This window comes from Rhodococcus sp. SORGH_AS_0303, from assembly GCF_030819335.1.
Taxonomy (GTDB): Bacteria; Actinomycetota; Actinomycetes; order Mycobacteriales; family Mycobacteriaceae; genus Rhodococcoides.
On the sequence record NZ_JAUTBO010000001.1, the window covers coordinates 1,447,501 to 1,505,171 of the forward strand.

47 protein-coding genes, 2 tRNA genes, 2 rRNA genes and 1 pseudogene (2 of these 52 only partly in view) are annotated in these 57,671 nt (G+C 68.5%); 30 read left to right on the top strand and 22 right to left on the bottom strand.

Going from position 1 to position 57,671, the window contains the following annotated elements:
- The 5 genes and pseudogenes from QE449_RS06755 to QE449_RS06775 form a co-directional block, all read left to right on the top strand.
- Positions 1 to 1,950 (top strand): 23S ribosomal RNA (locus tag QE449_RS06755) (it extends 1,185 nt beyond the left edge of the window).
- 144 nt (positions 1,951 to 2,094) lie between these two features.
- Positions 2,095 to 2,211, top strand: a 5S ribosomal RNA gene (gene rrf, locus QE449_RS06760).
- Between the two features lie 128 nt (positions 2,212 to 2,339).
- Complete coding sequence (locus tag QE449_RS06765; RefSeq protein WP_027505474.1) at positions 2,340 to 3,890, top strand: adenylate/guanylate cyclase domain-containing protein; 1,551 nt, start codon at positions 2,340 to 2,342, stop codon at positions 3,888 to 3,890.
- A 31-nt stretch (positions 3,891 to 3,921) separates the two neighbouring features.
- Positions 3,922 to 4,627 (top strand): annotated as a pseudogene (gene nucS / locus QE449_RS06770) (endonuclease NucS).
- Positions 4,628 to 4,650: 23 nt separating this feature from the next.
- A complete protein-coding gene (locus QE449_RS06775; RefSeq protein WP_307108510.1) occupies positions 4,651 to 4,971 on the top strand; it encodes an ATP/GTP-binding protein in 321 nt (106 codons plus the stop codon).
- A gap of 3 nt (positions 4,972 to 4,974) precedes the next feature.
- Here the strand turns inward: QE449_RS06775 and QE449_RS06780 are convergent, their stop codons facing one another.
- Positions 4,975 to 5,943, bottom strand: coding sequence for a hypothetical protein (locus tag QE449_RS06780; protein ID WP_027505477.1), 969 nt, complete (start codon positions 5,941 to 5,943; stop codon positions 4,975 to 4,977).
- A 70-nt stretch (positions 5,944 to 6,013) separates the two neighbouring features.
- Positions 6,014 to 6,490, bottom strand: a complete 477-nt coding sequence (gene mce, locus QE449_RS06785) for a methylmalonyl-CoA epimerase (RefSeq protein ID WP_056448954.1) — start codon at positions 6,488 to 6,490, stop codon at positions 6,014 to 6,016.
- Positions 6,491 to 6,640: 150 nt separating this feature from the next.
- On the opposite strand from mce, the gene QE449_RS06790 reads away from it, so the two are divergent.
- Together QE449_RS06790 and QE449_RS06795 are read left to right on the top strand one after the other, a co-directional pair.
- On the top strand, positions 6,641 to 7,033 hold the full coding sequence (locus tag QE449_RS06790) for a DUF3817 domain-containing protein (protein ID WP_082544701.1): 393 nt from the start codon (positions 6,641 to 6,643) through the stop codon (positions 7,031 to 7,033).
- 69 nt (positions 7,034 to 7,102) lie between these two features.
- A complete protein-coding gene (locus QE449_RS06795) occupies positions 7,103 to 7,984 on the top strand; it encodes a tetratricopeptide repeat protein (protein WP_222649543.1) in 882 nt (293 codons plus the stop codon).
- Here the strand turns inward: QE449_RS06795 and QE449_RS06800 are convergent.
- Genes QE449_RS06800 through QE449_RS06810 form a run of 3 tightly spaced genes read right to left on the bottom strand, consistent with a single transcriptional unit; the run spans position 7,981 to position 13,660 of the window.
- Entirely contained in the window at positions 7,981 to 9,444 is a 1,464-nt protein-coding gene (locus tag QE449_RS06800) for a metallopeptidase (protein WP_307108511.1), read from the bottom strand. The genes QE449_RS06795 and QE449_RS06800 overlap by 4 nt on opposite strands.
- The gene (gene glgB, locus QE449_RS06805; protein ID WP_307108512.1) at positions 9,441 to 11,657 is read right to left on the bottom strand and encodes a 1,4-alpha-glucan branching protein GlgB; all 2,217 of its coding nucleotides are present in this window, start codon (positions 11,655 to 11,657) and stop codon (positions 9,441 to 9,443) included. The genes QE449_RS06800 and glgB overlap by 4 nt, the downstream gene beginning before the upstream one ends.
- A complete protein-coding gene (locus tag QE449_RS06810; RefSeq protein ID WP_056448945.1) occupies positions 11,654 to 13,660 on the bottom strand; it encodes a maltotransferase domain-containing protein in 2,007 nt (668 codons plus the stop codon). The genes glgB and QE449_RS06810 overlap by 4 nt, the downstream gene beginning before the upstream one ends.
- 238 nt (positions 13,661 to 13,898) lie before the next feature.
- On the opposite strand from QE449_RS06810, the gene glgP reads away from it, so the two are divergent.
- Complete coding sequence (gene glgP / locus QE449_RS06815; RefSeq protein WP_307108513.1) at positions 13,899 to 16,478, top strand: alpha-glucan family phosphorylase; 2,580 nt, start codon at positions 13,899 to 13,901, stop codon at positions 16,476 to 16,478.
- 18 nt (positions 16,479 to 16,496) lie between these two features.
- Here glgP and QE449_RS06820 read toward each other — a convergent pair whose 3' ends face one another.
- The 3 genes from QE449_RS06820 to QE449_RS06830 are packed head-to-tail and all read right to left on the bottom strand — an operon-like array spanning position 16,497 to position 20,443.
- Complete coding sequence (locus QE449_RS06820) at positions 16,497 to 18,554, bottom strand: ATP-dependent DNA helicase (protein WP_307108514.1); 2,058 nt, start codon at positions 18,552 to 18,554, stop codon at positions 16,497 to 16,499.
- A gap of 42 nt (positions 18,555 to 18,596) precedes the next feature.
- Positions 18,597 to 19,151, bottom strand: a complete 555-nt coding sequence (locus tag QE449_RS06825; RefSeq protein WP_056448937.1) for an isochorismatase family protein — start codon at positions 19,149 to 19,151, stop codon at positions 18,597 to 18,599.
- Positions 19,152 to 19,153: 2 nt separating this feature from the next.
- The gene (locus tag QE449_RS06830) at positions 19,154 to 20,443 is read right to left on the bottom strand and encodes a nicotinate phosphoribosyltransferase (RefSeq protein ID WP_285185968.1); all 1,290 of its coding nucleotides are present in this window, start codon (positions 20,441 to 20,443) and stop codon (positions 19,154 to 19,156) included.
- Positions 20,444 to 20,503: 60 nt separating this feature from the next.
- On the opposite strand from QE449_RS06830, the gene clpS reads away from it, so the two are divergent.
- From clpS to rdgB, 7 genes are all read left to right on the top strand, one after another.
- Positions 20,504 to 20,815: an ATP-dependent Clp protease adapter ClpS gene (clpS, locus tag QE449_RS06835; protein ID WP_027505488.1), complete on the top strand. Its 312-nt coding sequence runs from the start codon at positions 20,504 to 20,506 to the stop codon at positions 20,813 to 20,815.
- Positions 20,816 to 20,857: 42 nt separating this feature from the next.
- The gene (locus QE449_RS06840; protein ID WP_056448931.1) at positions 20,858 to 21,442 is read left to right on the top strand and encodes a DUF2017 domain-containing protein; all 585 of its coding nucleotides are present in this window, start codon (positions 20,858 to 20,860) and stop codon (positions 21,440 to 21,442) included.
- Positions 21,442 to 22,500, top strand: coding sequence for a P1 family peptidase (locus tag QE449_RS06845; RefSeq protein WP_056448996.1), 1,059 nt, complete (start codon positions 21,442 to 21,444; stop codon positions 22,498 to 22,500). The genes QE449_RS06840 and QE449_RS06845 overlap by 1 nt, the downstream gene beginning before the upstream one ends.
- Before the next feature lie 67 nt (positions 22,501 to 22,567).
- A complete protein-coding gene (locus QE449_RS06850; protein ID WP_204868616.1) occupies positions 22,568 to 23,212 on the top strand; it encodes a rhomboid family intramembrane serine protease in 645 nt (214 codons plus the stop codon).
- Between the two features lie 91 nt (positions 23,213 to 23,303).
- On the top strand, positions 23,304 to 24,062 hold the full coding sequence (locus QE449_RS06855; protein ID WP_037185729.1) for a cyclic nucleotide-degrading phosphodiesterase: 759 nt from the start codon (positions 23,304 to 23,306) through the stop codon (positions 24,060 to 24,062).
- Between the two features lie 72 nt (positions 24,063 to 24,134).
- The gene (gene rph / locus QE449_RS06860; RefSeq protein ID WP_027505493.1) at positions 24,135 to 24,887 is read left to right on the top strand and encodes a ribonuclease PH; all 753 of its coding nucleotides are present in this window, start codon (positions 24,135 to 24,137) and stop codon (positions 24,885 to 24,887) included.
- The gene (gene rdgB / locus QE449_RS06865; protein ID WP_307108515.1) at positions 24,880 to 25,491 is read left to right on the top strand and encodes an RdgB/HAM1 family non-canonical purine NTP pyrophosphatase; all 612 of its coding nucleotides are present in this window, start codon (positions 24,880 to 24,882) and stop codon (positions 25,489 to 25,491) included. The genes rph and rdgB overlap by 8 nt, the downstream gene beginning before the upstream one ends.
- On the opposite strand, the gene QE449_RS06870 is transcribed toward rdgB, so the two are convergent.
- The 4 genes from QE449_RS06870 to QE449_RS06885 all read right to left on the bottom strand — a co-directional run bounded on the left by QE449_RS06870 (position 25,481) and on the right by QE449_RS06885 (position 26,975).
- Positions 25,481 to 25,795 carry a DUF3817 domain-containing protein gene (locus QE449_RS06870; RefSeq protein ID WP_373428373.1) on the bottom strand — a complete coding sequence of 105 codons (315 nt, stop codon included), beginning with the start codon at positions 25,793 to 25,795 and terminating at the stop codon, positions 25,481 to 25,483. The genes rdgB and QE449_RS06870 overlap by 11 nt on opposite strands.
- A gap of 59 nt (positions 25,796 to 25,854) precedes the next feature.
- Positions 25,855 to 26,268, bottom strand: a complete 414-nt coding sequence (locus QE449_RS06875; protein ID WP_027505496.1) for a hypothetical protein — start codon at positions 26,266 to 26,268, stop codon at positions 25,855 to 25,857.
- Positions 26,269 to 26,338: 70 nt separating this feature from the next.
- Positions 26,339 to 26,423, bottom strand: a tRNA-Leu gene (locus tag QE449_RS06880).
- Between the two features lie 12 nt (positions 26,424 to 26,435).
- Entirely contained in the window at positions 26,436 to 26,975 is a 540-nt protein-coding gene (locus QE449_RS06885; protein WP_307108517.1) for a hypothetical protein, read from the bottom strand.
- A 596-nt stretch (positions 26,976 to 27,571) separates the two neighbouring features.
- On the opposite strand from QE449_RS06885, the gene QE449_RS06890 reads away from it, so the two are divergent.
- Positions 27,572 to 36,772 carry a polyketide synthase gene (locus QE449_RS06890; protein ID WP_307108518.1) on the top strand — a complete coding sequence of 3,067 codons (9,201 nt, stop codon included), beginning with the start codon at positions 27,572 to 27,574 and terminating at the stop codon, positions 36,770 to 36,772.
- Complete coding sequence (locus QE449_RS06895) at positions 36,769 to 37,161, top strand: holo-ACP synthase (RefSeq protein ID WP_027505498.1); 393 nt, start codon at positions 36,769 to 36,771, stop codon at positions 37,159 to 37,161. The genes QE449_RS06890 and QE449_RS06895 overlap by 4 nt, the downstream gene beginning before the upstream one ends.
- 39 nt (positions 37,162 to 37,200) lie before the next feature.
- Here the strand turns inward: QE449_RS06895 and QE449_RS06900 are convergent, their stop codons facing one another.
- Positions 37,201 to 37,812 carry a TetR/AcrR family transcriptional regulator gene (locus QE449_RS06900; protein WP_027505499.1) on the bottom strand — a complete coding sequence of 204 codons (612 nt, stop codon included), beginning with the start codon at positions 37,810 to 37,812 and terminating at the stop codon, positions 37,201 to 37,203.
- Positions 37,813 to 38,160: 348 nt separating this feature from the next.
- On the opposite strand from QE449_RS06900, the gene QE449_RS06905 reads away from it, so the two are divergent.
- Both QE449_RS06905 and QE449_RS06910 read left to right on the top strand, forming a co-directional pair.
- Complete coding sequence (locus tag QE449_RS06905) at positions 38,161 to 39,501, top strand: hypothetical protein (protein WP_307108519.1); 1,341 nt, start codon at positions 38,161 to 38,163, stop codon at positions 39,499 to 39,501.
- Between the two features lie 31 nt (positions 39,502 to 39,532).
- Positions 39,533 to 40,924 carry a dipeptidase gene (locus tag QE449_RS06910; protein WP_307108520.1) on the top strand — a complete coding sequence of 464 codons (1,392 nt, stop codon included), beginning with the start codon at positions 39,533 to 39,535 and terminating at the stop codon, positions 40,922 to 40,924.
- Here QE449_RS06910 and bcp read toward each other — a convergent pair.
- A complete protein-coding gene (bcp, locus tag QE449_RS06915) occupies positions 40,902 to 41,375 on the bottom strand; it encodes a thioredoxin-dependent thiol peroxidase (RefSeq protein WP_285185942.1) in 474 nt (157 codons plus the stop codon). The genes QE449_RS06910 and bcp overlap by 23 nt on opposite strands.
- 112 nt (positions 41,376 to 41,487) lie before the next feature.
- Between bcp and QE449_RS06920 the strand changes: the two genes are divergently transcribed.
- Together QE449_RS06920 and QE449_RS06925 are read left to right on the top strand one after the other, a co-directional pair.
- A complete protein-coding gene (locus QE449_RS06920) occupies positions 41,488 to 41,709 on the top strand; it encodes a DUF3618 domain-containing protein (protein ID WP_027505503.1) in 222 nt (73 codons plus the stop codon).
- Between the two features lie 92 nt (positions 41,710 to 41,801).
- Positions 41,802 to 41,877: transfer RNA gene (locus QE449_RS06925), tRNA-Lys, on the top strand.
- 914 nt (positions 41,878 to 42,791) lie between these two features.
- Here the strand turns inward: QE449_RS06925 and QE449_RS06930 are convergent.
- The 3 genes from QE449_RS06930 to QE449_RS06940 all read right to left on the bottom strand — a co-directional run bounded on the left by QE449_RS06930 (position 42,792) and on the right by QE449_RS06940 (position 44,184).
- Positions 42,792 to 43,241: a MarR family winged helix-turn-helix transcriptional regulator gene (locus QE449_RS06930; protein ID WP_307108521.1), complete on the bottom strand. Its 450-nt coding sequence runs from the start codon at positions 43,239 to 43,241 to the stop codon at positions 42,792 to 42,794.
- Between the two features lie 65 nt (positions 43,242 to 43,306).
- A complete protein-coding gene (locus tag QE449_RS06935; RefSeq protein WP_307108522.1) occupies positions 43,307 to 43,726 on the bottom strand; it encodes a PPOX class F420-dependent oxidoreductase in 420 nt (139 codons plus the stop codon).
- Positions 43,727 to 43,791: 65 nt separating this feature from the next.
- Complete coding sequence (locus QE449_RS06940; RefSeq protein WP_027505506.1) at positions 43,792 to 44,184, bottom strand: nuclear transport factor 2 family protein; 393 nt, start codon at positions 44,182 to 44,184, stop codon at positions 43,792 to 43,794.
- 196 nt (positions 44,185 to 44,380) lie between these two features.
- On the opposite strand from QE449_RS06940, the gene QE449_RS06945 reads away from it, so the two are divergent.
- On the top strand, positions 44,381 to 47,002 hold the full coding sequence (locus tag QE449_RS06945; protein ID WP_307108523.1) for an excinuclease ABC subunit UvrA: 2,622 nt from the start codon (positions 44,381 to 44,383) through the stop codon (positions 47,000 to 47,002).
- Positions 47,003 to 47,027: 25 nt separating this feature from the next.
- On the opposite strand, the gene QE449_RS06950 is transcribed toward QE449_RS06945, so the two are convergent.
- Entirely contained in the window at positions 47,028 to 47,294 is a 267-nt protein-coding gene (locus tag QE449_RS06950) for a CGNR zinc finger domain-containing protein (protein ID WP_307108524.1), read from the bottom strand.
- Here QE449_RS06950 and QE449_RS06955 point away from each other — a divergent pair.
- From QE449_RS06955 to QE449_RS06970, 4 genes are all read left to right on the top strand, one after another.
- The gene (locus QE449_RS06955; RefSeq protein ID WP_307108525.1) at positions 47,293 to 48,378 is read left to right on the top strand and encodes an LLM class flavin-dependent oxidoreductase; all 1,086 of its coding nucleotides are present in this window, start codon (positions 47,293 to 47,295) and stop codon (positions 48,376 to 48,378) included. The genes QE449_RS06950 and QE449_RS06955 overlap by 2 nt on opposite strands.
- A 340-nt stretch (positions 48,379 to 48,718) precedes the next feature.
- The gene (locus tag QE449_RS06960; RefSeq protein ID WP_307108526.1) at positions 48,719 to 49,252 is read left to right on the top strand and encodes a DUF4440 domain-containing protein; all 534 of its coding nucleotides are present in this window, start codon (positions 48,719 to 48,721) and stop codon (positions 49,250 to 49,252) included.
- A gap of 43 nt (positions 49,253 to 49,295) precedes the next feature.
- Positions 49,296 to 49,955: a response regulator transcription factor gene (locus QE449_RS06965; protein WP_027505508.1), complete on the top strand. Its 660-nt coding sequence runs from the start codon at positions 49,296 to 49,298 to the stop codon at positions 49,953 to 49,955.
- Positions 49,955 to 51,373, top strand: coding sequence for a HAMP domain-containing sensor histidine kinase (locus QE449_RS06970; protein ID WP_307108527.1), 1,419 nt, complete (start codon positions 49,955 to 49,957; stop codon positions 51,371 to 51,373). Before QE449_RS06965 ends, QE449_RS06970 begins: the two co-directional genes overlap by 1 nt.
- 154 nt (positions 51,374 to 51,527) lie before the next feature.
- Here QE449_RS06970 and QE449_RS06975 read toward each other — a convergent pair whose 3' ends face one another.
- The gene (locus QE449_RS06975) at positions 51,528 to 52,961 is read right to left on the bottom strand and encodes a PepSY domain-containing protein (RefSeq protein WP_307108528.1); all 1,434 of its coding nucleotides are present in this window, start codon (positions 52,959 to 52,961) and stop codon (positions 51,528 to 51,530) included.
- Positions 52,962 to 53,086: 125 nt separating this feature from the next.
- Complete coding sequence (locus tag QE449_RS06980) at positions 53,087 to 53,608, bottom strand: hypothetical protein (protein ID WP_307108529.1); 522 nt, start codon at positions 53,606 to 53,608, stop codon at positions 53,087 to 53,089.
- A gap of 206 nt (positions 53,609 to 53,814) precedes the next feature.
- Between QE449_RS06980 and QE449_RS06985 the strand changes: the two genes are divergently transcribed.
- On the top strand, positions 53,815 to 54,234 hold the full coding sequence (locus QE449_RS06985) for a MarR family winged helix-turn-helix transcriptional regulator (RefSeq protein WP_307108530.1): 420 nt from the start codon (positions 53,815 to 53,817) through the stop codon (positions 54,232 to 54,234).
- 33 nt (positions 54,235 to 54,267) lie between these two features.
- Positions 54,268 to 54,705, top strand: a complete 438-nt coding sequence (locus QE449_RS06990) for a hypothetical protein (protein WP_307108531.1) — start codon at positions 54,268 to 54,270, stop codon at positions 54,703 to 54,705.
- Between the two features lie 233 nt (positions 54,706 to 54,938).
- Here QE449_RS06990 and QE449_RS06995 read toward each other — a convergent pair whose 3' ends face one another.
- Positions 54,939 to 55,085, bottom strand: a complete 147-nt coding sequence (locus tag QE449_RS06995) for a hypothetical protein (RefSeq protein ID WP_155957001.1) — start codon at positions 55,083 to 55,085, stop codon at positions 54,939 to 54,941.
- A 252-nt stretch (positions 55,086 to 55,337) separates the two neighbouring features.
- On the opposite strand from QE449_RS06995, the gene QE449_RS07000 reads away from it, so the two are divergent.
- Complete coding sequence (locus QE449_RS07000; protein WP_307108532.1) at positions 55,338 to 56,573, top strand: YncE family protein; 1,236 nt, start codon at positions 55,338 to 55,340, stop codon at positions 56,571 to 56,573.
- A gap of 27 nt (positions 56,574 to 56,600) precedes the next feature.
- On the opposite strand, the gene QE449_RS07005 is transcribed toward QE449_RS07000, so the two are convergent.
- The gene (locus QE449_RS07005) at positions 56,601 to 57,443 is read right to left on the bottom strand and encodes an SDR family oxidoreductase (RefSeq protein WP_307108533.1); all 843 of its coding nucleotides are present in this window, start codon (positions 57,441 to 57,443) and stop codon (positions 56,601 to 56,603) included.
- A 63-nt stretch (positions 57,444 to 57,506) separates the two neighbouring features.
- Here QE449_RS07005 and QE449_RS07010 point away from each other — a divergent pair, with 63 nt between their 5' ends.
- Positions 57,507 to 57,671 carry the 5' portion of a helix-turn-helix domain-containing protein gene (locus QE449_RS07010; protein ID WP_042576608.1) on the top strand. It continues 186 nt past the right edge of the window, so only the first 165 of its 351 coding nucleotides appear in the window; its start codon is at positions 57,507 to 57,509; the stop codon falls past the right edge of the window.

Below are 57,671 nucleotides of genomic sequence, written 5' to 3' on the forward strand. Positions count from 1 at the left end.
AAGAGTGCGTAATAGCTCACTGGTCAAGTGATTTTGCGCCGACAATGTAGCGGGGCTCAAGTACACCGCCGAAGCCGCGGCACTCACACAACAGCCCCCGGTTCCCTTGCGAGGGTTCCGGCAGGTGTGTGGGTGGGTAGGGGAGCGTCGTGTGGCCAGGGAAGCGCCGGAGTGATCCAGGTGTGGAGGCCACGCGAGTGAGAATGCAGGCATGAGTAGCGAAAGACGAGTGAGAAACTCGTCCGCCGAATGATCAAGGGTTCCTGGGCCAGGTTAATCCGCCCAGGGTGAGTCGGGACCTAAGGCGAGGCCGACAGGCGTAGTCGATGGACAACGGGTTGATATTCCCGTACCCGTGTATCCGCGCCCATGATGAATCAGGAGTACTAACCGTCCAGAGCCGCCAGGAGCACCTTCGGGTGCCGGGTGTGGTGATGCACGGGACCTTTCCTGGTAGTAGTCAAGCGATGGGGTGACGCAGGAAGGTAGCTGAGCCAGTCAGTGGTAACACTGGTGTAAGCCTGTAGGGCGAGACCTAGGCAAATCCGGGTCTCACACAGCCTGAGAGGTGATGCATAGCCGAATGAGGCGAATTCAGTGATCCTATGCTGCCGAGAAAAGCCTCTAGCGAGCTGGTACACGGCCCGTACCCCAAACCGACACAGGTGATCAGGTAGAGAATACCAAGGCGATCGAGATAACTATGGTTAAGGAACTCGGCAAAATGCCCCCGTAACTTCGGGAGAAGGGGGACCCCTGCTGGTGATCACTCTTGCAGTGTGAGCTGGTGTGGGTCGCAGAGACCAGTGAGAAGCGACTGTTTACTAAAAACACAGGTCCGTGCGAAGTCGTAAGACGATGTATACGGACTGACGCCTGCCCGGTGCTGGAAGGTTAAGAGGACCGGTTAGTTCCTTCGGGAGCGAAGCTGAGAATTTAAGCCCCAGTAAACGGCGGTGGTAACTATAACCATCCTAAGGTAGCGAAATTCCTTGTCGGGTAAGTTCCGACCTGCACGAATGGCGTAACGACTTCTCAGCTGTCTCAACCATAGACTCGGCGAAATTGCATTACGAGTAAAGATGCTCGTTACGCGCGGCAGGACGAAAAGACCCCGGGACCTTCACTACAGCTTGGTATTGGTGTTCGGTTCGGTTTGTGTAGGATAGGTGGGAGACTGTGAAGCATGCACGCCAGTGTGTGTGGAGTCGTTGTTGAAATACCACTCTGATCGTATTGGATACCTCAACCTCGGACCATGATCTGGTTCAGGGACAGTGCCTGGTGGGTAGTTTAACTGGGGCGGTTGCCTCCCAAAATGTAACGGAGGCGCCCAAAGGTTCCCTCAGCCTGGTTGGCAATCAGGTGTCGAGTGCAAGTGCACAAGGGAGCTTGACTGTGAGACTGACAAGTCGAGCAGGGACGAAAGTCGGGACTAGTGATCCGGCACCGGCAAGTGGAAGCGGTGTCGCTCAACGGATAAAAGGTACCCCGGGGATAACAGGCTGATCTTCCCCAAGAGTCCATATCGACGGGATGGTTTGGCACCTCGATGTCGGCTCGTCGCATCCTGGGGCTGGAGTAGGTCCCAAGGGTTGGGCTGTTCGCCCATTAAAGCGGCACGCGAGCTGGGTTTAGAACGTCGTGAGACAGTTCGGTCTCTATCCGCCGCGCGCGTCAGAAACTTGAGGAAGGCTGTCCCTAGTACGAGAGGACCGGGACGGACGAACCTCTGGTGTGCCAGTTGTTCCACCAGGAGCACCGCTGGTTAGCTACGTTCGGAAGGGATAACCGCTGAAAGCATCTAAGCGGGAAGCCTGTTCCAAGATGAGGTTTCTCACCCCCTCGAGGGGGTAAGGCCCCCGGCAGACCACCGGGTTGATAGGCCAGAACTGGAAGCCCAGCAATGGGTGCAGGTGACTGGTACTAATAGGCCGAGGACTTACCACAAAGAAGCTACGCGTCCACTGTGCAGTATCTGAGACAACACACGAGTTGGTCAGCAGATAACTGAAACCCGCACCACCGATCCCGTCACCAGCAGCACCGGTGACAGGAAACGTGTGTGCCTCGTGCTCTGTTGTTTCACAGAGTTTCGGTGGCCATAGCGGAGGGGAAACGCCCGGACCCATTCCGAACCCGGAAGCTAAGCCCTCCAGCGCCGATGGTACTGCACCCGACAGGGTGTGGGAGAGTAGGACACCGCCGAACAACCCTTCCCAGAAAGCCCCCCGACCACCGGTCGGGGGGCTTTCTGCATTCGCGGGTATCGGTGTCCGGACACAGTCCGATCAAGCAGAGTCCCGTCCTACTCGCGCCGGGATAGTCTCGTATCCACCATGCCGCAGAAACCACGACGCTCGATATCGCCTCTGGGCTCCCCGCTGCTCGGGCACACCGAGGAATCACCGCGTCGCCGGCGTATCCGGGTGCAGATTCTGCTCACCGTCTTCCTGCTGGGCGCCAACGCGATCGGCGCCGTGATCGTGGGTGCACTCATCAGCGTGGTCGTGCCGGGGCCGGACGTCGTCACGCCCCGTGAGTACTGGTGGGTGAACTTCATCCTCATCCCGTGCTACCTCGTGGTCGCGTTCCTCATCGGAGTGGGGTGGGGAACCAAGCGGACCGTCAAGGGACTGCGCTGGGCCATCGAGGACCGCGTGCCCACCCGCAAGGAACAGAAGCGCACGCTGGCGATGCCGTGGCGGCTCACCCGGTTGCAGATCGGTCTCTGGATCGGCGGGCTCGTCATCGTCACGACGGCCGACGGCATCATCGATCCCAACTCCATCCCCAAGGTCGCGTTCACCATCGCGTTCGGTGGTGCGACCGTCTGCGCGTTCAGCTACCTGCTGACGGAGTTCGCTCTGCGCCCGGCGGCGGCGCGTGCTCTCGAGGCCGGCGATCTCCGCCGTATCCGTATCGCCGGGGTGATGGGGCGCTCCATCCTCTCGTGGCTCCTGGGTACCGGCGTCCCAGTGGCGGGACTCATGGTCATCGCCATCGCCTCGTTCATCCGCGATGACACCACCGCCGACCAGTTCGCGGTCGCCATCCTCGCGCTCGGCGGCATCACGTTCCTGTTCGGCTTCGCGCTGACGCTGCTCGGCGGTCTGGCGACGACGGCGCCCATCGACAACGTGCGCTCGGCGATGGTCGAGATCGAACGCGGCAACCTCGACGCACGGGTGTCCGTCTACGACGGCACCGAGCTCGGCGAACTGCAGAGCGGCTTCAACCGCATGGCCGAGGGCCTCGCCGAGCGGGACAAGATCCGGGACCTGTTCGGTCGCCACGTCGGCATGGAGGTCGCCGAGGCCGCGTTGAAGAGCAATCCCGAGCTCGGCGGCGAGGAGCGCGACATCGCCGTCTTCTTCATCGACCTGATCGGATCCACGGAGCTGGCGGCCTCCCAACCCCCGGCGCAGGTGGTGGATCTGTTGAACCGCTTCTTCGACGTGGTGGTCGACGAGGTGGACAAGCATCACGGTTTCGTCAACAAGTTCGAGGGCGATGCGGCGCTCGCCATCTTCGGTGCTCCCGGCGATCTCGACGATCACTGCGGGGAGGCCCTCAGCGCGGCTCGCGCCATCATGCGGCGACTCGAGAACGAGGTCCCGGACTGCCAGGCAGCCATCGGTATCGCGTCCGGGCGAGCCGTCGCGGGCAACATCGGTGCGAAGCAACGATTCGAGTACACGGTCATCGGTGATCCGGTGAACGAGGCGGCTCGGTTGTCCGAGCTCGCCAAGTCTGCGGACGGGCGTCTGGTGGCGTCGGCACGCACGGTGGAGCACGCCCACAATCAGTCGAGTGACGAGTGGTCGTTCGGCAAGAGCGTGACGTTACGGGGGCGGTCGGAGGAGACGCAGCTCGCGACCCCTGCCTGACGGCGGCCCACACGGTCGATAGGGTGGCCCGGTGCGTCTGGTCATTGCTCGGTGTCAGGTCGATTACGTCGGCCGGTTGACGGCCCATCTGCCGTGGGCGAAGCGTCTGCTGCTCGTCAAGTCCGACGGATCGGTGAGCGTCCACGCGGACGATCGGGCGTACAAGCCGCTCAACTGGATGACGCCGCCGTGCTGGCTGGTCGAGAACCCTGCAGAGGCTCTCCCTGCCGACGGCGACGTCGTGCCCGCGGACCGACAGCTGTGGGTCGTGACCAACAAGGCCGGCGAGGAACTGCGCATCACGATCGAGGACATCGAACTCGACAGCAGCCACGAGCTGGGTGTCGATCCGGGTCTGACCAAGGACGGCGTCGAGTCCCATCTGCAGGAACTGCTCGCCGAGCACGTGCACACGCTCGGTGACGGGTACACCCTGGTACGCCGGGAGTACCCGACGGCGATCGGACCCGTGGACCTTCTGTGCCGCGCCGAGGACGGTGCGACGGTCGCGGTGGAGATCAAGCGTCGAGGAGACATCGACGGTGTCGAGCAGCTGACTCGCTATCTCGAACTCCTGAACCGTGATCCACTGCTGGCTCCGGTGCGGGGCTGTGTTCGCGGCCCAGCAGATCAAGCCGCAGGCGAAGACGCTCGCGGAGGATCGCGGGATTCGTTGCCTCACACTGGATTACGACTCGCTCCGCGGAATCGAATCGTCCGCGTTCACGCTCTTCTGACGCGGTCGCCTACCATCGGTCGAGTGCCGAGACGCAACAACCAACGAGCCGGCCGGTCGGGCCGACCGGGGCGACCCGCGCCGACGTTCGGTGACGCCACGGCGCGAGTGGAGCGCGGCCCGTCCTTCGACGGCGACGAGCAGTACGTCGTGCGCCCGATTCCCGGCGCTCGTGCGACCAAGACCTATCGGTGCCCCGGCTGCGACCACGAGATCATGCCCGGTGTGGCGCACGTGGTCGTCTGGCCCGCCGAGAAACTCGGCGGACCCGACGACAGGCGGCACTGGCACACGGGTTGCTGGTCCGGCCGCGGTACCCGCGGGCTCACCCGCAGGTGGTCCTGACTCTCAGGACTGGGTCGAGCTCGACTGGCCGTTCGAGGAGCGCTCGGTCGACGTCTCGGCCGGTGCCTCGTCGAGGAGTGACTCGTCGATCTCGAGATCGTCCGGCGCCAACGGGGCGTCGAGCAGTTCGCTCTCCCGGTTGACCGAGGCGAGCATGGCCGGCACGGAATCGAGTTGGCCGCGGATGCCGAGCAGCTGAGCGAGCACCCGGCCACGCAGGACTCGCAGTTCCTCGGCGAGCTCCTTGGCGTGAGCGATGCGGCGCTCCGACTGCTCGGTGGCGGCCTGGAGGCGACGCTTGGCCTCGGCGGTGGCATCGGCGAGCCGACGATCCGCCTCGGCCTTGGAGTCGGCTTCGAGCTCGTCGACGGCGTTCATCACCTTGGTGCGGCGATCGGCCATCGTGATCTCGAAGTCCTCCTGCACCGCGGCGCGCTTCTTCTCGGCCTCGGCGGCGAGGCGATCACGCTCGGCCTGCGCCTCCTCGACGATGCGGGCGGCGGCTGTGCGTGCCTCGGCCATGGTCTGCTCGTGCTCGGTCTCGAGTGCGGACCGTCGGTCCTTCAGCTCGGCGACCAGGCCCTCGTACTCGCCGCGCATGCGGGTGGCGTCCTGCTCGGCCACGGACACGAGTTCGGCAGCGTCGGCCTCGGCCTTGGCGCGCACCTCGGACGCCTCGTCCGAGGCGAGTCGCAGCATGCGAGAGATGCGATCGCTCATGCCCTCGGCGGTGGTCGGGGGGACCGACAGCCGATCGATGTCCTTACGGAGATCGTCGATCTCGTCGCGGGCGTCCTCGAGCTGGACCGCGAGATCGCGGGCCTGCGCGGCCGCCGCGTCGCGATCGGTCGCGATGACGCGGAGCTCGGCATCGAACCGCTCGAAGTACCGCTGAACCTCGTCCTTGTCGTACCCCTTGCGGACCACGCTGAAGGGCAGGGAGCTGCTACCGCTGACGTTCTCTGGTGCCATGCGGACAACCTACCGTCACGCGCCCCGTTTCGGCCGTCGGGTGCTGATCACGACGGGTTCCGGGGAGGGGTCAGCTCGCGGCGGGCTCGACCAGTTCGACGAGGACGCCGCCGGCATCCTTGGGGTGCACGAAATTGATCCGGGAATCGGCGGTACCGCGGCGGGGAGCGTCGTACAGCAACCGGGCACCACGCTCGCGGAGGAACGCCGCGGTCTTCTCGACGTCGCGGACGCGGAAGGCGAGCTGCTGCAGGCCGGGACCGTTCCGGTCGAGGAACTTGGCGATGGTCGACGTCTCGTCGAGGGGAGCGAGGAGCTGGATCTGCGCGGCGCCGTCGGCGGCACCGGGAACGGAGATCATCGCCTCGACGACACCCTGGCTCTCGTTGACCTCGCGGTGGGTCACCGTCATCCCGAAGTGGTCCCGGTAGAACTCGAGGGCGACGTCGAGGTCGGCCACTGCGATCCCCACGTGGTCGATGGCCGTCACGAGTCCTGCCGTCACCGCGTCCGCGGTCGCCGTCGTGTGCTCGTCGGTGGTCGTCATACTTTGACGTTAGACCTTTTTTCCGGCAGTTCGGGCGTGGTCTGGGTCACAATCGATCGTCGGCATCGCTGGACGACCGCCAACTCTGTGTGGCCAAGGCGACGCCGCCGATGGTCGAGGACCGTTCACCGACTGCGGCAGAATGGACACATGGCCGACAACCAGCTCTCCAGCACCGCACCTGCCGCGTCCTCCACGGTCTCGCAGCCGCCGATCGTGCGGTGGTTCCGCGTCGTGGCGGTCGCGGAAGCCGTCACTTGGGTCGCGCTGCTCATCGGCATGGCCGTCAAGTACGTCCCCGACCCCAACATCGACAGTGGTGTCCGGATCCCGGGCATGCTGCACGGCGCGGTCTTCGTCCTGTACCTCGTGATCACCGTGCTGACCGCCCTCGCGTTGCGGTGGAGCAAGGGCGTCACGGTGCTCGCACTCCTCGCGAGCATCCCGCCCTTCGGCACCATCGTCTTCGAGGTGTGGGCGTCGAGGACCGGACGTCTGGTTCGATCGGCCGGAGCCGCATCGCCGCGGGCCGCGGCGGAGTGACAAAATAACCTCGTGACTCGACCCGGATCTCGCCCACCAGTACGTCCGTCGGCCGCGGCAGCCGCCGCCATGTCCGGCGCGGTCGACCTCTCGGCGCTCAAGGCCAAGGCACAGGCCGCGTCCGCGCCGCCGTCTCCCACCGCCGCCAACGGTCTCGCGGTCTCCGTCACGGTGACGGAGGTGGACTTCGAGGCCGAGGTGTTGGTGCGCTCGAGCCAGGTCCCCGTGATCGTCAATCTGCTGTCGCCGCGCTCCCCGCAGTCGCTGCAGCTGACGCAGTCCCTCGAGGCCCTCGCGGTCGAGGGTGACGGCGCCTGGGTGCTCGCCAACGTCGACGTCGACGTCAATCCGCGCATCGCGCAGGCCTTCGGCGTGCAGGCCGTTCCCACGCTGGTCGCCGTCGCAGCAGGCCAGCCCCTCGCGGATCTGCAGGGCCTGCAGCCCGAGGAGAGCCTGCGTGAGTGGTTGGCGGCCATCGCCCGCGCCGTCGAGGGGAAGCTGACCGGTGTCCCGAACGCCGACGAACCGGCCCCCGAGCCCGAGGACCCGCGCTTCGACGCAGCCGAGGCCGCGCTCGCCGAGGGTGACCTCGCGGGTGCCGAGGCGGCCTTCCAGGAGATCGTCGACGCCGAGCCGGCCAACAAGCAGGCATTGAACGGCGTGCGTCAGGTCCGATTCCTGGCACGCGTCCAGGGGCTGCCGGACGACATCGTCGAGCAGGCCGACGCGGCGCCGGACGACGTCGATCTCGGTCTCCAGGCGGCCGACGCGTTGCTGTATCAGCAGCTGACCGAGGACTCGTTCGCTCGTGTCGTGGAGCTGGTCCGGCGCACGCGTGAGGACGATCGCGCCCGTGCTCGCGCCCGGTTGCTGGAGTTGTTCGAGCTCTTCGACCCGGCGGATCCGCTGGTGGTCACCGCTCGACGCAAGCTGGCGTCCGCCCTCTACTAGGAGTAGCGGCCGTCGCACGCCTCCCGGCCACCCAGCACGCCCCAGCGGAACGCGTCGACGCGCGCGAAGCCGCTGGGGACCGTGCGACCGTCCACGTCACTCGCGGCGAGCCCGTCCGACAACAGACCCGACACCGCCTCGTCGAGGTCGCCCGGTGACAGTGTCACCGTCGACCTCTGCGCCGCGTCCGTGTCGGAGGGACTCAGTGCTGCGGTGACCACTCCCGACAGGCACGCCGACCGGAGCGCGGCTCGGGCGTCCGTCAGGCCCTGGCCGGCCTCGTTCTGCACGGCCAGCACGTACCGGGAGACGAAGAGGACATAGGCGCCGTAGTCACCGGTGACGTCGAGCGGCACGATGTCGTCCTCGCTCACCTCGGTGGGACGTCCGCGATCGGCCAGCGCGTCGACCGAGATACCGATCGTGTTGGTGGAGGGGCAGTAGGAGACCGGTTCGGTGGTGAGCGCGTCCGCGCACCCCGTGTCGGCGCCGGAGTAGTCGACCGTCGGGGGATCCGTGGTGGGCATCACCTGTTCGAACGTCGCGGCGAACTGCTCGAGCGAGTCCTGCGTGACGGGGAGCTCGCCGGTGTCGAGAGGGCTGTCGAACTGTTGGGGAAGGGTCGAGCGCCGCGACTCGACCTCCTTCTCGTCGATGCGCGTGCAGGCCCCGGCGCCGTCGGTGAAGCCGATCTGGGCGGCGGTGACCCGTTCGAACGCGGAGCCGTGCACCGAGTCGGGATCACCGGGGTCGACGTCGCGGACGGCCACGGTGGCCGCGAGGACGTCGTTCAACCCGTCCGAGGTGTTGAGCGTGAAGTGGGTCGAGTCGCCCTCGGCGACATGGCGCATGAAGGCGCCCGCGAAGCAGTCTGCCTGTTGCTCGGCGACGATGGTCGGGTCGTCGTCCCCGACGAGGCCGGACTGCGTCTGCACGGCGTGGCCGTACTCGTGGGCGAGCACCATGACCACCGACATGGGTCCGAAGGCGTCGATCATGGCCGGCATGAGCAGACCACGGTCCCAGCCGATGCTGTCGTCGAGTGAGCAGTATCCGGCGTTTGCGAGTCCGTCCGTCGGTTCGCTGCAGAAGAGCGGACCCTCGCCGGCGTCGGCGGTGGCGTCCCAGGACACCAGCGACCGGACGGGCTGGAAGGATCCGCGGAACAGCGTCGAGTACGTGGTGCGCCAGAACTTCTGGATGTCGTCCACGGCATCCGTCGCGAGCAGGTCGACGTCCGTTCCGGCTGCGCCGTCGACGTCGAGCTGGGCATGGGAGACACCGGGTCTGGGGCCGGACGGGCCGTCCGTGACGGGGAGACCGGCGACGGTGAAGGGGTCGTCGTAGATGGAGACGGGGGAGCCCGTCACCACCGCGCCACACGAGGTGAGCGCAGTGGTGACGGCGAGTGCGAGGAGGCTCGCGGACCAGCCGAACCGGACGCGAGCCCCGCGCATCATCTCTCCAGTCTGAGCCAGATCGCTCCGTAGGGCGGAAGGGCGACCCGAGCGGATGCCGGACGACCGTGCCACGAGTGCTCGGTCGCGGTGACCTCACCGAGGTTGCCCACTCCCGAACCGCCGTAGACCTCCGCGTCGGTGTTGAGGATCTCGACCCATCGGCCCGGCTCGGGTAATCCAACACGATAGTCGCCGTGCGGGGAACCGGAGAAGTTGAACAGGCAGGCCGTGACGGAGCCGTCGTCGCCGAAGCGCAGGAAGCTCAGCACGTTGTTCGCGGTGTCGTTGGCGTCGATCCACGAGAAGCCGCTGGGCGAGCCGTCCTGTGTCCAGAACTCCGGGCCCGCGACGTACGTGCGGTTGAGGTCGCCGACCAGTTGCTGCACACCGCGGTGCAGCGAGCCGCTTCCCTCGTCGCCGATCTCCCACCAGTCGAGACCGCGCTCGTCGGACCACTCGGCCGTCTGGCCGAACTCCTGGCCCATGAACAGCAGTTGCTTGCCGGGATGCGCCCACATGTAGGCGAGCATGCCGCGCAGACCCGCGGCCTTCGCCCAGTCGTCACCCGGCATGCGGGACCAGAGCGTGCCCTTCCCGTGCACGACCTCGTCGTGGCTGATGGGCAGCACGAAGTTCTCGCTCCAGGCGTAGACCAGGGAGAACGTGACCTCGTGGTGGTGGTACGCGCGGTGGATCGGATCGCGCCCGATGTACCCGAGCGTGTCGTGCATCCAGCCCATGTTCCACTTCATGGAGAAGCCGAGGCCGCCCACGCTGGTGGGACGCGTGACGCCGGGCCACGAGGTCGACTCCTCGGCCACGGTGACGACGCCGCGGTGCAGCTTGTGCACGGTCGCGTTCATCTCCTGCAGGAACGCCACGGCCTCGAGATTCTCGCGACCGCCGTAGATGTTGGGGCTCCACCCACCCTCGGGGCGCGAGTAGTCCAGGTAGAGCATCGACGCGACGGCGTCGACGCGGAGCCCGTCGATGTGGAACTCCTCGATCCAGTACAGCGCGTTGGCGACGAGGAAGTTGCGCACCTCGGTACGACCGAAGTCGAAGACGTAGGTGCCCCAGTCCAACTGCTCGCCGCGCTGCGGGTCGCCGTGCTCGTAGAGCGGGGAGCCGTCGAACCGCGCGAGGGCCCAGTCGTCCTTGGGGAAGTGCGCCGGGACCCAGTCGACGATGACACCGATGCCGTCACGGTGCAGGAGGTCGACGAAGGCGCGGAAGTCGTCGGGGGAACCGAAGCGCGACGTCGGTGCGTAGTACGAGGTGACCTGGTATCCCCACGATCCACCGAAGGGGTGTTCGGCGACGGGCAGCAGCTCGACGTGGGTGAAGCCGGTCTCGCGTACGTGAGCCGAGAGCTGTTCCGCCAGTTCGCGATAGTTCAGTCCGGGGCGCCAGGAGGCGAGATGCACCTCGTACACGCTCATCGGCGCCCGGTGCGGTTCCAGCTCGGCGCGGGCGGTGATCCAGTCACTGTCCGACCACTCGTACGACGACTGGTTCACGACCGACGCCGTCGACGGCGGGACCTCGGTGGCGAAGGCCATCGGGTCGGCCTTGTCCTTCACCGAGCCGTCCTTGCCGTGCACCCGGAACTTGTACAGCGTGCCGGCGCCTATGTCGGGGACGAACAGCTCCCACACACCGGTGGTGCCGAGCACGCGCATCGGCCAGGTCTGTCCGCCCCAGCCGTCGAACTCGCCGACGACGGTGACGCCGACGGCGCCCGGGGCCCACACCGCGAACGAGGTGCCGTTCACAGGTCCGTCGGGCGTGGTGTAGCCCTGCAGATGCGCTCCGAGGATGTCCCAGAGTCGTTCGTGGCGCCCCTCTCCGAAGAGATGGAGATCGAGCTCGCCGAGGGTCGGCAGGAAGCGGTAGCCGTCGGCGACGGTCACCTGGTGACCGCCCGGGTACTCGACGCGGAGCCGGTAGTCCGCGAGGTCCTCCACCGGCACCAGGGCCGAGAACACGCCGTGCGCGACGTGCGTGAGCTCGTGGTCCTTTCCACCGATGACCGCGGTGACGCTGAGAGCGTTGGGACGCAATGCCCGGATGGCGGTGCCGCCCGGTATGGGGTGCGCGCCGAGAACGGAGTGGGGGTCGTGGTGCTGCCCTCGGGCGAGCAGCGAGAGGTCGTGATCACCGGGAGCGGCGAGGGTGTCCGTGCTCGCGCCGGGGGTGGTGCGTTCCGTCATGAGATCTCCTTCCGGAAGGCGAGTTCGGTGCGGGCGGGGAACGGGACGGGCGGCAGCGCCAGGATGTGGGCGACCGACCGCCACGGCTCGAGCTTGACGTAGTTGGCCTGGCCCCACTGGAACTGCTGACCGCTCACCTCGTCGGTGACCGTCAGGTGCTCCTGCCAGTCGCGGCCGATCTGCGGCATGTCGAGCCAGACGGTGCCTTCCTCGGCGCCGAACGGGTTCAGGTTGATCACGACCAGCACCGCGTCACCGGTCACCGCGTCGAACTTCGAGTAGGCGATGATCGCGTCGTTGTCGACGTGGTGGAAGTGGATGTTGCGCAACTGCTGCAACGCCGGGTGCGCCTTGCGGACGGCGTTGAGCATGGTCAACCACGGCTCGAGCGATTCGCCGCGAGCCCGTGCGCCCTCGAAGTCGCGGGGGCGCAACTCGAATTTCTCTGTGTCGAGGTACTCCTCGCTGCCCTCGCGCACCGGAACGTGTTCGTAGAGTTCGTATCCCGAGTACACGCCCCACGTGGGGGACAGGGTGGCGGCGAGAGCGGCACGCAGCGCGAACATGCCGGGGCCGCCCTTCTGCAGGCTCTCGTGGAGGATGTCCGGCGTGTTGACGAACAGGTTGGGTCGACCCAGATCGGCCTTGGCGGCGATCTCCTGTCCGAACTCCGTGAGCTCCCACTTGGCCGTGCGCCACGTGAAGTACGTGTAGGACTGCGTGAAACCGCGTCGCGCGAGACCGTAGAGCCGCGCGGGACGCGTGAACGCCTCGGCGAGGAAGAGCACGTCGGGGTGCGTCTTCTTGACCTCGGCGATGAGCCACTCCCAGAAGTCCGGTGGCTTGGTGTGCGGGTTGTCGACCCGGAAGATCTTGACTCCCTGGCTGATCCAGAACTTGACGACGCGCAGCACCTCCGCGTAGATGCCCTTGCGATCGTTGTCGAAGTTGACCGGGTAGATGTCCTGGTACTTCTTGGGCGGGTTCTCCGCGTAGGCGATGGTGCCGTCGGGGAGCACGGTGAACCAGTCGGGATGTGCGGCGGCCCAGGGGTGGTCCGGGGCGCACTGCAGGGCGAGGTCCAGGGCGATCTCGAGGCCGAGCTTGCGCGCGGCCGTGACGAGTGCGCGGAACTCCTTGACCGTCCCCAGCTCGGGATGCACCGCGTCGTGGCCGCCCTCGGACGAGCCGATGGCCCACGGCGAGCCCACGTCGGTGGGTCCCGGAGTCAGAGTGTTGTTGCGGCCCTTGCGATTCACCTTGCCGATCGGATGGATCGGCGGGAAGTAGACGACGTCGAAGCCCATGGCCGCCACGCGGGGGAGCGCGCCGATGGTGGTCTCGAACGTGCCGTGGCGAGGAGTGCCGTCCTCGTTCCAGCCGCCCGTGGAGCGGGGGAAGAGCTCGTACCACGAGCCGACGAGTGCCTCGCGGCGGTCGACCCAGACGTTGATCGCCTCGCCGCGCGTCACCAGCTCGCGCAGCGGCGTCTCGTGCAGGATCTCGCGCACCTCGGGCGTGAACGCCGGTGCGACGCGTGACGGCAGCGGTGCGTCGCTCCGCAGCGCCGTCACGACGTTCTCGAGCAGTGGCTTCTCCGAGCGACCGACGTTCTTCGCGGCGCGTTCGAACAGGCGTGCGCCGGTCTCGAGATCGTTGGCCAGTTCGGCCGGCCCCTGGCCCACGCCGAGTTTCGCCTCGACCGCATGCATCCAGGTGGCGATCGGATCACCCCAGCCCTCGATGCGGGCGATCCAGAAGCCTTCGGCGTCGGGAGTGAACACACCGTGGAAGATGTCCGGCTGCTCGCCGGGGACCATCGGGATGTGGACCGACTTGCCCTGGCCGGGCCCGCGAACCGCCAACGTCGCGTTGACAGCGTCGTGCCCCTCGCGCCACACCGCGGCCGTGATCGGGAATGTCTCTCCCACAACGGCCTTGGCGGGATACTTACCGGACGATGTGTTGGGTAGTACGTCGTCGATGCCGATACGGCCTGTCACCGAAGCCCCTTTTCTGCTGGTTGTCGCAGTTCTGTCGATGTCGGGTTGTCGGGCTGAGCTCGAAGTCAACCGTAGACGAGATGCCCCGGTCTTTCTCGAAACCGACCGAGAGCACCGACGCGACCTGCGGACGAGGCACGCGGCAGTCTCGGACGCCACCGGGAGAAGTACCCGAACGGCTCCTCGGCAAACGCGGAACCACGGTGCGCGGCGGTCGCCGGCAGTAGTCTTCGGAATCGTGAAAGCACTCCGCAGATTCACCGTCCGCGCGCAGCTCCCGGCCCGACTCTCCGGACTCGCCGAACTGTCCGTCAACCTGCGATGGTCGTGGCATCCGCCGACCCTGGAGCTGTTCGAGAGCATCGATCCGGACCTGTGGGTCAGTGGTGACCGCGATCCGGTGCGCATCCTCGGCGAGGTGCGCTCGTCCCGCCTCGAGGACCTGGCGAACGACGACGCGTTCGTGCAGCGCGTGGATGATCTCGTCGCCGATCTGCACCTCTACCTGGCGCAACCCCGATGGTTCCAGCATCAGGTCGACTCCGGTGCGGATCTGCCGGTGGGCATCGCGTACTTCTCGATGGAGTTCGGCGTCTCCGAGGTGCTGCCCAACTACTCCGGTGGTCTCGGCATCCTCGCCGGCGATCACCTCAAGGCCGCGTCCGATCTGGGGTTGCCCCTCATCGGCGTGGGCCTGCTGTACCGCTCCGGGTACTTCCGCCAGTCGCTGACGGCCGACGGCTGGCAGGCCGAGCGGTATCCGTCCCTCGACCCGCAGGGTCTGCCGCTGCGACTGCTCACCGACGGGTCCGATTCCCCGGTGCTCGTCCACGTCGCGATGCCGGGCGACCGCGTGCTGCGCGCGCGTATCTGGATCGCCCAGGTCGGACGCATCCCGCTGCTGCTGCTGGACTCCGACATCGCCGACAACGATCCCGAGCTGCGCGGCGTGACCGATCGCCTCTACGGCGGCGATCAGGACCACCGGGTGAAGCAGGAGATCCTGGCCGGGGTCGGCGGCGTCCGCGCCGTGCGCGCCTACACCGAGTACCACTCGCTTCCCGCGCCCAGCGTCTTCCACATGAACGAGGGCCACGCCGGCTTCCTCGGTCTCGAGCGCATCCGTGAACTGCACGCGGGCGGGCTGGACTTCGATTCCGCGCTCGCCGCGGTGCGAGCGTCCACCGTCTTCACGACGCACACTCCCGTGCCCGCCGGTATCGACCGCTTCCCCGCGGATCTGGTGCGCCTCTACTTCGGAGACGGCACGGCGGAGTCGTCGCTGCTGCCCGGCATCGAGATGGAACGCATCCTCGAACTCGGCCGCGAGAGCGACCCCGCGGTGTTCAACATGGCCCACATGGGGCTGCGGTCGGCGCAGCGCGCGAACGGAGTCTCCACGCTCCACGGCATCGTCAGTCGCGGCATGTTCGACGAACTCTGGCCCGGATTCGACGCGTCCGACGTCCCCATCGGCTCGGTCACCAACGGCGTGCACGCACCGACGTGGGCGTCGCAGCGGTGGCTCGACCTCGCGGCGCGCACGGTGGGAACCCGCACGATGGAGGAGGCGCAGGGCTGGGAGCAGCTGGCCGAGGTCTCCGCATCGGACCTGTGGGAGACGCGTTCGGCGCTGCGGTCCGATCTGGTCGCGGAAGTGCGCCGCCGCGTGCGCCACTCGGCCCTCGAGCGCGGGTCCACCGACGCCGAACTCGCGTGGACGGACGACGTGTTCGACCCGTCGGTGCTCACGGTCGGATTCGCGCGCCGTGTCCCCACCTACAAGCGACTGACGTTGATGCTGCGGCAACCGGAGCGCCTGCGCGCCATGCTGCTCGATCCGGTCCGCCCGGTACAGCTGGTGGTGGCGGGCAAGTCGCACCCCGCGGACGACGGTGGCAAGGCCCTGATCCAGCAGATCGTGCGATTCGCCGATCAGCACGACGTGCGGCACCGCATCGTCTTCCTGCCCGACTACGACATGTCGATGGCCCGCTACCTCTACTGGGGATGCGACGTCTGGCTCAACAACCCGTTGCGGCCGCTCGAGGCGTGCGGCACCTCGGGCATGAAGTCCGCTCTCAACGGCGGACTGAACCTCTCCATCCGGGACGGATGGTGGGACGAGATGTACGACGGGGAGAACGGCTGGGCCATTCCCACCGCCGACGGCGTCGTCGACGAGAACCGCCGCGACGATCTCGAGGCCGCGGCGCTGTACGAGTTGCTCGAGAAGTCGGTGCTCCCCAAGTTCTACGACCGGGGCGACGACGGGTTGCCGGCGCGCTGGGTCGAGATGGTGCGGCACACCCTCACGGTCACGGGCCCGAAGGTGTTGGCGTCCAGGATGGTTCGCGACTACACGCAGCAGTACTACGGTCCCGCCACCCGGGCGGGTGCGGCGGCGATCTCCGACGACTACGCCGGTGCGAAGGCCATGGCCGACTATCGGCGCCGCGTCGATGCGGCGTGGCCCGCGGTCACGGTGACCGACGTCGAGGCGGACGGGCTGCCGGACACCCCGGTGCTGGGTTCGACACTCACCCTGTCCGCGACGGTGGGGCTCGGCGGACTCGGCCCGTCGGACGTGTCCGTGCAGGCCGTGTTCGGCCACGTCGATCAGGACGAGCAGCTCGGCGACGTCGTGACGGTCCCGATGCTGCACCAGGGATCGGCCGCGGGCGGCGAGCGGTTCCTCGCCGACACGACGCTGCCGCTCTCCGGGTCGGTCGGATACACGGTGCGGGTCCTGCCGCACCATCCGCTGCTCGCGGGAGACGCCGAGCTCGGTCGGGTCGCGGGTCCGTCCCCGATGTAGGTCCCTGCGGGTCCAGGTTCAGGTATGGGTGGCGGTGAGGCGCGTCAGCGCCTTGCGCACGATCTCCGGGTCCGTCGTCTCCCAGAACGGTGGGAGCGACGCCCGGAGGTAGCCGCCGTATCGCGCCGTGGCCAGTCGGGAGTCGAGCACGGCGACGACGCCCTTGTCGTCGACGCTGCGGAGCAGTCGGCCGACACCCTGGGCCAGCAGTAGCGCCGCGTGGTTCGCGGCGACGGCGAGGAACCCGTTGCCTCCGCGCGACTCGACGGCGCGCTGCCGCGCCACCAGCAGCGGATCGTCGGGTCGCGGGAACGGTATGCGGTCGACGATCACGAGGGTCAGTGACCGACCGGGGACGTCGACGCCCTGCCACAGGGAGAGCGTGCCGAACAGTGACGTGGCCTCGTCCTGCGCGAAGCGCTCGACCAGGGCGCCGGTGGCGTCGTCGCCCTGGCACAGCACGGGGGTGTCCAGCCGTTCGCGCATCTCGGCCGCCGCGGCCTTCGCCGCCCGCATCGACGAGAACAGGCCCAGAGTGCGGCCACCCGCGGCGCGCACGAGCCCCGCTATCTCGTCGAGCTGACTCGGCGACGTACCGTCGCGCCCCGGTGCGGTGAGGTGCTTGGCGATGTAGAGGATGCCGGCCCTGCCGTGGTCGAACGGCGATCCCACGTCGAGCGAGTTCCACCGGAACGTGTCCGCGTCGGACGGTGCCTCGGTGCCGGTCGCGAGGGCCGCGTCGACGCGGGTGGGGTTGGCGGCCGGCAGACCCCAGTTGACGGCGAGACCGTCGAACGAGCCGCCCACGGTGAGCGTCGCGGAGGTGAGGACCACGGTCGACTCCGCGAACAGCCGGGTCCGGAGCAGTCCGCCGACGGACAGCGGTGCCACCCGGACCACCCGCTTCACGACGCCGCGGAACTCGTCGACGGCCAACCACACCACGTCCCGCCGCTTCGCGGGATCGCTCTCCTCGTACGTCTCGAGAATGCGCACCGCGGTGTCGTGCACGTCGTCGATGGCGGCGAGAGCCGCGGTCCGCGCGGCCGCCGCGTCGGGGTCCGCGGCGGCGCCGCCCTGCTTGGCCGGCCCGATGGCCGTGCGCACGGCCCACGCGGCGTCGCGGATGCTCGCGATCGTCTGGGACGCGCCGGGGGGCAACTCCTCCCAGCGTCCGCCCTCGAGTTCGTCGAGCAACGCGGCGAAACCCTCTGCGGCGCCGGCCAGTCGGTCGAGGATCTCGTCCTCCACGAGCTTCCCGCAGCGACGCATGGCGGCGCCGACCGCGGTCGCGGACATCTCCGCCGTCGCCGCGGACGTCACACGGTCCACGAGCTCGTGCGCCTCGTCCACCACGACGACGTCGTGTTCGGGCAGCACCGAGATGCCGGTGATGGCGTCGATGGCGAGCATCGCGTGATTGGTGACCACGACGTCGGCGCGCGCCGCATCCACCCGGGCGAGCTCGGCGAAGCAGTCCTCGCCGTAGGGGCAGCGCGACTTCCCCAGACACTCGCGGGAGGTCACGCTCATCTGCCGCCAGGCCTGATCGGACACGCCCGGGTTCAGCTCGTCGCGGTCACCGGTCTCGGTGTCCGAGGACCACTCGGTGATGCGCTTGACCTCACGGCCGAGCCGCGACACGGCGAAGGCGTCGAACAGCTCCTCCTCGGGAGCGTCGGACGGGGCGCCGTGCAGTTTGTTGAGGCACAGGTAGTTGCCGCGGCCCTTGAGGATCGCGAATGTCGGTTCGTGCGCGAGGGCCGTGGTGAGAGCCTTCGACAGACGCGGCAGGTCGCGGTCGACCAGCTGACGCTGCAGCGCGATGGTCGCGGTGGACACGACGACGGTCTTCCCCGACGTCACCGCGTGCCGCAGCGACGGAACCAGGTAGGCGAGCGACTTGCCGGTGCCGGTGCCCGCCTGCACCGCGAGGTGCTCGCCGGTGTCGATGCTGTGCGCGACGGCCGAGGCCATGGTGAGCTGGGCCGTGCGCTCGGTGCCGCCGAGCGCCGTCACCGCGGTGCTGAGCAGACTCGGAACGGTGGGCAACTCGGACTTCGACTTCGGCGGCACCGTGCGAGGTTACGCCGGTGTGCCGACGCGTCGGGCTCTCGGTCAGCGGTCGGCGTGTACACCCTCGTCGGCGAGTTCGGCGAGAACTGCCGGCACCGTCGTGGGGCTCACCGCGGCGCAGTAGTCCAGCAGCACCGTCGTCTCGAAGCCGGCGCGCGCGGCGTCGCGGGCCGTGGCGCGGACGCAGTGATCGGTGGCCAGGCCGACGACGTGGACGGCGTCGATGTTCCGAGCGCGGAGCCACTCCGCGAGGCCTGTGCCGGACTCGTCGGCACCCTCGAAACCGGAGTAGGCCGCGTCGTACTCGCCCTTCGAGAAGACTGCCTCGATCGGGGTGAGGTCGAGATCGGGGTGGAAGTCGCAGCCGGGTGTGCCGACGACGCAGTGCCGCGGCCAGCTGTCGACGTAGTCCGGGGTCTCGGAGAAGTGGGCGCCGGGGTCGATGTGGTGATCACGTGTCGCGACGACGGCGTCGTAGCTCGCGCCGGCGACGAGCGTGCTGACGGCGGCGGCGACTCGCGCCCCGCCTTCGACGGCCAGCGAGCCGCCCTCACAGAAATCGTTCTGGACGTCGACGACGACGAGTGCGGTGGCCACGGTCAGGAGAATACCGTCGGCACGGCCGGATCTCCCTGGGACAGACCGAGTCCCTCCCAGGGCAGTGATCGCAGGCCCTCCGCGACCAGCGTGCGTGCGTCCTCCACCGTGGCGGTGTGCACGATCTCGCCGCCGCGCACCATGGGTACGGACAGCTCCCGCACCGTGTACGGATCGGTCGCGGGCAACGGCGCGCCGGCCTTCGTCACCAGCTCCTCGACGACGGTGCCCGTGCTGCGGGCCAGGCGGACGGCGCGCTTGCGTCCACCGCGCGACTCCTTGTGCGAACTGCGCTTGGCCACGGGGATGCCGTCGACCTCGACCAGTTTGTAGACCATGCCGGCGGTCGGTGCGCCCGATCCCGTGACGACGGACGTGCCGACGCCGTAGGTGTCCACGGGCTCGGCCCGCAGCGAGGCGATGGCGTACTCGTCCAGATCGCCCGAGACGACGATGCGGGTGCGCGTGGCGCCGAGGTCGTCGAGCTGCCGACGGACCTGCCGCGCCAGGACACCGAGATCGCCCGAGTCGATGCGCACGCCGCCGAGCTCGGGCCCGGCGACCTCGATGGCCGTCGCGACGCCGGCGGTGATGTCGTACGTGTCCACCAACAGCGTGGTGCCCACACCGAGGGCGGCGATCTGCGAGCGGAACGCCGCGGCCTCGTCCGGCCCGTCGACGCCCGTGTGCAGCAGCGTGAAGGCGTGCGCACTGGTTCCGGCGCCCGGAATGCCGTGGCGGCGGACCGCTTCGAGGTTGGACGTGGCCGCGAAACCGCAGATGTACGCGACGCGCGACGAGGCCACCGCCGCTTCCTCGTGGGCGCGTCGAGAGCCCATCTCGATGAGCGGCCGGCCGTCGGACGCGGAGACCATGCGGGTGGCCGCGGCGGCGATGGCGCTGTCGTGGTTGTAGATCGACAGTGCGAGCGTCTCGAGGATCACGCACTCGGCGAAGGTGCCGCGCACGGACAGGACGGGGGAGCCGGGGAAGAACAGTTCGCCCTCGCGGTAACCGTCGATGTCTCCGCCGAACCGGTAGTTCCGGAGCCAGTCGAGGGTGTCCGCCTCGAGGAACGACAACGACGCGAGTTCGTCCTCGCCGAAGCGGAAGTCGCGAAGAGCATCGAGGAAGCGGCCCGTGCCCGCGACGACGCCGTACCGCCGCCCGTCGGGAAGCCGCCGGGCGAACACCTCGAAGGTGCAGGCGCGATGCGCCGAACCGTCGCGGAGGGCGGCCGACAGCATGGTCAGCTCGTACTGATCGGTGAACAGCGCAGTGGAGGTCACCACTGCACCCTAGAGCGGTCACCGTGTCACGGGGCGACCGATGTACGCCGTATCCTGGGCGCCATGGCTTCGGATCTCACCGCGACACTTCCGCAGGCCACGCCCGACGAGGCTGTGGAGGTGTCCGAGGACACCGCGACGGACACACCCTGGGTCACCATCGTCTGGGACGACCCGGTCAACCTGATGCACTACGTCACCTACGTCTTCCAGAAGCTGTTCGGCTACAGCAAGGACAAGGCGACGGAGCTGATGATGCAGGTGCACTCGGAAGGCAAGGCGGTCGTCTCGAGCGGGCCCCGCGACAAGATGGAGATCGACGTGCAGAAGCTGCACGCGGCGGGCCTGTGGGCCACCATGCAGCACGACGTCTGACTCTCGAACACTCGTCTCACCCACTCTGGAAGGACCGTCGTCGTGCGCATGTGGACCCGGAAGAACGCGCTGGGCGGCGTCAAGTTCAAGTCGGAGATGGACGGCCGCGAGGTGGCCGTCCTGCGGTCGCTCGTCGAGTCGGTGGTGGGGCTGCTGGAGCGACGGGGCGCCGAGGCGCCGACCGACGACCTGGCCGAGCTCACCGGCATGCGATCCGGCAACACCTCCGCTCCCGAGGACCCCACGCTCGCGCGGTTGCTTCCCGATTTCCACCGGCCCGAGGGCGCAGACACGGCCGAGTCCGACGCGCTCGCCGAGCAGGCCGACCTCAACGGCGCCCTCCGCAGCCTGTACGAGCCGGACATCATCGACATCAAGCGCGCCGCAGGCGCGACCATCCTGTCGACGCTGCCGAACGGCGGCGGCAAGATCGTTCTCACCCGCGAGCAGGCCGACTCCTGGCTGACCGGGCTGAACGACGTCCGGCTGGCCCTCGGCACCACCCTCGGCATCGACGCGGACACCCCCGACCAACTCGAGGAGGACGATCCGCGAGCACCGCACCTGGACGTCTACCACTGGCTCACCTGGATGCAGGACTCGCTGGTCCAGGTACTCATGCCGTGATGCGCGACCTGCTGTCGGACGTCGCCGGACTGACCGTCGGACACCACCACGTGCTGGATCCCGAGGTCACGCTGTCCGACGAGCACCACGACGGCGTCGGACGCGCGACCGGCTGCACCGTCGTCATGACGGACGCGCCGGTCACCGCGGCCGTCGATGTCCGCGGCGGCGGGCCGGGTACCCGCGAGACCGACCTGCTGGATCCGTCCCACGCCGTGCAGCAGATCGACGCGGTGCTGCTGACAGGCGGTTCCGCCTACGGTCTCGCGGCGGCGGACGGAGTCATGCGCCACCTCGAGGAGCATCGGCGCGGCGTGCGGATGGGCCGAGACGACCGTGTCGTCCCGATCGTGCCGGGCGCCGTGATCTTCGATCTACCGATGGGGGACTGGTCCGTGCGACCGGACGCGGAGTTCGGACGAGCAGCTGCGGCAACCGCGTCCGCCGACTTCGCGCTCGGATGCGTCGGCGCGGGGACGGGCGCACGCGCCGGGCTCCTGAAAGGCGGCGTCGGCAGCGCGTCGACACGGATCGAGACCGGCGCCGCGGCGGGTCTGGTGGTCAGCGCGTTGATGGTCGTCAATCCCGTCGGATCGGTCTTCGACCCCGCGACGGGTGTCCTGTGGAGTGCGGCGTCCGTCCCGGAGGTGGGCCTGCGAACCCCGAGTGCGGACGACGTGCGGGCGGCCGCCGAGCTCGCGCCGAAGGACACCTCCCTCAACACGACCATCGGCGTCGTCGCCACGGACGCGCAGCTCACCGAGTCGGAGTGCCGGCGGGTGGCCGTCGCCGCACACGACGGGCTCGCACGCGCGATCCGACCGGCCCACTCGCCGCTGGACGGCGACACGATCTTCGCCATCGCGACGGGACGGGCGGCTGCCCGCCCCGCCGAGGTGGACATGCCGATGATGATGCCCGATCTGGCCGTGCTCGACGGAGTGTGCGCGGCGGTCGCCCCGGTGGTCGAGCGCGCCATCGCGCGGGCGATCCTCGCCGCGACGGCGGTGGCCGGGGTTCCCGCCTATCGGGACGTGTTCCCGAGTTCCGGCGCGTGAGCCCGACCCGCACTCTCGAGTATCGTCGAAACCGGACATCACCTCTCGCCTCACGATCGGGAACGCCATGACCCTCGGAACCTCCGGCGCGCAGCCGGCCACGCAGCCGCGACGCTCGCGCTGGGCGAGCGCCGCCATGGTGATCGGTGGCTTCGTCGCCGTTCTGTACGTCATCGAGGCGGTGGACGTGGCGTCCGGTCTCGCCCTCGACCGGCACGGCATCGGCCCCCGATCGGTCGACGGTCTCCAGGGCGTCGCCTTCGCCCCTCTGCTCCACCACGGGTGGGACCACCTGTTCGCCAACACCGTTCCGCTGCTGGTGTTGGGATTCGTGCTGATGCTCTCGGGCATCGCGCGCGGTCTGGCCGTCACCGCGGTGGTGTGGATCGTGGGTGGGCTGGGCACCTGGCTGACGGGCGAGACCGCGTCCCTGCACGTCGGCGCCTCGATCATCGTGTTCGGGTGGTTGTCCTACCTCATCGTGCGCGGCGTCTTCGCCCGCGATCTCGGGCAGTTGCTCGTCGGGGTCCTGGTGCTGCTCGTCTACGGCAGCGCGTTGTGGGGGGTGCTCCCGACGCAGGAGGACGTGTCGTGGCAGGGCCACCTGTTCGGCGCACTCGCGGGAGTGCTGGCGGCCTGGATGTTCGCCGGTGCCGCACGCCGGGAACGCGCCGCGCGCACGCTCCCGCCGTCGCCCACACTGCACCGGTGACAGGAGCCGTGCGCACCCTTCGGACATCTCACGACACGGTGTGTCGCCGAACTCTCTCGGACCTCTCACCGCGCGTGGCAGCATGACACCCATGCGTCTCACGGTTCTGGGTTGTTCGGGCAGTGTCTCGGGTCCGGACTCGCCGGCATCGGGATATCTCATCGAGGCGCCAGACACCGCCCCGCTCGTCATGGACTTCGGCCCCGGTGTTCTCGGTGCCCTGCAGAAGTACGTGAACCCCGCCGACGTGCACGTGCTGCTGTCGCACCTGCACGCCGATCACTGCCTCGACGTCCCCGGACTGCTGGTCTGGCGCCGGTACGGCCCCACTGCGGTGGAGGGCCGTGCCGTGGTCCTCGGGCCGTCGGACATGGCGTTCCGTCTGGGCGTGGCGTCCGCGGAGAGCGGTGGCCGGATCGACGACATGTCGGACACCCTCGATCTGCGGTACCTCCGAGACGGTTCCGTGGTGACGTTCGGTGCGCTGACCATCGAGCCGCGACGCGTGTACCACCCGCCGGAGTCCTACGGCATGCGCATCACCACCGAGAGTGGAACCGTCCTGGCCTACACCGGGGACACCGGAATGTGCGACGCGGTGGTTGAACTGTCGACCGGGGCCGACGTGCTCCTGGCCGAGGCGTCGTGGACACACGCCGCGGATCGCCCTCAGGGCGTACACCTCTCGGGTACCGAGGCCGGCCGGCTGGCGGCCATGGCGGAGGTCTCGGAACTGCTGCTCACCCACATCCCGCCGTGGACGTCACGCGAGGACGTCGTCGCGGAGGCGAAGGCCGAGTTCGGTGGTCCGGTGCATGCCGTCTCACCCGGCTACGTCGTCGAGGTCTGACCGCTCGCACGTCCCTCGGGGCGCGGCAGTCCGTCCCCGGGCCGTGTCGGCGACCCGACTAGGGTGGCAGGCGTGTCCACACGTGAAGACGGCAGAGCAGACGACGAACTCCGCACCATCACCATCACCCGCGGTTTCACCTCGCACCCGGCAGGATCGGTGCTGGTCGAGTTCGGCAACACCCGGGTGATGTGCACCGCCAGCGTGGAGGAGGGGGTGCCGCGGTGGCGCAAGGGATCCGGGCTCGGCTGGCTCACCGCCGAGTACGCCATGCTTCCCGGCGCGACGCACACCCGCAACAGCCGCGAATCGGTGAAGGGCAAGGTCAGCGGACGCACGTCCGAGATCAGCCGACTCATCGGGCGCTCGCTGCGGGCCTGCATCGATCTCGCCGCTCTCGGTGAGAACACCATCGCCCTCGACTGCGACGTGCTGCAGGCCGACGGCGGGACGCGCACCGCGGCGATCACGGGTGCCTTCGTGGCACTGTCCGATGCAGTCACCTATCTCGCGGCTCACGGCAAGCTCGCCGATCCGCAGCCCATCTCCTGCGCCATCGCTGCCGTGTCGGTCGGCGTGGTGGACGGCCGCGTCCGGTTGGACCTGCCGTACGAGGAGGACTCCCGCGCCGAGGTGGACATGAACGTCGTGGCCACCGACACCGGAACACTCGTCGAGATCCAGGGCACCGGCGAGGGCGCGACCTTCCCGCGGTCCACCCTCGACGCCATGCTCGACAATGCCCTCGCCGGCTGCGAGCGCATCTTCGCGATCCAGAAGGAGGCTCTCGCGGCCCCTTACCCCGGTGAGCTGCCCGGTGCCTGACGTACGGCTCCTCGTCGCCAGCCGCAACGCGAAGAAGCTCGCCGAACTGCGGCGGGTGCTCGATGCCGCGCAGGTCGGCGGCGTGGAACTGGTGGGGCTCGACGAGGTCGCCGAGTACCCGGAGACTCCCGAGACCGGGGCGACCTTCGAGGAGAACGCTCTGATCAAGGCTCGGGACGGCGCTGCCGCGACCGGGATGCCTTGTGTGGCAGATGATTCGGGGATCGCGATCGACGCACTGAACGATATGCCCGGAGTGCTGTCGGCGCGATGGTCGGGGCAGCACGGCCAGGACGAGGCGAACACCGCGCTGGTGCTGGCGCAACTGGCCGACGTGCCGGACGAGCGGCGCGGTGCGGCGTTCGTCTCCGCCTGCGCGCTGGTGCTGCCGGACGGACGTGAGCACGTGGTCCGCGGCGAGTGGCGGGGGAGTGTGTCGAGAACCCGTGCCGGAAGCGGTGGATTCGGTTACGACCCGATCTTCGTTCCGGACGGTGCCGGGCAGTCCGCTGCCGAGATGACGCCTGCGGAGAAGGACGCGTCGTCCCATCGCGGCGTCGCGCTGCGCCGGTTGCTCCCGGAGATCACCGCGCTCACGCAGTAGGTCGGACGGTGAAGTCCCGCTTCACCTGCTGGGTGCGGCGGTGCTCGATGACGAACGACAGGAACGGCACGGTGCCGGCGAGGAGCGTGCCGATGGTGCGGCCGACGGGCCAGCGCACCTTCACGGCGAGGTCGAGCGTGACGATCAGGTACGCGAAGTAGACCCAGCCGTGCACGATCGCGATCCACCCGGGCAGGTTCTCGACGCCGAAGACGTACTTGGCCACCATCTCCGCGGTCAGCACCAGCAGCCATACGCCGGTGGCGTAGGCGAGAACGCGATAGCGCAGAAGCGCGGGCTCGATCCGCCGGTCGGTCGGCCGACCCCCGGTGCTTCGAGCGGCGGGACGAGGTTCTGCGGTGCTCACGAAGTGCTCCTGTCGTTCTCGCGGCCGGCGTCCAACTCCGCGAGATAGCTGTTGTACTCCCGCAGTTGACGAGTCTCCTCGTCGTCGGCAGTGTCGTCGGGCAGGCGGGTCGTCCGAGCTGTCGGGCGCTGCGGGAGGAGATCGGTGGGGATCTCGGTGATCACCGTGGACTCCACCGGTTCGTCCACGGTGTCCTCGAGTTGGACGAACCGTCGGTAGGCGAACACGACGAAGGCGGCGAAAAGGGGCCACTGGAAGGCGTAGCCGAGATTCTGACCCGTGCCGGACGACGATTCGAATCGTTCCCACTGCCAGTACCCGAGCGCCAGGCATCCGCAGGCGGCGACGATGACCAGCACGATGAGCGCTGGGCGGCGCGTCCTGGGGGTGGTGTCCCGGCTCTGATCCACACCACGACGGTACCGGACCGCGCACGGTCAACGACACCGCGTCGTAGGGGTCGTGGTGGGACTCACCTGCTGGTGCGCGAGGGGGGACTTGAACCCCCACGTCCGTCGGACACCACATCCTAAGTGTGGCGCGTCTGCCATTCCGCCACTCGCGCGTGCAGGTGAGTCTAGACGACCTCGGCCGGCACCTCGCGGGTCCGCGGCCTGCGGACGAGCGAACGCTGGTAGCGCCACACCGCGTGCCGCAGCGTCGCGCGGTCGGTGTCGAGGTCACCTGCGACCGCGTCCAGGACGGCACTCCGGTCCTCGACTCCGTCGACGGTCACGGCGAGTGTCACTCGCAGGAAGTCGTCGACCCCGGCGTCGCTCAGCGGTGACGCGACGCCGAGGGCGCCGAGAAAGCACTCCCATGACAGCTCGCCGACACCTGCGACGGAGACGAACGCGTCGTGTTGCGTCTCGGACCCGTCCACGTCCGTCGCCCTGGTCACCCCGACTGCGAGCAGTGCGGCGGCGACGGCCCGCGCGGCGTCGGCCTTGGTCGAGTGATTCCCCGGAACCCGCTGCCGGTTGGCCACGACGTCGGCATCGAGCGTGGTGAGAGCGCGGAGATCGTCCACCGCGCCGCATCGCGAGCGCCGCCACGCGGCGATCACCCGGCGCACTCCCGTGGTGGGACCGCCGTACGTCGCTCTCGACGAGAACACGGCGTCGAGGAGAGCGGCCTCGACGTCCCCCGGCCCACCCCGGAAACCAGAACGGCCAGGTCTCCCGTGGAATCACCGCGTCGACGGCGGTAGCGGTGGCAGTCTGCGTCGAACGGTCGAGGATCGCTGCGATGGTGTCGGTCATGTGAGTCCCCCCGGTCTCGGTGCACGACGTGTGCGATCAGGAAGATAGACGGACGGTCCGACAGGAACCGCCCGTCCGCTCGTATAACGAATTGGTAACGATGAACACGAGGAATCCCTCAGGTTCCTCGCCCGCGGAAACCGCCCTGGTCTGCAGCGATCGACCCTACTTTCGGGTCAGTTGAGCCGCCGTTCCTGGCCACGATCACGACGTACCCGCGGGTAGCACTAGGACGTCAAACAGAACGTGAGGAATTCCTCATGATTCCGTGTCATCCTTGAGCCCACGAGATGCGAGTGGTCCGTCGATGACGACTGCCCACCGTCTCGGGCTCCCGGAGTCTCGTGTCGCCGGTGGCCCAGCAACGTCGAACAACTCAGCCACGTCGAACGAGCCCAGCGTCAGAAGTACCCAGCACCTCGCGATCCGAGGTAGGAGAGGACACGCACGCGTGACCATCAACGAGAGCACTCCCCCCAACCGCCAGCGCTCCACCGATCGGGCGGAGTCGCTCGCGGAGCGGTTCGTCGCGGGTGAGCCGTACGCGTTCGCCTTCGGTGGCCAGGGTGCGCCCTGGTTGCCCACTCTCGACGAGCTGACCCGGGACTGTGCACTCGAGCCGCAGATCACCGATCTCGTCAACACCGCGGCCGACATCCTCGCGCCCGTGTCGCAGGAGCTCCTGGTCGTGCGGCCCCTCGGCTTCGATCCCATCGCCTGGATGCTGGAGCAGGAGCTCGCCGACGATCCGTCGGCCGGGCCGTCCACCGCGGCCCTCGCCTCCGCGGCCGTCTCCGTCCCCGGCGTCCTCCTCACCCAGATCGCCGCACTGCGCGCGCTGTCGGTGCAGGGACTGGACTGGACCGCCACTCCGCCCTCCGCCGTCATCGGCCACTCGCAGGGTGTCCTCGCCGAGGCGGCAGTCGCCGATCTGGGACGCAGTGACGCCGAACTGCTGGCCGTCGCGCAGCTCATCGGTGCCGCAGCCGGTCTCGTCGGCCGCCGCCGTGCCCTCATCGGCTCGGGCGAGCGGGCTCCCATGATCGCCGTCTCCGCCGTCGACCCCGTCCGTCTGCAGGCCATCGTCGACGAGGTCGCGGGCGACGACGCCACGACGTCCGCCGTCGTCGCCATCCGCAACGGTCGCCGCCGCGTCGTCCTCAGCGGTCCGTACACCAAGCTCGTCCGCGTGCAGCAGCGCTGCGAGGAGATCTCGGCCACCGAGACCCGCGAGCGTGACGCCAAGAAGCGTGGCGGCGCGATCTTCGCTCCCGTCTTCGAACCCCTCGACATCGAGGTCGGCTTCCACCACCCGCAGATGGGTGAGGCCGTCGACGTCGTCGGCCAGTGGGCCGAGCGCTGTGGCGTCGACGTCTCCCGTGCCCGCGCACTCGCGCAGGCCATCCTGGTCGATCCCGTCGACTGGGTCGCCGCGACCGAGTCCGTGGTCACCGCCGGCGCCTCGTGGATCCTCGACCTCGGTCCCGGTGACGCCCTCACCCGCCTGACCGCATCGAACATCAGTGGCCACGGCGTGGGCGTCGTCGCCGCGTCGACCCGCACCGGGCACCGCAACCTTCTCACTCCCGGCGCCGCACCCGAGGTGGACCGGCCGTGGAGCGACTTCGCCCCGTCCGTGGTCACCCTCCCGAACGGGTACACCGCCGTCGAGACGTCCTTCACCAAGCTGACGGGTCGGTCGCCGATCCTGCTCGCGGGCATGACCCCGACCACCGTCGACCCGAAGATCGTCGCCGCCGCGACCAACGCCGGCCACTGGGCCGAGCTCGCCGGTGGCGGACAGGTCACCGAGGAGATCTTCGCCGGCCACGTCGCCGAGCTGCAGGAGCTCCTCGAGCCGGGCCGGTCCGTGCAGTTCAACTCGCTCTTCCTCGACCCCTACCTGTGGAAGCTGCAGCTCGGCGGCAAGCGCCTCGTGCAGAAGGCCCGCACGGCGGGTGCGCCGTTCGACGGCGTCGTCGTCACCGCGGGCATCCCCGAGCTCGACGAGGCCGTCGCGCTCATCGAGGAGCTGACCGAGGTCGGCATCAGCCACGTCTGCTTCAAGCCGGGCACGGTGGCGCAGATCCGCGCCGTGATCCGCATCGCCAACGAGGTTCCGGACTACCCGGTCATCGTCCACATCGAAGGTGGCCGCGCCGGTGGCCACCATTCGTGGGAGGACCTCGACGACCTGCTGGTAGCCACCTACGCGGAGCTGCGGTCGCACGACAACATCGTCATCTGCGTCGGCGGCGGCATCGGAACTCCCGAGCGCGCAGCCGACTACCTCACCGGACGCTGGTCGGAGGCCGCCGGCTTCCCGGCCATGCCGCTCGACGGCATCCTCGTCGGCACCGCCGCGATGGCCACGCTCGAGGCGACAACGTCCCCCGAGGTCAAGCAGCTCCTCGTCGACACCCCCGGAACGCCCGACTGGGTCGGTGCCGGCACCGCGATCGGTGGCATGGCCTCCGGCCGCAGCCAGCTCGGCGCGGACATCCACGAGATCGACAACGCCGCCTCGCGGACCGGTCGTCTGCTCGACGAGGTCGCCGGCGACGACGAAGCCGTGGCCGCCCGCCGCGACGAGATCATCGCCGCTCTCGACGCCACCGCGAAGCCGTACTTCGGCGACGTCGCGTCCATGACGTACCTGCGCTGGCTCGAGCGTTACCTCGAGCTCGCCGTCGGGCACGACATCGACACCGACACTCCGTGGCTCGACGTCACGTGGCGCGTCCGCTTCCGCGACATGCTCCAGCGCGCCGAGGCCCGCCTGCACCCCGTCGACCGTGGCCCCGTTCCCACCCTCTTCGCCGAGGACGACATCCTCGATCGCCCCGCCGATGCCCTGCGGGCACTCGTCGCGGCCTACCCCGACGCCTCGACGGTCGAGCTGCACCCGGCCGACGTGCCGTTCTTCATCTCGCTGTGCCGCATCCCCGGCAAGCCGGTCAACTTCGTTCCCGTCGTGGACAAGGACGTCCGCCGCTGGTGGCGCAGTGACTCGCTGTGGCAGGCCCACGACGCGCGGTACTCGGCAGACCAGGTCTGCGTCATCCCCGGCACCGTGGCAGTCGCCGGCATCGACCGGCTGAACGAGCCGGTCGGCGATCTGCTGAACCGCTTCGAGAAGGCCACCGCGGATCGCCTGCTCGGCTCCGGCGCGGACTCCGTCGCCGTCGCCACCCGCCGTCATCCCGACATCGCGGGCGGTCTCGTGGGCATGGTGCTCGCCGCTCCGGACATCACCTGGGCATCGCGCCTCGCGCCCAACCCCGTTCGTCGACTCGGTGCACTGTCCGAGTGGGACGTCGTGTCCGACGAGGCCGCCACCCACGCCCGTACCGGCGCCACGCTGACCGTCGCCGGCTCGGACCAGGTGCTCCTCTCGGTCCCGCTCTCGCCCGGCAAGAGCGTCGACATCCGCATCACCGTCCCCGCCTCGGCGGTCGACGGCGGAGCGCCGCTCGTCACCGACGCGGACGCCGAGTCGTCGATGTCCGCACTGCTCGGAGTCGCTGCGGGACAGGAACTCCCGACGGTCAAGGGCGGCGCTGCTCGCCTCAACATCGCCTGGTCGCCCGACCTCGTCGCCGACCATGCGGGTGTCACCGGCTCCGGCCTCCCCGCGGACTACGGCGTCGGCCACTCGGCCGTGCCCGACGTCCTCGTCGGAGCGTGCTGGCCCGCCGTGTTCGCCGTGCTCGGCTCGGCGCGTACCGCCGACGCCGGCTCCGTCATCGAGGGCATGCTCGACCTGGTGCACCTCGACCACCGCATCGATCTCATGGGCACGCTCCCGGACCACCACAGCATCCTGGTGGTGAAGGCGCAGTCGGGCGAGGTCGTCGACACCGATCTCGGCCGCGTGGTCGAGGTCTCCGTCGAGATCGGCGCCATGCTGGGCGAGGGCCTCGACGCTCCCGTCGTCGCCACCCTCGTCGAGCGGTTCGCCATCCGTGGCCGCACCGGCACCGGCACGCTGTCGGATCCGCCGCGCGCCGGCGGGTCGGTCACCGACGCGCTGGTCGAGACCCCGCGCCGCCGTCGCCGCGACACCACCATCACGGCTCCGCGTCACATGGGTGCGTTCGCTCAGGTCTCCGGCGACCACAACCCGATCCACACCTCGGACGCCGCAGCACGTCTCGCCGGTCTCGGCGATCCCATCGTGCACGGCATGTGGCTCTCGGCTGCCGCGCAGCAGGTGGTCACCGCCGTCGATCCGGCCGCGACGACTCCGCCGCGTCGCCTCACGGCGTGGACCACGCGCTTCCTCGGCATGGTGCGTCCCGGCGCCTCGATCGACGTCCGCGTCGATCGCGTCGGCTACGAGGCCGGTTCCGAGATCGTCGAGGTCTCCTGCAAGGTCGACGGCGACATGGTCATGATGGCCACCGGCCGCATCGCCGCACCGAAGACGGTCTACGCGTTCCCGGGCCAGGGCATCCAGCAGCCCGGCATGGGACTCGACGCACGGGCTCGCTCGAAGGCCGCCCGTGAGATCTGGGAGCGAGCGGACAAGCACACCCGCGCTGCCCTGGGCTTCTCCATTCTCGCTGTCGTGCGGGACAACCCGACCGAACTGCGGGCCAGGGGAGTGACCCACCGTCATCCCGACGGCGTCCTGCACCTGACCCAGTTCACCCAGGTCGCGATGGCCGTGCTCGGTGTCGCCCAGGTGGCCGAGCTCCGCGAGTCCGGCGCGTTCGTCGAGGACTCGTTCCTCGCCGGCCACTCCGTCGGTGAGTACAACGCTCTCGCCGCCGTCGCCGGGGTCTTGCCGCTCGAGGCCGTCCTCGAAGTGGTCTTCCAGCGCGGCTCCGCCATGCACCAGCTGGTCCCGCGTGATGCGAAGGGCCGCAGCCAGTACCGCATGGCCGCTATCCGTCCGTCCCAGGTCGGCCTCGCCGACGACGACGTCATCGGATTCGTCGAGTCCATCGGTGAGCGCACCGGCGAGTTCCTGCAGGTGGTCAACCTCAACCTGCGCGGCTCCCAGTACGCCATCGCCGGCACCGTCGCGGGTCTCGAGGAGCTCGAGCGCGAGATCGACCGTCGCCGTGCCGAGTTCGGCGGCAAGCGGGCCTTCATCCTGGTCCCCGGCATCGACGTCCCGTTCCACTCCACCGTTCTGCGCGGCGGTGTGGACGACTTCCGGGCTCGTCTCCTCGAGCTGCTCCCGGAGACGATCGACCCGTCGATCCTCGTCGGCCGCTACATCCCCAACCTGGTTCCGCGTCTGTTCACGCTCGATCGTGACTTCGTGCAGGAGATCGCCGACCTGGTGCCGTCCGAGCCGCTGGCCGACGTCCTGAGTCGGTGGGACGACTGGGCCGCCCGCCCGGCCGATCTGTGCCGCGTGATCCTGACCGAGCTGCTGGCATGGCAGTTCGCCAGCCCGGTCCGGTGGATCGAGACGCAGGACCTGCTGTTCGCCGACGAGTCGGACGGCGGACTGGGCATCGAGCGTTTCGTCGAGGTGGGTCTGGGATCCGTTCCCACGGTGGCCAACCTCGCGACCAACACGCTCAAGCTTCCCGGTCGCATCGGCCACCCCGTCGAGGTGCTCAACATCGAGCGCGACGCGGCCGTCGTCTTCTCCACGGACACCGACCCGGAGATGGTGGACGAGCCCGAGTCCGAGACTCCCGCTGCCGATCCGGCGGCTGCCCCGGCAGCCGTCGCCGCCCCGGTCGCTGCTCCCGCGGCCCCGGCCGGTGGACCGCGTCCCGACGACATCGCGTTCACGGCGTCGGACGCCACGACCGTGCTGATCGCCCTGTGGACCAAGCTCCGCATCGATCAGATCGGCCCCGCCGACACCATCGAGGCACTGTGCGACGGCGTCTCGTCCCGGCGTAACCAGCTGCTCGTCGATCTCGGTTCCGAGCTGTCGCTCGGCGCGATCGACGGCGCGGCCGACGCCGACATGGGTGCCCTCGCCGGCACCGTCAACAAGCTGGCACGTACCTACCGTCCGTTCGGGCCGGTGCTCAGCGACTCGGTGAACGATCACCTGCGCAAGGTGTTCGGACCGTCGGGACGTCGCCCCGGCTCCATCGCGGAGCGCGTCGCCAAGGTGTGGCAGCTCGGTGACGGGTGGGCCCACCACGTCACCGCCGAGGTCGCCCTCGGCACCAGGGACGGCGCATCGATCCGCGGCGGCGACCTCGGTGGTCTCGCGGACGGTGCCGTCGCCGACGGTGCCGCGGTCGACGCGGTCATCGACGCAGCCGTGACTGCGGTCGGTCAGCGACGCGGCATCCAGGTGTCCATGCCCTCCAGTGGGGGCAGCGGCGGCGGTGGCACCGTCGACGCGGCCGCCCTGGGTGAGTTCACCGAGAACATCACCGGGCGCAGCGGAGTGCTGGCCTCGGCGGCCCGCTTGGTCCTCGAGCAGCTCGGATTCGCCGAGAACCTCACCCTGCCCGAGGCGGACGCGAGCGAGGCCGAGCTGGTCGACCTGGTGTCCACCGAGCTCGGCACCGACTGGCCGCGTCTGGTCGCTCCGTCGTTCGACGCCCGCAAGGCGGTGCTGATCGACGACCGCTGGGCCAGTGCGCGTGAGGATCTCGCCCGGCTGTGGCTGGGGGACGAGAAGGCGCAGGCACTCGCTGTCGACACCTTCGCCGGAACCGGCACGGCGGTCGCGTCCCAGGCGAGCTGGTGGCAGCAGAAGGCCGACGCCCAGGGGCGCGGCGACCTGGCGGCCACCTACGGCGCCATCGCGTCGGCTGCGGCGCAGTCGACCGAGGCGTCCACCCGCTGGACCGGCCAGGTCGCGGTCGTCACCGGCGCCAGCAAGAACTCGATCGCCGCTGCGGTGACCGGGGAACTGCTCGCCGGCGGTGCGACCGTCTTCCTCACCACCTCGCGTCTCGACGAGAGCCGAGTCGGGTTCTACCGTGAGCTCTACCGCACGAATGCCACTGCGGGAGCAGCCCTCTGGGTGGTCCCGGCGAACATGGCCTCGTACGCCGACGTCGATGCCCTGATCGAGTGGATCGGCAGCGACCAGATCGATTCGGCCGGTGGCGCGAAGAAGCTGGTCAAGCCCGCCGTCACCCCGACGATGCTGTTCCCCTTCGCGGCACCGCGGGTCGCCGGCGAGCTGTCCGACGCCGGTGCCCGCGCCGAGATGGAGATGCGCGTCCTGCTCTGGTCGGTCGAGCGTCTCATCGGTGGTCTGTCGAAGATCGGTCACGACCGCGACGTCGACACCCGTCTGCACGTGACACTTCCCGGTTCGCCGAACCGTGGACTGTTCGGTGGCGACGGTGCCTACGGCGAGTCCAAGGCAGCGCTCGACGCCGTGGTGAACCGCTGGAAGGCGGAGCGCACCTGGGCCGAGCGAGTCACGTTGGTGCACGCCCGTATCGGTTGGGTCCGCGGCACCGGCCTCATGGGTCACAACGACCCGGTGGCCAACGCTGCCGAGGCAGCCGGTGTGCGCACCTGGTCCACGGCGGAGATGGCCGAGCAGCTGCTCGCCACCTGCGACGAGGAGTCCCGGACCGCCGCCGCGCAGGCACCGCTCGAGGTCGATCTCACCGGCGGCCTCGCCGAGGCGGGCCTCGATCTGGCCGCACTCGCCAAGCAGGCGGCCGACGAGGCCGTCGCGGACGACGCCGTCGCCGAGGCACTCGCCACCGTCGACGCGCTTCCCGCGCCGCCGCGGCTCGACGAGCAGCCCGCAGCACCCGCGTGGACCGCTCTGGACATCGAGCCGTCCGAGATGGTCGTCATCGTCGGAACGGGCGAGCTCGGGCCGTACGGCAGCGCACGCACCCGCTTCGAGATGGAGGTCGACGAGAAGCTCTCGGCGGCAGGCGTTCTCGAACTCGCGTGGAACACCGGCCTGGTGGTCTGGGAGAACGATCCCAAGCCGGGGTGGTACGACGCCGAGTCGGGCGATCTGGTGCCCGAGGCGGAGATCGCCGACCGGTACCACGACACGGTCGTCGAACGCTGCGGTATCCGGCAGTACGAGGACGACGGCGCGATGGTGAACAACACCGCGCCGCTGCTCACCTCGGTGTTCCTGGACAACGATCTGACGTTCGTCGTCGGCAGCGAGGCGGAGGCACGCGCCTTCGTCGGTGCCGATCCCGAGCGGACGGTCGTGAACCAGAACGCGGAGGGTGACTGGCAGGTCACGCGCAAGGCGGGCACCGAGATCCGCGTACCGCGTCAGATGAAGCTGACGCGCACGGTCGGTGGTCAGATCCCCACGGGATTCGACGCCACCAAGTGGGGCATCTCGCCGGACATGGCGAGCTCCATCGACCGGGTCGCGCTGTGGAACATCGTCTGCACGGTCGACGCGTTCATCACCAGCGGCTTCACCCCGTCCGAGCTCATGCGCTGGACGCACCCCTCGCTGGTCGCCAATACGCAGGGCACCGGTATGGGCGGCATGGAGTCGATGCGCTCGCTGTACATCGACACCCTGCTGGGCGACGCTCGTGCGAACGACATCCTGCAGGAAGCACTGCCGAACGTCGTTGCGGCGCACGTGGTGCAGTCGTACGTCGGGTCGTACGGCGCGATGATCCACCCGGTCGCGGCCTGCGCCACGGCGGCGGTCTCGGTCGAGGAGGGCGTGGACAAGATCCGGCTCGGCAAGGCGACGTTCGTCGTGGCCGGCGGGTTCGACGACCTCAGCACCGAGGGCATCATCGGCTTCGGCGACATGTCGGCGACGGCGGAGGCCTCGGCGATGCACGCCAAGGGCATCTCGGATCGCCGGTTCTCCCGAGCCAACGACCGTCGACGCGGCGGCTTCGTCGAGTCGCACGGCGGCGGAACGATTCTGCTGGCTCGCGGTGACCTCGCTCTGGAGATGGGCCTGCCCGTCCTCGGTGTCGTCGGGTGGGCGCAGTCCTTCGGTGACGGCGTGCACACGTCGATCCCGGCTCCCGGTCTCGGCGCCCTCGGCGCTGCCCGCGGCGGTCAGGACTCGGCGATGGCGTTGTCGCTCAGCGCACTCGGCGTCTCCGCGGACGACATCGCGATCGTCTCCAAGCACGACACGTCGACCAACGCGAACGATCCCAACGAAGCGGAGATGCACACGCGTCTGGCCCGAGCACTGAGCCGCACGGAGGGCAACCCCCTCTTCGTGGTCTCGCAGAAGTCGCTGACCGGACACAGCAAGGGCGGCGCTGCCGCCTTCCAGCTGATCGGTCTCTGCCAGGTGCTGGCCGAGGGCGTCGTGCCGCCGAACCGCAGTCTCGACTGCGTCGACGACACGATGACCGAGTTCGAGAACCTGGTCTGGGTACGCGAACCGCTGCGCTTCGGGGAGCGGCTGCCGTTCAAGGCCGGTCTGCTGACCAGCCTCGGTTTCGGCCATGTGTCCGGCATCATCGCCGTGGTGCACCCGCAGGCGTTCCTCGAGGCGGTTCCGGCCGCGCAGCGCGAGGAGTACACGGCGAAGGCGCAGGCACGTGTGGTGGCCGGCAAGCGGCGGCTGATGGAGGCGATGTGCGGCGGATCCTCGCTGTACGAGCGTCCGGAGGATCGCCGACTGGGCCACGACGGCACGTCGAGCGATGCGAAGCACGAGCTCGAGATCGATCTGCTGCTGAGCGAAGATTCTCGCCTCGGCGCGGACGACGTCTACCGTACGGTGGCCGAGTGAGCATCCTGGGAGTCGGTCTGGATCTGGTGTCGGTCTCGGAGTTCGCCGAGCAGATGGAGAAGGTCGGGACCACCATGGTCCGCGACAGCTTCACTGCCGGCGAGCGCCGCCACGCCGCCACGCGCAGTGCGGATCCCGCGCGGCACTACGCCGCGCGGTGGGCCGCGAAGGAAGCGGTGCTGAAGGCTTGGGCCGCATCACGTTTCGCTCGTGCGCCCCAGATCGGCGACAACCCGTACCCGCTGATCGAGGTCGTCAACGACGCGTGGGGACGTCCGTCGATCAAGCTGCACGGCATGGCCGCGGAGTTCCTGCCGACGGTCAAGATCCACCTGTCGCTGACCCACGACGGCGACATGGCGGGAGCGGTGGCGATCCTCGAGGAGTGATCGTCAGACGAATGACGGAGAAGAGGAGAGCCGACGCGATCAGCGTCGGCTCTCCTTTTCTGCCACCAACAGGTAGGCGCCCATCAGGCGCTTCAGCTCGGCGACGGCGTCGGCGTGACTCTGACCGTCCTGCACCGAGAAGTTGAGCATGGAGTAGACGACGTGCACGAGCACCTCGGCCATGAGGTTGCGGCGGGCACGTGGGGTGCGGGGTGTGAGCGGTGCGAGCACCCGCTCCACCTGGGCGGCGAACGCCTTCTCGTGGATCATGCCGGTGGCGCGTGTGGCCGGGGTGGACTGCATCGCCAACCACACCTCGCGTCGGGACGGATCCGACGTCCACAGGCTGGAGAGATGGTCCAGGAAGTCGTCGAGGAAGCGTAGCCAGTCGAGTGACGGAACCTCCCCGTCGAAATCGGCGAACTCCTGGCGCACGCCTGCGAGATCCTGGCGACCCAGTTCGCACACGATGACGTACTTGTTGGCGAAGAACTGGTACAGCGTGCCGATGGGCAGCCCGGCGCGGGCCGCGACCTCCTCGCACGTGAACGACTCGAACCCCACGTCGGTCAACAGTTCGCGCGACGCCGTCAACAATGCGTCGAACTTCCGTTTGCTGCGCTCCTGGGTGGGGCGGCGACGGGGGAGCAGCTCGACGGGCTCGTTCTCGTCCGCGTTCTCGCTGGTGTCGGCCCCGTCGCGGACATCGGTCTCGTCGTGAAGGCCCTGTTCGTGCGCCGTCTCCTCGGTGATCGGGGTGCTGCGCCCCGGTGCTCCGTCGGTCGACTCCACGTCACCAACAGTATCGGTCGACCCACCGTTCTCGAACAGCGAGCTACCGTTCGGCCGCATTCAATATGAACTTACGGTATGTTTAGAGACTGTTACAAGACGCATCGTTCACTGACGGAGCATGTAGTCGATCGTTCAGGCCGGTCTCGGGGGAGTCACGACGGCTGTGTCGGCTTCCGGTTCGTCTTCGAGAAGAGGAGGCACATCATGAACGACACCCCCCGCAACAGCAGCGCACCCGAGACCCGTGGTGACACCACCGTGGTCTCCGCCGTTCTGCTGTATCACCTGGACGGGTCCACGGTGACGGCGTCCCTGCTGTCTCCCATCGACGGGTCGGACCTCGGCGTCGCCGAGTCGATCGACCTCGAGGACTTCTCGCCCGAGCAGATCGGGCTGACGGTGCCGATGCTGTGGGACCTGGTGGACGTCGCCGACGCCTGTGTCATGTCCGTCGTGACCTCGGGCGCTGCCGCTGACATCGACGTGGCTCCGCCCATCCTCGAACTCGCGTTCGGTGTTCCCGTCTTCGACTCTCCCACCCCGGTCGTCGCGGACACGCCCGCCGACGGCACGACACTCGACGACGACGCCACTCCTCCTGCCGACGATGTCGCGCCCTGGCAGCGGACCACACCCTCCGCTGTCGCCGCCGCCGCAGCGGCAGCCCGCCCACCTCTGCGCCCGACGCGTCCCGTCCCGGCCAAGCCGGTACGCCGGTCCGCGACCGGTGCGGGGAAGTCCGGCGTCGTGAAGTCGGGCGCGTCCGCGTCGCCGATCTCGAAGTCCGCAGCGGCACGTGCCGGTGTGGCAGGTGCCGCCGCCGCGGCTGCTCGCCCCCGAGTCGCGTCCGCCGACGAGGTCACGCCCGTCGACAAGGCCGTTCCTCCCACGACGTCGTCCGACACCGACACCGAGGTGTTCCCCGCCGTCGTAGCGCCTGCTGTCGTCGATCCGATCGACGATGCTCGGACCGAGGCCATCCCGGTGGTGACGGCCGCGTCCGTCGCTCCCACCGGTCGCCGCTCGCGCCGTTTCGTCGGGTTCGCCGGCGCTGCTGCAGCAGCAGCGCTGGTCGCGGCGGGCATCGGTACCGCTGCCGTGATGTCCGGTGGATCGGACAGCGTGCCCCAGAACACCGCCGCTGAGCAGCAGGCCCCGAACGGTGGCTCCGCGTCCCCGGTGGCAGATGCTCCCGCAGCCGCGGCACCGGTGGTTCCCGCTGCTCCGGCCGCGTCGCCGGCCCCCGCTGCTCCGGCAGCGCCGGTTCCGACAGAGGACGCCGCAGCAGACGCCGCGGCCTACGACTGGACCGCGCCGTCGGCAGCACCCTGGTCGCCGACCGCCGCTGCGCCGGCGCCCACGCCGTGGACCACCACGCCGCCACAGCAGCAGTCGTCCTCTCCCAGTGCGGTACCCGCTCCGCAGTTCACCGTCCCGGTGCCCGAGCAGGATCCGAACAAGTCCCCGCAGCAGCTGCAGGACGAGGCGTGGGCAAAGCACTGGCAGCAGACCGGGCAGTGGCTGAACCAGGAGTTCCCGCAGTAGGTCGACGCGTCGAGGTGTCAGACTGTTTTCCATGACCTCTGGTACCGATGCGCAGTTGTCCGAGCTCCGAGACCGCGTGCGTGCGAGCATGCCGCGAGTGCGCGCCGAACTGGCAGACCTCGTCGCCTTTCGCTCCATCGCCGATCCCGAGCAGGCGCCGCCGTCCGAGTGCCGCTCCGCCGCGGAGTGGGTGCGAGACGCGTTCCGCGACGCCGGCGTGACGGGCACGGAGTTGCACGAGACGTCCGACGGATCGGCGGCCGTCATCGGTCGGCGCCGCGCTGCGGACGGTGCTCCGACGGTCCTGCTGTACTCGCACTACGACGTCCAGCCTGCGGGCGACGAGTCTCTCTGGAAGAGCGCGCCTTTCGAGTTGACCGATCGGGACGGTCGCTGGTTCGGACGCGGTTCGGCCGATTGCAAGGGCAACGTGCTGATGCACCTCGCGGCGCTCCGTGCGCTCGGCTCCGACTCCGAGGTGGGCATTGTGGTGGTGTGCGAGGGCTCAGAGGAGACCGGGACCGGTGGCCTCGAGGACCTGGTGCACGATCGTCCCGAACTGTTCGCGACCGATGTGATCGTCATCGGCGACACGGGCAACATCGCCGTCGGAACGCCGACGCTGACGACGTCGCTGCGCGGCATGGCGATCGTGCGGGTCGACGTCGAGACACTCCGCGGCGCAGTGCATTCCGGCATGTACGGCGGTCCTGCGCCCGACGCACTGGTGGCCCTCGTCTCAATGCTCGCCACGCTGCACGACGTCAACGGAGACACCACCATCGACGGGGTGGACGGTTCCGGCGTGTGGGACGGTGCCGAGTGTCCGGTCGAGCGTTTCCGGACGGATGCGGGCGTGCTGGACGGTGTGGAGCTCACCGGGAGCGGGTCCATCGCGGACCATCTCTGGGCCCGGCCATCCGTCACCGTCATGGGCATCGACTGCCCACCCGTGGTGGGAAGCGCCGCCGCCGTGGTGCCTCGCGCGTCCGCGCGCATCGGACTGCGCGTACCGCCCGGCATGGACGCCGAGAAGACGCGTGATCTGCTCGTCACTCACCTGACGAATGCGGCGCCGTGGTCCGCGCGGGTGACGGTCACGCCGGATGCCGTCGGATCACCCTTCGCCGCCCGTACGGACGGCCCCGCGTACGGCACGCTGATGACCGCGCTGAGCGACGCCTACGGCGAGCCCGTGCAGTTCGCCGGGCAGGGCGGTTCCATTCCGCTGTGCACCGCGCTGCAGCGCGCGGTGCCGGATGCGGAGATCGTCCTCATGGGCGTCGAGGAGCCGCTGTCGACCATTCACGCACCGAACGAGAGCGTCGACCCCAGCGAGATCGAGACCATCGCGGTGGCCGAAGCAGCGTTCCTGAGCCGCCTGCCCGAGCAGTGGCGGCTCAGAGCTTCAGATCGCGGATGAGCTTGGCGACGTGGCCGGTGGCCTTCACGTTGTACTGAGCCACCTCGACCTTGCCGTCGGCGTCGATGACGAACGTCGAGCGGATGACGCCCGTGACGGTCTTGCCGTACATCGACTTCTCGCCGAACGCGCCCCACGCCTGCAAGGTCGACTTCTCCGGATCGGAGAGCAGCGGGAACGTGAGGCCCTCGTCGTCGCGGAACTTCGCCAGCTTGGCGGGCTTGTCCGGCGACACCCCGATCACCTCGAGGCCCGCATCGTTGAGCTGCGCCAGGCTGTCGCGGAAGTCGCACGCCTGCTTCGTGCACCCCGGCGTCGCCGCGGCGGGGTAGAAGTAGACGACCACGCGTCGGCCGGCGTAGTCCGCCAGCGACACGGTGTTGCCGTCGGCGTCGGGGAGGGACAGGGCGGGAGCAGCGTCGCCTGCGGACAGTCTCGAGGTCGTGGTCACGATGCCAAACTTAGCCGACTCGTCCGAGCCGGGCAGGCGCGCCGGGCGTCGTGCTCTAGGCTCTGAGGCGACCGCAGAAGTTCTGCATCTTCGTCCAGCCGGGAGGGCTTTCGTGGCACGCAACACCGACAACATCGAGCGCGACATCGAGGCCGCACGCGACCAGCTCGCGTCGACCCTGGACGAGCTCAGCGTGCGCGCCAACCCGAAGCGGCTGGTCGAGAACACCAAGCGCAGCGTCGTGGGCACCCTCAACGAGCCCGCCGTGAAGTTCTCGCTCATCGGCGTCGGCGCCGTCGTCGCCATCCTGGTGATCCGCAAGATCGTCAGCTGAGCATCTGCGCAGGTCAGTGACTCGATTTCACTCCCTGCGCGCCAGGTGTTAATGTCTTTCACGCACCGAGGAGCGCGAGCCGCTCCGACCATGCGCCTATAGCTCAGTTGGTAGAGCAAGTGACTCTTAATCACTGGGTCCGGGGTTCGAGTCCCTGTGGGCGCACCAAAAAGGGCCCCTGATCAGCGGTTATGCTGATCAGGGGCTCTTCTGGTTTCGGTGCCACTCACTACTTATTCATGACTTTCAACTCGAAAACTCGCGTGTTCGGGCTCTCCGGGCAGAGACTGACGGTGCATTACCGCTGGTCAGGGCGTCGCCATCTGGTCTGTACTGGGTCCAATGGACGGTAATCAAGAGTCATGTAGCAACGGACGTCCACCACGGGCCGCGCTGAGGGCTGTCGCCCGCCATCTGACATGGGGCGGCCGGTAGTCGTGCCGCCAGCGACCATTACCCTTTGGCGTTCACCACCGAGCTCCCCACTCGTGTGCCGCACCCGGGCGCGAAGTTCCGAGCGCGGTGACGTGATGGTGGGTTACCTGGTCTGGCGCGCCCGAAACTGGTCGCTGCCGCGCGCGGTCACCGGTCGTCGGGCATTGCTCTGCTCAGTTGCAGGGCGACGCCGTGACGGCCATGGCCCGTGAGCACACCCCTGACGTGGTGGTGATGGACGTGCGATGCCGTGGGTCGACCGCGTCGCCGCGACCTCCGACCTGCGCCGCAACCTCGAGGCGGACGGACCCGCGGCGCTGGTGCTGACGACTTCGACATCGAGGAAGCAGCCTGGTCCGGCATCGAGCCGCGCCGACTGGCTCGTCCTCGAGGACGCGGAGACCGAGTTTCTCCTTGTCGCGAGCGGTGCACACCGGATCCCAGGTCGTTCCCGCTCCGGCGACCCGTCGCCTCCTCGCCCGGCACCGCACCCACGATCGACCCGGCCCAGAGTCAGGACCCACGTGTTCGAGCCGCTCGGCGAACTCGACCTGCAGGACTGTGGCCAGCTCGCGATCTACGTTCGCCGCACGAATTTGCTGTGATCGGGTCCGAGCATCCGGAGGACGTGACAGATCGACGTGCGGTCACCGGCTACTGTCGGCCGATCTGCCTGCAGCCCGCAGCATCTCGAGAGCGGAGCCCACTGCGCGAATGGTGTCGTCGTCGAGAACCGCGCCGATGCGCCGGTCGAGTTCGCGGTCGAACACGACAGTTCCTGCCGCGAGAATCTCGCGGCCGGCCGGTGTCAGTGCGACGAGTGAGGACCGGCGGTCGTCCGGGTTCGCTCGGCGGGCGCAGTAGCCCGCCGCTTCGATGCGGTCGACGACCTTGCTGGTTCCTCCGACGGTGATGGCGAACTCGGCGGCGATGTCCTGCACCCGGACACCACCGTCATGAGCGTCGATCAAGCGCAGGATTTCGAACCAGGTCAGGTGCAGGTCGCACTCGGCCTGCAATGCCTTGTCGATCGCGCTCCAGAGGTCGATCTCGTACCGGACGAGGTTGTCGAAAAGGGCGGTGTTGTCGTTCGTCATGGCCGTTCCGTGTTGTTTGTGGGCGGGTGCGCTCGCGATGTGCGAGCGCACCCGAGGTGATCAGGTCAGTCGGCCGCCACACCGTCGAACGCGCTGACCTTGTCGATGCGTCCGTGCACGGTGACGATGCCGGGTCCGCCGTTGCGCTCGGAGTACTCGTCGACGCGATCGTCGCCCATGTACTGGGCGCCCAGCCTGCCGGCCCAGCGTCGAGCTTCGGTCGGGTCGTGGTCGATGCGGGCGGTGCCCTGGAACATGACGAACGAATACGGCGGTCGGTCGTCGTCGACGACGAGCGCGAACCGTGGGTCGCGGGCGAGGTTGCGGCCCTTCACCGAGGTCGTCTCGGTCTGGAAAACCAGCTCCTTATCGTCGAGGAGGAACCACAGCGGTGCGACATGGGGGCTGCCGTCTGCTCGGACGGTGGCCAGTTTCCCGGTGCGCGTTCCAGCCGAGACGAACACGCGCCACTGGTCCTCGGTCATGATGGGCATGGTGGTGATCCTGTCGTCGCACGAAGGGGGCTGGGTGTTGTACCCCGGTGAGGTGGTCAGCGACCCCAGAATGCGTCCTCGGCGGCGGCGTCGGCGGAGAACAACCACATCTCGACGATCTTGCCGTCGGCCACGCGCAGGAGGTCCACCCCGTCCATGGCCATGCTCTGCTCACCGCGGCGGCCGGAGAAGTGGATCGACGCGGCAACCAGGTCGCCGTTGTCCATGTACGAGTTGACGGCGTCGATGGCGAACGTGCCGGCGCTGGTCTCCATCATCGCCCCGAGGAGCGCGAAGACGGCATCACGGCCGGTGTGGTCGCCGGAGAATCGGTGCGAGCCCGGCTGGTGCCAGACGATGTTCTCGGCCAGCAACTCGCCGAGCGTGGTCATGTCGCCGGTCTGGACGGCGGTGAAGTAGGTACGGGCGAGGTCGGTGGTGGTGCTCATGAGTGGGTGTCCTTCGTTCGTGTGTCGGGACAGCCCTCGTGTCGGGGCCGTGGAACAACCATGGCATATGTATTCCATGGAAGCAACTTCCAGGTACGTGTATTCTTGAATCACGTCGGAGGCCCAATCGCGATGCGTTCTTCATGGAGCCGTCCGGGCGCGCCACCGCACTGCATCACCCGATCGAGGAGAACCGATGACGCACGACGAGATCCCCACCACCACCGTGCGCGAGAGCGGCGGAGTGCTCGCTCGGCGGCAGCCCGCCGCGGCGCACGAGCAGCCGGCAGCGATCGAGGTGCGCGGCGCGAAGGTTCACAATCTCGCCGACATCGATGCGTCGATACCCCTGCACACGCTTGTCGCGGTCGCGGGGGTGTCGGGGTCGGGAAAGTCGTCGTTGGCGATGGGGGTTCTGTACGCGGAGGGCTCGCGCCGCTACATCGAGGCACTCTCGACCTACACCCGCCGCCGCATGTCGCAGTCCGCTCGCGCCGACGTCGACAGTGTCGAGCACGTGCCGGCCGCACTGGCCCTGCGCCAGAGACCCGGCGTGCCCGGCGTGCGCAGCACCTTCGGCACGTCGACCGAGCTACTCAATGTCCTGCGATTGATGTTCTCGCGTTTGGGTTCCCATTGTTGTCCGAACGGTCACCGACTCGACCCCACGGTCGAGGTCGCCCTCGACCACGACCTGACGTGCCCGGTCTGCGGAACCACCTTCCGCCCTCCGGGCGCCGAGTCGCTCGCCTTCAACTCCGACGGCGCCTGCCCTCGGTGTTCGGGCAACGGCGTTGTGCGCGAGGTGGACCAGAGTTTGTTGGTGCCCGATCCGAGCCTGAGCATCGACGCCGGTGCGGTGGCTCCCTGGTCGATGTTCGGTCTCACGGTGATGCCTCGCGTCGTCGCCGAGATGGGTGTACGCACCGATGTGCCATATGAAGAACTGCGCGCCGAGGAACGCGACGTCGTCATGCACGGCCCGGCGGAGAAGCGGCACATCACCGTCCCCACCCAGAACGGCAAGCTGTTCGAGATGGACTTCACCTACCGCAACGCCGTACGCGCGGTGGAGGAAGCGCTGAACAAGGCGACGAGCGAGAAGGGGCTGAGCCGGGTCGACCGTTACATCAGCACCCACACCTGCCCCAGTTGCCACGGCGTCCGTCTCAGCGACTCGGCCCTCCGATCGCACATCGGCGGCATCGATCTCGGCCAGGCCACCGCCAAGACTCTCGACGACCTCACCGGCTGGGTCACCACCATCGAGACGTCCCTGCCCGCGGACATGACGCAGATGGCGCGCAACCTCGTCGACACACTCCTCGAGATGGCCCTGCGGCTCGTCGGGCTCGGCCTGGGCTATCTGACACTCGACCGCGGCAGTGCCACCCTCTCCACGGGCGAACGGCAACGCGTCCAACTCGCGCGCGCGGTGCGAAACAGAACCACCGGAGTGCTCTACGTGTTGGACGAACCGTCCATCGGACTCCACCCGTCCAACGTCGACGCCCTCCTCGACATCATGCGAGACCTCCTGCGGGACGGGAACTCCGTGGTGTGTGTCGACCACGACGTCCAGGTCCTACGCGACGCCGACTGGATCGTCGAGATGGGGCCCGGCGCGGGCAGAGACGGCGGACACGTGGTGGCGACCGGCACTCCCGCCGACCTGGGGGACGATCCGGCCTCCCTGCTCGGCGGCTTCCTCGTCGGTCGCGAAGGCATCGTCGTGCGCGATCGCGCACCGTCCGATCAGATGTTCGCCCGCGGACGGATTCACCTGACCACCCGTCCCCTGCACACCGTTCACGCTCTCGCAGTCGACATCCCGTCGGGGCGTATCACCGCGGTGACCGGCGTCTCCGGGTCCGGCAAGACGACGATGGTTCTCGACAGCCTGGTGCCCGCACTGATCGCTCGCGGCGCCGGCGGACGTCCACCCGCACACGTCACAGCATTCGACGCACCGGGCATCACGCGCGTCAACGTGGTCGACGCCACCCCCATCGGAATCAACGTGCGCTCCACCGTCGCCACGTACAGCGGGATCCTCGACGACCTGCGCCGCGCCTTCGCATCGACACCGGCAGCCGCAGAGCGCGGTCTCACGGCCGCCGACTTCTCGTACAACACAGGGTCCCTGCGCTGCCCCCGGTGCGAGGGAACCGGCCAGATCTCACTCGATGTGCAGTTCCTGCCGGACGTCGACATCGACTGCCCCGACTGCTCCGGCACGCGTTACTCCCCGGCCGCCCACGAGATCCGCCGACCTGTCCAGAATGCCTCCGGTCCACCGGACATCTCGCTCCCGGACCTGCTCTCCTGCACGGTGACCGAGGCGCTCGAGCTCACCACCGACCTCCGGCGCGTCCACACCCGCCTGCAGACCCTCGTCGACCTCGGATTGGGCTACCTCACCCTCGGCGAAGCCACACCCGCTCTCTCCGGCGGCGAGGCGCAGCGCCTCAAACTGGCAACCGAACTACGTCGCGACCAAGCCGACACCCTCTTCGTTTTCGACGAACCCAGCGTCGGACTGCACCCACTCGACGTCCGCACACTGCTCACCGTCATCGACCGCCTCAACGACAACGGCGCCACCATCGTCGTCATCGAACACGACCTCGACATGATCGCCAACGCCGACCACATCATCGACATGGGCCCCGGCGGCGGTGACGCCGGCGGACGCATCGTCGCCACCGGCACACCCGACGACGTCGCCGCCGACCCCTCCAGCATCACAGGCCGCTATCTCCACGAGCACCTACGAGCCGGAGTAGCGAACAACGGCCCCCGCGGTCGGGACCGGTGACACATTCGTCGAAACTAACGGGCTCTCAAGTTCTTTCGGCTGCCGCATCCTCCGACTGCCTACCTCGTGAATAAGACCGGGCCGCTCTCACTCGGTCCCCGCACCGAACGGAGCACCACCGCCGACGGGCGTGGGTGCGGATCATCAGGCGGTCGCACGGCAGTGCCTCGCACCGGGCGATCGATCCTGCAAGAGGGCCGGTGACGAGTTCGGCTGCGTCCTCTGCGATATGAGCCATCGCGTACTCGACGAGCTGAGTGACCGGGTGCTGCTGAACACGCGGTATGACCATGACCGTCGCACCACACTCCGGCACCGCGCCGTTCACCCTCTCGGTCCTCGACAACGCCCTCACCGGGGTCGGCCAGACGGCTCAGCAGGCCTACGCAGAGATCATCGAGCTGGCGAAGACGTCGGAACGGAGCGGGTATCAGCGGTTCTGGATGTCCGAGCACCACGCCATGCCCGGCGCGACCGCCTCCTCGCCGCAAATGATGCTGTCCAGACTGACCGGCGAAACCGAACGCATCCGCCTGGGGGCAGGCGGGGTCATGCTGCCCAACCACTCACCACTGGTGATCGCCGAACAGTTCGGGATGCTGGACACCCTCGCGCCGGGACGAGTCGATCTGGGACTCGGGCGCGCACCGGGTACCGATCCGGCGACGGCGGAAGCGCTGCGGCGGACCACGAACGGCGACGACTTCCCCTCTCGGGTTGCCGAAGTGATCGGATTTCTGGGCGACGACTTCCCCCGCGGCCATCGTTATGCGAACGTGCACGCCGTCCCGGGCCCGTGGCAGGCGGATCAGAACAGGGTTCCTCGACCGGCCACAGCGCCACAGGTGTGGATCCTCGGCTCCTCCCCGTACTCCGCCCAGTTGGCGGGCCGACTGGGCCGTCCGTACGCGTTCGCGTTGCAGTTCGGGGACGCAGACGTCGACGGTGCCATGTTGTTGTACAGGAGCACTTTCCGACCGTCCGACGTCCTGGACGAGCCGTACAGCCTCGTCAGCGTCGGAGTCGTCGCCCACGACGATGCGGAAGAAGCGAGCCGCCAGACCACATCCGCTGCCATGGCCATGCTCCGCATGCTCCAACGCAAACCGTTCGCACTGATCCCACCGGCCGAAGCTGAGGCCTACCCTGCGACCGCTCAGGAGCGGAACGTTCTCGACCACTACCGGCAGCAGTACGTGCACGGCACCGTCGGCACCGTCGTCGACACCCTCGAACAGCTACAGAGTAGAACCGGTGTCGACGAGGTCATGCTCGCCGTTCAGGGACATTCGCGCAGCGCCATGTCCCGCACCGTCGAACTGATCGCCGACCACTACGACATGGCCGAGTCGACCCTCGCCGCGGCCGCTCGGTGATCTGACGCGGCGGCCCGACCTCGACCCCGTCAGGCACCGGCGGCGGTGAGGTGGTCTCGGCAGTCGAGGTACTCGAGATGGTACTGACGGTGGTGAGTTCACCCGGTGATGGATCCGGTCGGGCGGCCGGGGGAGAGCATGGACGGTCGCGACCACCCGGCGCAACACGTGTGAGGTGGGGGCGGTCACACAGCATCGGATCGAGTGCACAGCCCACACCACTCCGGGTGGAAAGTTGTCCGTCCGCTGACACTTCCCTGACGCTGCGCTGGCAATCGCATCGCGATGCTTGATCTGTCACCGAAAGTGGTTCGGTGACAACAGATCGAGAGGGAAGACCATGCGCACCAAGACCGTCGTCCGCGCCACCTCCGTCGCTGCCGTCGCCTCAGTCGCCATCGTTCTGGCGGCATGCGGCACCGGGCAGGCATCCACGCCCGCCGCAGCCGACACCGACACCGCCGCAGGCACCAACGCCTCCGCCCACGCGGTCGGCGAACTCACCCTCGACCGCATCGAGGACCAGTTCGATACCTGGCTCGATACCGTCGCGCAGGGCGACCCCCAGGCGATCAACGCTCTCTACCGAGAGGACGCGGTACTTCTTCCGACGTTGTGGGCAGGGGTGTACAACAGCTCCGACGAGCGACTGGCCTATTTCACCGACTTCGTCACCAAGAAGCCGACCGGCGAGATCGACGAGTCCGTGCCGCAGCTGCTCAGTCCCACGTCGGGGTCGCTGTCGGGCCTCTACACGTTCACCATGGGCGAGTCCGGGGACAAGGTGCCGGCGCGCTTCACCTTCGTCTTCGAGCTCGAGGATGACGGGGACGTCGTGATCGTCGACCACCACTCCTCGAAGCTGCCGGCCTGAACCACCTGACACGGCGCACACCGCCGGGATGGGACCATGACCCGTGCGTGTACTCCTGGTCGAAGACGACCCGTCGATCTCCGACCCTCTGACCGCGGGTCTGCGGCGATACGGCTACGAGGTGCAGCAGGTGACGACGGGGGCGGACGCACTCGCGGCTCCGCTGCCCGACGTGGTTCTGCTCGACCTTGGGCTACCCGACATGGACGGCTTGGACGTGTGTCGTGAAATGCGGCGGAACTCGGCGGTACCCATCGTGGTCATCACCGCACGAGACGACGAGATCGACACCGTGGCCGGTCTCGAGGTGGGTGCGGACGACTACGTCAGCAAGCCGTTCGGGGTGCGCGAGATCATCGCCCGTATTCGAGCGGTGATGCGGCGCACCGGGTCCGACTCCGCGACGTCGGTGGCGGCGCCCCAGTCGCTCGGGCTGATCCTGCTCGACCGTGCTGCCCGCCGAGTGAGTGTGGACGGCGTCGAGGTTCTGCTGGCGCCGAAGGAGTTCGACCTCCTCGCTCACCTCGCCGAGTCGCCGGGCGCGGTGTTCACCCGCGAACAGCTGATGGAGGCGGTGTGGGACGAGCACTGGTTCGGCCCCACGAGAACGCTGGACGTCCACGTCGCTGCGCTCCGGCAGAAGTTCGGCGACGCGCTCGCTCTGACGACCGTGCGCGGCGTCGGTTTCCGCCTGGAGGTCTGATGGTCCGCCGTCTCGTCGCGTCGTATCTCGCACTGGTGGCACTCGCGTTGGCGCTGTTCACCGTTCCCGAGGGCATCGGACTGGTGAACGCCCTGCGCGGCAACCAGGCGGAGGTGGGACTGCGTGAAGCGCGTACCGTCGCGGTTCTGCTCGCGACCGCCGATGCTGCCGACCCCGACTCGGCGGCGGGAGCGGACCTGGCGCTGCTCACCCTGCGCAGCAACCTCGAGGAGCAGACGGGTGGCCGGGTGGAGTTGCTCTCCGCGGACGGGCGTCCCGCACTGGGACGTCCGGTGTCGAACCCTCTCGGAGTCGACATCGGCGCGGCGCTGCAGGGGCGGGAAACCGTGACGCGTACGGACGATTCCGTGCTCGGTGAGCCCGGTCTGCAGGTCACCGTGCCGTCGAACGATCCGAACGGTACGACGGTCGGAGCGGTGCGTCTGACGTATCCGTCCGCTCCCGTCACCGCGCAGATCAAGGAGCTGTTCGGGTTCCAGCTGATCGTGGCGTTGGCGACGCTGGGTATCGCGGCGGCCGCGGCGTGGTGGCTCGCCCGGTCGATGACGCGTCCGTTGCGGCTTCTCGACGGTATGGCTCGGTCCCTGTCACGCGGGGACTTCGCCGCCCGCACGGATCCGTTGGACGCAGGGCCGGAAGAGACACGTCGGGTCGCCGAATCCATGAACGATGCCGCTCGGCGCATCAGCGACCTGATCGACGCGAAGAGGCAGTTCGTGGCCGACGCGTCGCACCAACTCCGCACACCGTTGACCGCTCTGCGATTGAGTCTCGACAACCTCCAGGACGAGGTGAGCGACCCCGACGCACGGGCGGCCGTGGACCGGTCGATCGCGGACACCGTGAGGATGACGCGACTGGTGCATGACCTGTTGACCCTTGCGCGCGCCCAGAAGCCGATCGACCGTCCGACAACGGTCGACGTTCAGGCCGTCGTCGACGAGCGCCTCGCCACCTGGTCCGCTGCGGCGAGTGCGCATGGCGTGGAACTGGTCTCGTGCGTTCCCGCCGGTACTCGGGCGGTCCTCGGCGACGGTCACCTCGAACAATTCCTGGACAATGTTCTGGCCAACGCGGTCGACGTCGCCCCACCGGGCACCGACATCGTCGTCGACGCCGCGGTCGGGGGTGAGTCCTTGCGCCTGACGATCACCGATAGAGGGCCGGGACTCTCGGCGGAGGACCGGCGCCGTGCGCTCGACCGTTTCTGGACCCGACGCCCGGGTGGATCCGGCCTCGGATTGTCCATCGTCGATCAGCTCGCCCGCGAGAACAGGGGGAGTCTTTCGCTCGAACCGAACGCGGACGGGGGACTGATCGTGGTGATCACGCTACCGACATCGACCCCGCTCCGCACTCGTCCGCGACCGTCCGGTTCGAGCGGCAGCACGTCGTGACCCGGGCCGACGCTGCCACCGTGGGAGGTAGCGGGCGCTCGGTATCGCCGAGTCGGCCGGGTTCGCTGATGTCGAATGGTGCGTCGACGGTCACATCACCTGCCTCCTCGAAGGTGACGGAGATCGAGGTTGCGTCGAAACTCCATCGCGCTTCTCACACGCGTGCACTACGCGAGCGGAAGCCGGCGACGAGGTCGACGGCGAGGAAGGCGAGCAGGGACAGACCCAGGAGCGGCACGAACCACCCCACGGCCACGTTGGCGACGACGAGTCCGACCGCAGCGACGGGCGGGATGCGCCAGAGGGCTCCCCGCTGCGGCGGCCGGCCCACCGGGGATGCGCCACTACGAACAGGTCTGCGCTGGAACCACATTCGATACCCGGCGACGATCATGGTCACCAGGACGGCCGCCAACGCCAGCAGGGCGAGTTGGCTGACGAGCCCGAACAGCACCCCCATGTGCAGGCTGATGCCCCAGGTGGTGAGTTTGGCGGCAAGGGGCCAGTCGGAGAAGCGCTGCACGTCGACGACTCTCTCGGATGCCCCGTCGACGGCGATCGAGTCGGTGGAGAACACCCACGGATCACGGAGTTGCGCCACCGTGAAGGCGGTGTCTCTCGAAGTGGGGATCGATGCTTCGACGGCGCCGGTGACGTCGTTCGCACGAGCGACGGCGAGGACACCGTCGATCTGACGGACGTCCACCGGCTCGGCTGTCGTCGCGGCATCCGACGTGCCGTGTCCGGTGTGGTCTGCGTGCTGGTCGTCCGAGTGACCGGCGTGACCGGTGAGATCAGTGTCGACGGCGGGGGTTGTCCAGCTCAACGCGGATCGTAGGTCGTCGATGTTGGATCCGGCGTGGTTCGACCACGTCAGTCCGGTCGCGGACAGGAATACCAGCCCGACGACGATCCACGCTCCGCTCGCCCCGTGCAGGCCGAGCGTGCGCCGTCGACCGCGGGCGGTGCGGTCGACGGTGAACAGGCGTGCATTGTCGGAGTTCCGACTGCGCTGGCGTCGGTAGCGCTCCACCCAGAGGAATACCCCGCCCAGCGCGACGACGCCGAGCCAGGACGCGGCGAGTTCGCTGTAGAGGCGGCCGGTGTCGCCGAGGTGCAGGGTGCGGTGCAGCTCGCTGAGGCAGGTGCGCAGCGGAAGCGAGCCCGACGAACCGTAGACCGTCGACTGCCCGACGGGGGCGGCGGTGACGGGGTCGATGAACACGGCGGCGCGCTCGGACTCGCCGAGGCTCGGATCGGTGAACAGGACGCGGGTGGTGTCGCCCGGCTCGGTGGCCGGTCGGACGGCGGCGACGGTGAGATCGGGTCGCTCCTGCTGCGCGGAGAGGATCTGGTCGGACACCGGTAGTGCGGGTCCGGTGCTGTCGGTGTGGAGCAGGTCGCGGTAGACGACGCTCTCGAGTGTGGGTGCGATGGCATAGAGGCCGCCGGTCACCGCGGCGACGAGGATGAACGGTGCGATGAAGATGCCGGCGTAGAAGTGCAGGCGCAGGATCAGTGGTCGCCACGCTGACGTGGGCGGCGCTGGGGAAGCCGCGGTGGGCTCGGTCTTCTCGGGTGTGGACATGGTTGTGCTCGATTCCGGTGGTGGCGCGCGCGAGAGCGCCGAGTCTCGACACACGAGATCGGCGGTCGGCGAGGCAGGATGCATCACCCGACGGCGTGCTGCGTCGGGCGGCTGTCGAGGAAGGGTTACCGGAGTCGGGCGGGTGGGCCGCGGGTGCCGCGCCCGGAGAGGTCGAGCAGACGCGCGGGTGCGTCGACCCGGGTGACGGGTCGGGCTGGGCGGACCGTGTCGGTGTCGACGGCCGCCACGGCGAGGACGATCGGGAGGATGCGGCGCATCGCTCGTGCGGCGGCGATGATGCCGCGTTCGGCGCCGTGGACGGCGACGGCGCCGATACCGACGGCGCCGAGGTGGGCTGCGGCCATGCGGGGGTCGAGGAGCGGACCGTGGTGATGGCCGTCCACGACGGTCAGGGTGAGGTGTCCGAGCACCTGCGCTGCGACGAGGGCGACGACGAGGCGGCTCCTGCCGGCCGGCACTGTCGAGACCATCCACCCGACGCCGGCGCAGACCGCGAGCAGCGCGACCGCGGCGGACTGAGAGGGCAGTGCCGCTCCACCGAGATCATGAGCGGCGGCGACGACGAGCACGGACAGAGCGCCGACGACGACGCCGCGCAGAGGCGCACTGGTCGCCGGGGTGCTCATCGCCGACACCCTACCCGGCTGCTACGCAACGTAGTAGTTCTCGCGGTCGGATCGGCACTCCTGTTCTGCGTCTGCGGACCGCGGTGCTGCCGGCCGGACGCCAATTTCCACGCGCTCGCACTGCTCGCGGTGCAACCCCTGTCGCACCGCTGATCCGCACCGTCGTCTCGGTACAGGCGACGAGTCACGGCCGATAGTGTGACCACATGGTCGACCGAGTTCCCCTGAGCCCCACGACGGCACTGCTGGCAGTGGCCAAGGCGTGGGAATCCACGCTGAACGAGGCGCTCAAGGCCATGGGGTTGACTGCTCGCAAGTACGGGATGCTCGCTCACATCGGATCCGCGCCCGGCATCTCGTTCAGTGAACTCGCCCGTCGATCGTCCATCACGGTGCAAAGTGTGCACGTCACGGTCGCCGGTTTCATCTCGTCCGGATTGGTCGATGATCACACGGCGCATTCGGGATCTGCAGCGCACCTCAGTATTTCGAGTGACGGCGAGAAGTTGCTGGCTCGTGCCGCCGACGTGATGAGAACGGTGGACGAGAAATTCTCCGCGGCTGCGCCCGATCTGGCCGATGCGCTGCGCGTGCATGCGGAGCGATGGGCCGCCCGCGATCAGTAGACCTTCAGCTATATTGAAGGTGTGGAAGACCTCATGCTGTCCGCTCACGTCGTGGTGGGCACTCTGTTCGTGGGACCCGTGGCGGTGGTGACGAGCCTGTTCCCCCGGTACGCCCCGGTGTCGATCCCGTCCGTCCGCGAGTCCGGCGAGCGCAGTACCGACGTTGCTCGTGTGCTGCATCGCGTGACTCGCGTGTACGGCACGCTCGCGCTGGCCGTGCCCGTCACGGGTCTGACGCTGGCGCTCGTCCAGGGAAGAACGACCGATACGTGGGTGATTGCGGCGATGGCTCTCACTGCAGTAGCCGGTGGCTTGCTGGCCTTCCGGATCGCTCCGCTGCAGCGAGAGGCGCTGACCTCACCGGACACGGGTGCGCGTCTGCGCCGAATCGGGATGTCGACCGGTGTCTTCAACCTGGTGTGGGTCGTCGTCGTGGTGTTGATGGTCGTACGGCCCGGTGAGACCGCGTAACTCCCGGGCTGCTGCGTGCGTTGTCGATACTCTCGGTGATCGAAACAGTCACCGTCGTAGTACTTCTCGTCAATGTGGTGACGTTCGACGGCAGAGGGTTCTCGCTGCGTACACGAGTGCAGGCTCTGATTCCCGTCCTCAGCGGACCTTTGACGTACCGCAATGTTGCACGTGAGCGTCGGCGCCACAACGCTGCGCCGCGCGACACGTGAGCGTTGCGGTAGAGCCGCGATTCACCCGCGAGAGTTGTCTCCAGCGACCAGTCCTGCTCGTAGGTGGTCGTGGAGATAGTGGCCGGTGATGCTCGAGGGGTCGGCGGCGACGTCGTCGGGTGTGCCGGTGGCGACGATGTGCCCGCCGGCCTTCTCGTCGCGTGTCATCGCTCCCCCTTCGTCGAGTGGTGCGGTGCCGTGCAGATGCCCGTGAGGCCGACACCGAAATGTCTGTATGTCGAAGCTTCGGACAGTGTCCCGCGGCTTCGCCGAGAAGTCGGTACTCCACCTCAAGAATTACGCTGAGCTTGTCTGCTGGCACGTATTCCGCGAAGTTCGCGTGGCCGTGAGAACCTCGGTGGATACCCTGAACGCGCCGGGGGGCACGGGGCACCTCGACGACATTCTCGGGGGCCGCACATGACCGTTCGCACCACACTTTTCGCCATCGCCACCGCGGCACTGACGGCGATGGGCACCGTTGCCGTAGCGACCCCGGCGGTGGCTGCGCCCGGGCTCACGGACGTGCTGTTCGTGGCCAACAACTGGGACGGGACCGCGGACTACCTCACCCCCGACGGCAACCTGACCAGACTGGGTCGGTTGAACGTCGTGCCGGACAAGGAACAGCGCCTCGCGGAGGTCTACCGGAATCCAGTGCGTGCCGCGTTCTACTTCGGAATCCGGCAGCTGGTGGGCGAGGGTCACGACCAGTACGCCGACGACATGTACACATCGAAGGACGGCAGGAAGCTGATCGTCTCGCGGCCCAGCTTCGCCGATGTCGTCTCCCTCGACATCGCAACCGGTGCGATCGATTGGCGGTTCGCCGTCGACGGCCAGCGCGCCGATCACATGGCGATCTCGGACGACGGCACCCAGGTCGCTGTCTCGGCGTCGACGGCCAACACGGTGCACATCCTGGATACGGCGAACGGCCGCGAGATCGGCAGATTCCCCACCGGCACCTCCCCGCACGAGAACGTGTACACGAAAGACGGCCGCTACATCATCAACGCGAGCATCGGCCGCGTCGAGACACCCCTCGACGCGCCCGCTCTCGGCGTGACCAAGTTCCCGCGCTGGATCGCCTTCTACGACAGGACCACCGGGGCCGTCACGCGCCAGATCGACATCGGGCGCAAACTGGCCGAGGCCGGGCACCCCGACATGAGTTCGTCCGTCCGCCCGATGACGCTCTCACCGGACGAACGTTTCCTCTACCTGCAGGTCTCTTTCTTCCACGGCGTCGTGGAGTACGACCTGCAGCAGGACCGGGTCACGCGCGTGGCGGATCTTCCCATCAGCCCTGCGGCGGCGGCACTTCCGCGCGAGTCGTACCTGCTCGACTCGGCCCATCACGGCATTGCGATGAACACCGCCGGCACCAAGATGTGCGTCGCGGGAACGATGTCGGACTACGCCACCGTGGTCTCGCGGGACACCCTGACGGCGGGGCCGCTGGTGACCTCCGGTGAGAAGCCCTACTGGTCCACGCGCAGTGCCGACGGTCAGTACTGCTTCGTGTCGTGGGCGGGAAGTGACAAGGTCTCGTCCATCTCGTTCGACACCGGTCTGGAAGTGGGCAGCGCCGTGGTCGGCGACCATCCGCAGCGGATGCGTACCGGCGTCGTCAGCAGCTCGATCATCGGCTGAAGCTTCGCTGGACGCGCACGCAGTGCGTCAGACGTCCAGGTCCGTCAGCCATTGCTGCACGGTGCGCGGGGTGATGCCGAGCAGGTGCTGCGCGGACCTGTCCGGGGTGATGACCTCACCGGACATCGTGTGTCGGTGGTGGTAGGACTCCACGACGGGCCCGGCGGCTCCAGCGCCGAACAGGGGAGTGATGAGGTCTCCGTAGTGGTCGGGGGTGATGGCGCGGAAGGTCACGGGCCGGTCGAGGTAGGCGGCAAATCCTGCGGCGACGTCGGCACCGACGAGGCCTGGCAGTGCACCGACCGACACGACGCCGGTGACGGTGTGGTCGGTGAGCAGACGAACGGCGACGTCCGCGATGTCGAGGTGTGAGCTCCAGGACACGGCGTAGTCGTCCCGGATCGGGTACATGAGGACGCCGTCGTCACGTACCGGACCGAGGGAAACGGGGAGCAGGAAGTTCTCGAGGAACACGCGGGGCTCGATCACGGCATGGGACACGCCGCTGTCGGCGAGCTCGCGGGCGAGGACCTCGGGAGCCGACGTCGGCGGGGTCGAGTCGTCGATGGTGGATCCACTGGTGGAGAACACGACTCGGGCAGGGCGCGCGCGCCGGACGGCCTCGGCGACAGCGTGGGCCGCGGCCATCTGGACATCGAGGGGACCGATGGGAATATGGACGAAGACGCCGTCCACGCCGGTGTAGGCGTCGACGAGCGAGTCGACGGAGGTGTAGTCGACGGCCACCGCCGGGCCCTCGACGGACGAGGTGTCGCGGACAGCGGCGGTGCCGGAGTGGCCGGCTGCGGTGAGTGCGGCGAGGACGGGAGAACCCTGAGCGCCCGTGGCGCCGTGAACGATGTAGGTCATGAACCCATTAGTGCATGCGATGCAGTGGTTACATCAAGTGCACTGGCTGTAACGTGGGGATACATGAGGCCGATCGCGTTCGAGGACTGCTCCGTCGAGACCTGCGGAGTGACGCGGTTCCTGAGTCTGCTGGACGGCCCGTGGGCCACGTTGATCGTGCGCGAACTGTTGGGTGGTCCCCACCGGTTCGGCGAACTGCTCACTGCACTCGACGGAATCAGTGCCCAC

Bases quoted from the DNA above. Each gene is read 5' to 3' on its own strand.
- QE449_RS06765 (WP_027505474.1), top strand. From the start codon at position 2,340: ATGCCGCAGAAACCACGACGCTCGATATCGCCTCTGGGCTCCCCGCTG.
- QE449_RS06780 (WP_027505477.1), bottom strand. From the start codon at position 5,943: ATGGCACCAGAGAACGTCAGCGGTAGCAGCTCCCTGCCCTTCAGCGTG.
- mce (WP_056448954.1), bottom strand. From the start codon at position 6,490: ATGACGACCACCGACGAGCACACGACGGCGACCGCGGACGCGGTGACG.
- QE449_RS06790 (WP_082544701.1), top strand. From the start codon at position 6,641: ATGGCCGACAACCAGCTCTCCAGCACCGCACCTGCCGCGTCCTCCACG.
- QE449_RS06795 (WP_222649543.1), top strand. From the start codon at position 7,103: ATGTCCGGCGCGGTCGACCTCTCGGCGCTCAAGGCCAAGGCACAGGCC.
- QE449_RS06800 (WP_307108511.1), bottom strand. From the start codon at position 9,444: ATGATGCGCGGGGCTCGCGTCCGGTTCGGCTGGTCCGCGAGCCTCCTC.
- glgB (WP_307108512.1), bottom strand. From the start codon at position 11,657: ATGACGGAACGCACCACCCCCGGCGCGAGCACGGACACCCTCGCCGCT.
- clpS (WP_027505488.1), top strand. From the start codon at position 20,504: ATGGCTTCGGATCTCACCGCGACACTTCCGCAGGCCACGCCCGACGAG.
- QE449_RS06845 (WP_056448996.1), top strand. From the start codon at position 21,442: ATGCGCGACCTGCTGTCGGACGTCGCCGGACTGACCGTCGGACACCAC.
- QE449_RS06850 (WP_204868616.1), top strand. From the start codon at position 22,568: ATGACCCTCGGAACCTCCGGCGCGCAGCCGGCCACGCAGCCGCGACGC.
- QE449_RS06855 (WP_037185729.1), top strand. From the start codon at position 23,304: ATGCGTCTCACGGTTCTGGGTTGTTCGGGCAGTGTCTCGGGTCCGGAC.
- QE449_RS06905 (WP_307108519.1), top strand. From the start codon at position 38,161: ATGAACGACACCCCCCGCAACAGCAGCGCACCCGAGACCCGTGGTGAC.
- QE449_RS06910 (WP_307108520.1), top strand. From the start codon at position 39,533: ATGACCTCTGGTACCGATGCGCAGTTGTCCGAGCTCCGAGACCGCGTG.
- QE449_RS06930 (WP_307108521.1), bottom strand. From the start codon at position 43,241: ATGACGAACGACAACACCGCCCTTTTCGACAACCTCGTCCGGTACGAG.
- QE449_RS06935 (WP_307108522.1), bottom strand. From the start codon at position 43,726: ATGACCGAGGACCAGTGGCGCGTGTTCGTCTCGGCTGGAACGCGCACC.
- QE449_RS06940 (WP_027505506.1), bottom strand. From the start codon at position 44,184: ATGAGCACCACCACCGACCTCGCCCGTACCTACTTCACCGCCGTCCAG.
- QE449_RS06945 (WP_307108523.1), top strand. From the start codon at position 44,381: ATGACGCACGACGAGATCCCCACCACCACCGTGCGCGAGAGCGGCGGA.
- QE449_RS06955 (WP_307108525.1), top strand. From the start codon at position 47,293: ATGACCGTCGCACCACACTCCGGCACCGCGCCGTTCACCCTCTCGGTC.
- QE449_RS06950 (WP_307108524.1), bottom strand. From the start codon at position 47,294: ATGGTCATACCGCGTGTTCAGCAGCACCCGGTCACTCAGCTCGTCGAG.
- QE449_RS06960 (WP_307108526.1), top strand. From the start codon at position 48,719: ATGCGCACCAAGACCGTCGTCCGCGCCACCTCCGTCGCTGCCGTCGCC.
- QE449_RS06970 (WP_307108527.1), top strand. From the start codon at position 49,955: ATGGTCCGCCGTCTCGTCGCGTCGTATCTCGCACTGGTGGCACTCGCG.
- QE449_RS06975 (WP_307108528.1), bottom strand. From the start codon at position 52,961: ATGTCCACACCCGAGAAGACCGAGCCCACCGCGGCTTCCCCAGCGCCG.
- QE449_RS06980 (WP_307108529.1), bottom strand. From the start codon at position 53,608: ATGAGCACCCCGGCGACCAGTGCGCCTCTGCGCGGCGTCGTCGTCGGC.
- QE449_RS06985 (WP_307108530.1), top strand. From the start codon at position 53,815: ATGGTCGACCGAGTTCCCCTGAGCCCCACGACGGCACTGCTGGCAGTG.
- QE449_RS06990 (WP_307108531.1), top strand. From the start codon at position 54,268: ATGCTGTCCGCTCACGTCGTGGTGGGCACTCTGTTCGTGGGACCCGTG.
- QE449_RS06995 (WP_155957001.1), bottom strand. From the start codon at position 55,085: ATGACACGCGACGAGAAGGCCGGCGGGCACATCGTCGCCACCGGCACA.
- QE449_RS07000 (WP_307108532.1), top strand. From the start codon at position 55,338: ATGACCGTTCGCACCACACTTTTCGCCATCGCCACCGCGGCACTGACG.
- QE449_RS07005 (WP_307108533.1), bottom strand. From the start codon at position 57,443: ATGACCTACATCGTTCACGGCGCCACGGGCGCTCAGGGTTCTCCCGTC.